Below are 57671 nucleotides of genomic sequence, written 5' to 3'. Positions count from 1 at the left end.
TCTATTACAAATAGTACATATATAAATCCATCTATTTCATTTAATAAGTTTAAATTATATCTGCTTAAATTCATTGTCAATTGACATATAGTAATAGCTACAGCAATTAAAGCTAATCCCATCATAATTAACTCATAGTAAAATCTTTTTGATTTTATATCCATAGTATCAGCTCCTCTGTTGTAATTATATCCAAATAAAAAGAGTGTAAATCAAAAGTTATTTTTGCTTTTAATTTACACTGAACACTATTCTATTTTATTTTAAATTTTCCATCTACATTTATTACTTTTATATCTAAAGCACTCATTAATTTTTCCATGCTCTTTACTTGATTAACATATTTTATATTACTCTTTTCTACTAACTTCTCAACCATTTCTTTTATAGCTATTTTATCTTCTCCAGTAAGATAAATCTCTCTCTTTATATATCCTCTATTAATATACGTAATTGTATTCCATATTTGTTCATCAGTTATATTATTAATATTAGCAAGAACTCTGGTAAAGCCCTTACCTCTCATCTTAGCAGGATATGCCAATTTAAAATATTTAATAAATCCATGTTCCTTTTTAGGATCTTTATCACTCACAAATTTACCCAATTGAGATTTCAATGCATTCATAAGATATATAACAGTATTAGTCTTCACTTTACCATTCATTTTATCAATACTATCATAAATTAAATTGTAAGTTTCTTGAACCTTATCTTCATTAACCTGAGGGTTTCTTAATACTTTTACTATTTCAATATATTCTAATACAGTTTTCTTACTCTCTAAACTTTTACCATAGACTCTTTGTAAAAGTTCCTCTGCACTTATTTCATTAATTTCATTTATAGTTAAATCCATTTTAAAATTGCTCCTTTTATATTTAGTTAGTACATTATATCACTTAATTAATTATTAACCAAAATAATATCACATATTTAATTAATCAATCCACATATCATTTATATAAAAATTCTTTCATATATATAAAATGTATAATTATATAAAAGGAGTTGTCATATGAATAATACTATATCTAAAAAGATTAATAACCTCTACACATCCCTTGAACCACTTTGTAAACCATCGAAATTTGATTGTTTTATATACCTCTTAATCCCTCTTTACTTAATACTATTTCTTTTTAAGAAGCTTCCTCCATTTATACCTCATATAGATATGCTTTATGTTAAATTTCTTATAGCTTTATTCGGAGTTACTTATGCTTATAAAAACTTAAGTCCTTATATACGAAATATAACTAATTTTAAAACAACAGTAACTGTTTCAGCAAAATTATTTGTTGTTACTTCAATCTGTACTTACTTAGCTTTACTTGTTGTTGGTCGTGATCCTCAAAATATTGGAAACCTAAGTCTAACTAATACGCAATATTATTTATTACTTTTAGATTTACCTTTTACCGCTATAGGAGAAGAAGTATTTAAAGTTCTTATGCTTTTAGCTTTTTTAAGATTATTTGCTCCACTAAAAAACAATAAATTTATAGTTTCCTTATTATTATCAAGTTTCATATTTGGATTACTTCATATTAATTATAATTACGCTTCATCATTAAGGATAATTTTTGCTATAGGAGTTACAGCAATACCTTCATTCTTATTTTTCTTATATTACAAAAGTATATATCCGTCAATTATTGTTCATTTTTTCTTAGATTTTATGGCATTCTCAAATGTATCTACTAACTATTCATTTATAGTTTTATTCTTTCAATTGGCTTTATGTACTGCTATATCTCTCTTATTATTAAGACAATTTTTTAATTTAGCATTCAATAAAAATAAAAGCTAGGTATCTCCTAGCTTTTTATATTCTCTATTTTAGCATATAATAAAATAAATATATTTTACATAATTTTTAGGAGGTAAATAAATGTTTAAATTCTTTACAATCTTAATTCACCTCATAAACTTTTTTACAATAGTTTACATGGTTTTTAAAGAAAAACGACCTGCTAATAGCATTATAGCTTGGACATTAATTTTATATTTAGCACCTTTTTTGGGATTCATAGCTTTCTTACTAGTTGGTAGAAGATTAAATAATGCTAATATGTTCGGTGTAAAAGATTCAGAAATTAAAATTTTCAAAATATATAATGACTATATTAAGGAAAGAGAAGTATTAAAAAGCACTAATAAAAATTTAAAAAACTTAGATATGATAATATCTCTTGAAGCCATTGATTTCTCTCCTTATAGAGATGATAATAATATCGAATTATTTTCAGATGGAAACATATTCTTCGAAGAGTTATTAGATAGTCTAAGAAAAGCAAAAAAGAGTATTAATATTCAATTTTACATATTCAAAAGTGATGATATAGGATCTAAAATATTAGATATATTGGAGGAAAAAGCTCGTTCTGGCGTAGAAGTACGCTTCTTATATGATTCAGTAGGAAGTAGATCTCTTAATAAAGCTAAGGTTAGAACATTAGTTGAGGCTGGAGGTAAAGTTGGAGAATTCTTTCCTTCGTGGTTAAAGATCATAAATTTAAATATGAACTTTAGAAATCATAGAAAGATTGTAGTTGTAGATAATAAATTAGGTTTTGTTGGCGGTTTTAATGTTGGTGATGAGTATTTAGGAAAAAATAAAAAATTTGGTTACTGGAGAGATACTCATATAAAATTTGAAGGCTCTGCAGTAAAAGATTTAAACTTAAGATTTTTAGCTGATTGGAGATATGCAACTAAAGAAGTTATTGATCTAGAAAAAATACTTGTTTTAGACCAAACTGAATTAAGACCTGCTAATGATGGTATGCAAATAATATCAAGTGGACCTAATTTAAGCGACAATTATGAAATTAAATTAGGCTATTTAAAAATGATTCAAAAAGCTAAAGATTATATATATATACAATCACCTTATTTAATTATTGATAAAAGTATTTCAGATAGCTTAAAGCTAGCTGCTTTATCTGGAGTTGATGTAAAAATAATGATTCCTGGAAAAGGTGATCACCCTTTTGTTTATTGGGCAAATCTCTTCTATGCTGGTGAATTATTAAATTCTAATATTAAAATATATCATTATGATAAAAATGCTTTTCTTCATGCAAAAACTGTTGTAATTGATGATGAAATATGTTCTGTTGGTACTGCTAATATGGACACAAGAAGCTTTGAATTAAACTTTGAAGTTAATGCATTTATTTACTCAGAAAAAATTGCTAAAGAACAGAAGAGAGAATTTGAAAAAGACATATTTAAGTCAACTCAGCTAACTTTAGAAACTTATAATAATAGAGGTAGGTATGTTAAAACTAAAGAAGCTTTCTCAAAATTATTTTCCTCTGTATTGTAAACAGCTATCATATCATTTAAGCAATTAATATTCTTATATCTTAAGAGATATTATAAAAGCAAAGTTTTAATAGATTCATACCTATTAAAACTTTGCCATATTTTTATTTCTTAATACTATCTTCTCAAGATTCCTATAAGCTATTCTAATAATTAACTATTAAACTTAAAAATGTGGTTAGTAACTTTTACTAACATATTTTAATCTATTTATATTTTTCTATTGGAAGTTCTATATTAAATTCTATGTAAGCATCTTCAACATTGAAATATATATTCCCTTTATGCTTATCTAATATACTTTTAATATTGAATAATCCATATCCTCTATTAATTCCTTTAGTAGAGTATCCTTCTTTAAACATCCCTTTTATAGATTCTTTTTCTAAATCTTCTATAGAATTTTTTAAATAAATTATATATTCATCATCTTCTTCATATATATCGAGCTCTACATACTTTTCTTTACATAGCCCACTACTCTCTATAGCATTATTTAATAAATTTGCCAATAATACTGTTAATTCTGAATTATCTAATGATATATTCTCTAAACCACTTTCAATGTTATACCTAAATTCTACCTCATAACTTTCTGCTAATTTAACTTTACTAAATAAAATAGCTTTAATAATAGTATTATCTATCCTAGCTATTTTACTTAATTCATCCTCATTAGAAGTTATACTTCCAACATAATCTTTTACCTTTTCCTTTAATTCACTTTCATTACATACCTGAACCATGCAATAAAGCATATTTAAATGATTTTTATACTCATGTTCCCTAGCTCTCATTTTATTCATAAGATCATCTATTAAAGGATCTATATTCTTTTCTATCTCTTCTTTTTTACTTTTTCTATTCCTTCTTACTATACTAATAAAGTATAAAGAATTAATTACTATTAATAACGATAAAATTACTACTATTTGAAGCATTATATTCATTTCTATAACAAAATTCATAACAAATAACTTTACTAAAAACACAACAAATATAATATTTACTACTAATATATTTATCTGTGGTTGTTTGTTTATAATTTCTTCTAGGTTTATCCTTAATACTTTTGTTAACTGTCCTAAAAATAGTACTAAAATGAACAATATTATCATTAATGGAATAAAGATACTATTAGTATAAGCATTACTTCCAACAAACACATATATAATTAATGAAGAAATAAACTGAAGTACAATAAGAATTAAATGTGAAACACACATTACGAAGAAAACACTAATTTTTTCTCTTTTATCTATTCTGCTTACAAATATAGTAAAAATAAATATCATAATTAATGCTAATATCGCCCCACTAAAGTTTGACTCTAATATTGGGGTTACTATTATTCCTAAAACAGTAGATATTAATAAATATTCTTTTAAATTTTTTACTACATTATTATTAACCAAAATATTATATATAACTAGAACACATAAACTTTCGAGCATCGGTAAAATTATAGACAAGATTTTCCCCCCCAACCATCATATCTACATTATTTTACCATATATTCTCTTTATTATCAATTTTGCTAATAAGTTGTATTCAATACTTTTTCTAAATCAATTGTAACATTTATCTTTAATCCTGCTTTCTCAAGTGAAAGTTTGTTTATATTTACCCCTTTAAAATTTTCTCTATATACGACCACGTTACCTTTATTAAATTCTAACTTTAAATCTCCATCACTTGGAAACCAATCTTTAACAAAACTATTTAAAGCCAAGTTTACTATCCAATCAGCAATCTTTATATCTAAAAACTTAACTTCCTCAATATTAATTACTAAATCCCCACTATCATTTAATACAGGATTAACTCTCACTTCTATAGGAGTTTTAATCATTTTATTTACTTTATAATTTACATAAATACTTAAAAAGTTGTCACCTATATCTATCTTTAAGTCTTCCATTTTCTCATTATTCGTATTAGCTAAATAATAGTCAACACCATTTTTTATAGATTCTTTCGGTGCATATAACTCTCCTGTAAAACCTACTGGATTATTTATTATTTCAATATCTATTGCTTTAACCCCTGAAATAGATCCTAAAAATTCTATAACCCCCTCTATATCACTTTTATTTGAATTATTTATCTCCTCATTTTTAATCTGATTATTACTATTGTCTACAGGTTTATTAAAATATGTGCATCCAATTATAACTGTAATAACTACTGCCAAAATTAATAAAATAATTACTATTCTTTTGTTTTTCATAAAAATACCACCTCTTCAAAAGTTAAAAATACTCTTATATTAAATTTATTTATAACTCTATTATCACACAGTATAATAAATAATAATATCATCAATAAATTTTTCCATAAAAAATAAAGATATTATAATCATCCATACACTGATTATAATATCTTTATTTTAACTTTTTACTATAAAATGCAATCCTTCCGCCTTGACTATAGTCAATCTTTCATCATTGCCTAAAAACTTATTATCATTACCGAAAGTAACTATTCAAATTTACTCTAGCTAACTTCTAGTATCCTTGAAATACAGCCATTGCTCTAACTAAACTTCCCTCTGCCTTTATCTTTAATGGTTGTGCAAAAACTGAAAAATTCTCTTCATATATTAATTTATCTAAATTAGTTAAGTTTTCTAATATAAAAATATTATTATTTAGAAATATACTATGAATTTCATAGGGACTTCTATCCGGTGAAGGCATATCAAATCCTACCATTTTCACTTTCTTTCTAACTAAAAATTCTGCCATTTCTTTGCTTATTACAGGATGACCTTCATAGTACTCCATTTCCCCATACTTTTTGTCAAATCCAGTATAAAACAATACTATATGATTTTCTTTTATGGATTTAAAGTATTCATCCTTTAAATTAATTTCCTTTTGATCCCTTACATCAAGTAGTACACCTTTTCCAATAAAGTTTTCTAAAGAATAATCACAAATATACTTATCATCTTCTGTCATATGCATTGGTGCATCTATATGCGTTCCTACATGCATATTGCCTGAATAAGTAATAGATTCATATCCATCCTTATTAAGCTCTGCTATTTTCTCTAAGTTTATCTCTTTATCTCCTGGATAAACTGGCATACCGTTATCAATTTCATATGATAAATCTAAAAACTTCATATATCCTTTCCTCTCCTTTGCTTTTAAACCCCACATGGTTTTCAGGACTAAATATCTAATATATTATTATTCTACTCTTTTACCTTTATAAATCTATAGTTGCTTTTCATCACCATAACCTTTTTTTAGTTAACGTTGTGATAAAACATTATTCTATTAAAATTCATACAGCTAGTTCTAGAATTTCTTTATAATAAGTCCCTAAACCATATATATGTTGCTATATCCATTATTATGTTTTTGTCATATATACACCTTAACTGCCTATACACAATATATGAAGTTATCCTTCGTGCTTTAAACTCATTATATCGTATTTTTTACTGTTTTGTAATATAATCTTATATTCAAATTAATACATAAAATAACACTCTATTGTAAAATTTTATCTTAATTTAACCTTATTTTTTTATTACCTCTGTCGCTATAGAATATTCAACAACAGTTTCTCCTTGTAAGACTTTATGTTGAACACAACCTAATCCTTCTGAATAATAATAAACCTTAATATATTCAATGCCATTACTAACTTCTTTCTCCCAAGTTTTTACGTATGCCCCTTCTAAAGTTAAATCTCCTAACTTTAAATTTTCTCCGACTTCAACGATTTCTTTATTATCCCATCTAGTTCCTACTTCTATTGGTTCATTTAACAAAAATACCTCTTCAGTATTTTCTCTCTTATCAAGATAATTTATAGTTTCTACACTAGCCATTTCATCCTCTGTCAAATCTCCAGTAAACACTCTATAAAGTCCATTGTCCTTAGCTTCATACACATTAACATAAGGCCCCTTCCCATTAGTTCCAATAACTTGATATGCTGAACCATTACCTGATACATAATCATTATTGGATACTAGGTCACTAGCATCATATTTTATTTCATACTTTCCATTTGGAATAAACATTCCTACTGTTAATTTATTAGTAGCTTCACTACCCTCTTTTACTTCAGACTCAGCTTTTTCTTCACTATTAGAATTATTTTGAATATCTATTGTTAAATATTCAATATTAGTATTTCCGTCTTTTAAATCTTCAGTCAAATAGTATTCTAATTCCCCTTTACTATTACTAAACTTTATCTTATAGGTAGGTGTCCCTTCTGAACGACTTGCTTGTACTTCAACAACTGTATTTTTTTTAATAGCTGTGATTTCACACTCTAACTCTTTTTCTACAAATTTATCATTCTCATATTGTCCTGACCAAATTTCAACATTAGTATTATCTTCAGCTGATACTATTAAAAATTTATCTTTACTCTCTTCTTGAAGTATTACTTTAGTTGTTTCGCCTAACGATTTATATTGTTCTTCGGTAAACTTATTTACAATAATAGCAATAGTATCATCTGTCATATCACTTTCCCAAAAGTAATTAGAACTTGTCCCACTTTGTTGGTTTAAAGCATCTTTTATACTCGAAGATAAATCTTTTTTACTTTCACATCCAACTGAAAATATAGCTGTTGCAGCTATTAACATACATAATATTTTTCTTTTTACTCTCATAACTACACTTCCTCATATAAAATAATAAAATTATGTCTCCCAACTTATTTTACCATATTTTTCAATTAATTTTATTATTTTCGTTCTAAACTATTCGTTAATATCATATACTATTCGATATATTTTTTAACATTTCAACTATTTTTGTAAAAACATTAACCAGATTTGCTATAAAACAAATCTGGCTAATTTATAATTCATATATATTTTTTTCTTAGATAACAACTTATTAATTATTAACTTATCCAAGTCATATCACATTTTTTAATTTTCCACTCATTCTCTACTTTTTCGGCTTCAAAAATAAATCCAATAGCTCCCATGCCAGATGCCCATTTCCTACCTTCTAGGGATATTTTATCTTCAGAGTTTTTAATATATTTATCTATACCAAAAACTATTCCATCCTTAAAAGAAAGATCTTCGATATATCCTTCATCTTTAAGCTCCTCCATAGTCTTATCTAAAATTTCTGCATCATACTGTTCAGCAAGATATTCAAATAACTGCTTTTTATCTTCTTCATTAAATCCATCAAAAGTTCTTGTATCAACATTAATATAGCTTACCCCACTATTTAATGCACTATCTATGTCCCAAACCATATCAATCATCTCTCCATAAATCTTTGCATTAGAAGTTTTTAATATCCTTTCAGCAAGCTTCTCATCTCTAGTGTTTTCTACAATATAGTACCCTTCATAATTCTTAATTTTAACTGAATCTTCAGCTAAAACCTCTCCACTTTCACTATCTAAAACCTGAAGCTTTACTTTTCTTTCACTATAAGCTCCTGGAACATAACTCACCTCTGCATATACTCCAAATGATACTTCTTCACCATTATTAATTATTTCTGTAACCGGGCCTTCTTCGCCTACTAACCCATCAATAAAATCTTCTTGTTCCTCTGAATAATCTATAGTCCATCTATATTTAACCTCCTTTGTACTACTCCCTTCAAGTTTTGGAATAAAAGCTACTCCGCCGTTAAAAAATCTCTTACTTCCTTTGGCCTTTATCCTCACATAAAGTTCATCCTTATCTTCTCCTATATTGGCATCATTTTTATCTTTTATATTCTCTTCCAAGCCCTGTGAAACAGTAGTATTTGTCCTCTCTTCTTTTTCTGAGTCAGTACATCCTACAATTATAATACTTACAGCTAACATTAAAATTAATATTAAAGCTATTCTCTTCATAATTTACCTCCCTGCAATTACCATTCTCACACTCTAATTATCTATAAATACCTTAAACTCTATCTTCTTCAATATAAATCAATACTTAAGTCAATATTTTCAATATCGTCTAATGTACCAACCTTTATCTTTTCAAGAGTATTATTAGGCTTATACTCGTACTTAAACACTTCTCTAGTATTTGGATTTACATATAGAGTCTTATAAACGCCATAATCATAGCTTTCCTTTTGTCTTAGCTCTGGATGTTCCTTATAATACTCATTATTATCAAGTGAGCTTACATATACTAAAACGTACTCCCCTTCTCTATACATTGGTATTCCATCTCTTAAATCTATAAACTTCTTAGATTTATCTTCAACCTTGTCATATCCAAATTTCTCAACTCTCATAGGGTCAATCTGTGAAATATACTCATCGTAAGTCATCTCCCCACCGTGAGATCCCATTATAAAAGTGTCTCCACCCTTAAAATCACCTTTATAATCCTCTATAACTTCAATTGTCATATCACTATAAATCATTGATCCAAACTTAACATAGCTCTTAACCGAAGTAACTTTTCCATATACTATATTTTCTGAAATTCCTAGATAATCAATACTATTAGGATCTGCTGCATAACTATTTTGATCTCCAATGCTTACTATAATTTTATCCTCTAAAAACTTCTGAAGATTTAAATCCTCTAAAAGCTCACTCTCTCCAATATTGTCATCAAGAGCAAATTCATCAACCTGATTGCTCTCACTTGTATTTTCACTATTATCTTCAGCTAAGCTTTCATTTTTTTCTTCATTGCTTTCTTGCTGCAAAGTACTATTTTCAACCATCTCTACATTACTATTTATAAAATTCTTTATCACCATACTCACTACTAATAAAGATATAAATGAAGCAACAATAATAATGTTTCTATTTCGTTTATTCTCCTGCCTTGTACCACTTATCCTCTGAATCTCGTATTTATCTTCTAGTCTACACTCTATTTTATCCCATAAATCTGGCATATCATTCTTTGATTCTTCTTTTAATCTATCTTTGAAATCATTATTCATAAACTCACCTCTACAAAGTAATTTTCTCTTTAAGCTTTTTAATCGCTTCACGATATCTCCATGTAACTGTACCTAAAGGTTTATCTAAAATCTCTCCGATACTTTTAAAAGTCAAATCAGATATTGCATGTAAAATCACTACTTCTCTCTCTTCTTCTTTTAATTCTGATAAAACCTCATTAATATGAATTTTTTGATTTACCTCTTCAACCATATCCTTATCTACAGCTATATTAAACTCATCTATTATATCTTCTCTTTTATATTTCCTTAAATAATCAATAGACGTATTTCTAGTTATGGTCATTATCCAACTCTTCGGATTATTAATCTTTCTATACTTATCACTATTATTCCACACCTTAAGAAACACATCTTGACATATATCCTCTGCTAATCCCTTGCATTTGACAATAGATAAAGCATAAGAATAAACAGCATGGCCATAATAATCATAAATCTTCTTTAATGATTCTTTTTTGCCATTATCTATTTCCCTTAAGCACCTTTGAAATTCTAACTCACTCATATTTCCTCCACTTGTCTTTTGAAGCATACTTCACTTAATATACGTTTTGAATAAGTTATATTTATGGTAATAATTAAAATATTTATAATTAATTTTTAAGTTAATTACGGAACATTTTCTACATTTCTTTAGTCAATATATATATAGTTTAAATAATTAATTAAGATTAGAGGTAATATTATGAAAAGGTCTATTTCTTCAATATTTATTACAATTTTTCTACTCACTCTCTTATCAGGATGCAATCCTTCTGAAACTTCTACTATAATTGGTAGATACATAGAAAGTAACAATGGTGCACATATGATAATAAGTGAATCCATTGGACCTATAGTCATGAACAATAAAAGTAAGAATGATACCTTATTTGATGACCTCCAAACTGGAGATAAAATTAAGATAACATGTACACCTGTAGCAGAATCTTACCCAGGCCTATGTGGAGTTTATAAGCTTAAACTTATAGCTCAAGGATCTATAGAAGATATAAGTAAAGAGACTTTAGATAACTTAAAAGAAATGGGCTGGATTGATAATTATTAATAAAAAAGGTTGGTAATTTTCATATTACCAACCTTTTCATTCCTACTCCACTAGTCCTAATATTTCCTCTACTATTTTCTCTATATTCTTCCCTGTTGTATCTACTTTAATTGTATCCATAGCCTTATACATATCATATCTTTCTAGACTTCTCTCTACGTTTTTATTATCTCTTAATCCTAATCTTACATCACTTTCAATTCTTCTAATAAGCTCTTCCTTCGCACACATTAAAGTTATCTTGTATACATCAACATTCTCAGTATTAATTCTGCTTAGTACTTCATTCATAATATCATCACTTTGAATAACCCAATTAAATACTACACTCTTTGAACTTGAATTTGATAAGAAGTTATTTAATATAAAACTTATATTGTTTAAAACCATATCTTTATTTTCCTCATTAACTATGAATGGATTCATGGTCCAACAATTATCTCCATCAAGCCAAAAAGAATTTTCTAATTCTTTATATAATTTCTTACTAACTGTAGTTTTACCAACTCCCATTACTCCATTTATTACTATAAATTTTTTATTCATTTTATATTCCCTTCGGTGCTATTCCCATGTTATTCTTAAAAATTTTAATTGCTTTATTAAAATCATCATTGTTTTTACATTTTATTCTTACAGTATTCGAAAAACCTATAGCTTGATTTTTACAAGTAATCTCTATTAATTTTCTCTTTTTAATTATTGTATTTCTATGTGTAACTTGTACTATATCTTTTTTATGTATAAAAGCATTGTTCATAAGCTTTATCCCATTTTTGTATAAATCTTGAGAGGATGAAAAATAAAAATATCCATATCCAATTAATAACAAAACAAGCCCAATCATTATTGTAATATTACCTTTGAATATTGCTATTCCATCTAAATTACCATTGCCAAAAGTACAAATAGCGGCATATGCATTAATAATTACTAGAAAAATTACCATACTTAAATAATAGTCTGAATCCTTTGTAGATAATACTGGTTCACTATCAGTTATCCTTGAAATTTTAGAATTTTTTCTTCTATCAATAATTTCAGCACCCACTAAAGAAATAATCATAGCTATATATAAAACCTTTGCTAAAGTTGATGTTGTGCTATTTGTAAATGCTTCAAATAGAAACAATGCTAAAAACACTAGTGCAACTATATTACTTTTATTTTTTTTAATACTTATCATTTATATAAACACCCCTCTTCACACTATCATAAACTTCTTTTATGGAGATATTACTTTCTGTAGCTAATCTTCTACAATCTTCATATTCAGGAGCTATATTTACTATATCCTCAAAACTTGAAACCTTAACAGTAACCTGTCCATAAGGCGTATCTACAGTTTTAAACTCCCTATCCATACACTCCCTATGAACTTTGTACATTCTAATACCTATAGTTGAAGTTTCTTTAAATATTATTCTTTTTATTTTATCTAAACTCTCTTCATTACACAAAACTGTTAATTTGTAAGCTGGCCTATTCTTCTTCATTTGTATCGACGTATAAAATACATCTAAGGCTCCATTACTTAACAGTGAATCCATTGCAAATCCTGCGACTTCTCCAGTCATATCATCTATATTACTTTCTAGTACATATATCTCATTTAATGTTTTTTTTTAGATTCCATAATAGTCAATCTTAACATATTAGCTAATTCTGTTTCTCTCTTGCCACAACCATATCCAATAGCTTCTACTATTCCTTCTGGAATATCTCCATACTCATCAGCTAAAGTAGCAACTATAGCTGCACCTGTTGGAGTTACAATTTCTTTTTTTACCCCAGTTGAATATACAGGAACTTTACCATCTCTTAATATATCTAATGTTGCTGGCGCTGGTACAGGTATAACACCATGTTGACATTTTATTGTTCCCATACCTATATGTAATGGACTTGAAACCACTTTATCTACCTTTAATTCATTAAAGCAAATTGCCGTTCCAACAATATCAACTATAGAATCTATTGCTCCTACTTCATGAAAGTGAACTTCATCAACTTCCTTTCCATGAATCTTTGCTTCAGCTTTTGCTACACTATGAAAAATCTTTATACTTAAATCCTTTACCTTTTGATCTAAATCTGAGCCTTCTATTAACTCTCTTATATCCTTAAAGCTTCTATGATGATGCTCTCCAAATTCATGTGAATTGTCATGATTGTGGATATGTCCTTTATCACAAGCATGATTATGACTAACTTCATGTACATGATTATTCTCACATGCAACTTCCTCTAAATGTATATGTGTATGTTCATGAATATGATTATCTTCGTCGTGTTTATGATCATACATATCATCTTTTACTGAATTTAGTACAACATCAACATCTGTTCCAACAATTCCATTTTTACTTTTCTTAGTTACATCAATTTTATAACCTGAAACTTTTAATTTATCCAACTCTTTTATTAATATCTCTTTATCAACACCTAAATCAATAAATGCCCCTAAAGTCATATCCCCACTTATTCCCGCAAAACAATCAAAATATAAAGTTCTCATAAATCTCCTCTATCCTTTCTTTAACTCCACTACAATATATAATCTATTAGTTAACTATAATGAAACACACTACTCATATATATTCGTAGGTCTATACTTACAGTGTAATTTCAAGCTACCAAATTAAAATTTTGGCTTTCAGTTAAGTTCAAATAACTAAATCAAAGATTTAGATTTTCACTTACAGATTTATTCTATTTATCATTGAAGCTGTATAAGCGGCCCCAAAGCCATTATCTATATTTACTACACTTACTCCACTAGCACAGCTATTTAGCATACATAATAACGCTGATACACCGCCAAAATTTGCACCATATCCAACTGAAGTTGGAACAGCTATTAAAGGCTTGTCTATCATGCCTCCTACAACACTAGCTAGTGCACCTTCCATTCCTGCTACTGCTATAACTACATTAGCTTCTTGTAGTATATTTACATTTGATAAAAGTCTATGTATCCCAGCTACCCCTACATCATATAATCTAACTACTTCATTTCCTAAAACTTCTGCTGTAACAGCTGCCTCTTCAGCAACAGGTACATCTGCAGTGCCGCCAGTTACAACTACTATTTTTCCCTTAGGCTTCTCTACTTCTTCCCTTTTAACTACTACAATTCTTGCTAAATCATAATAAATTGCCTCATCTGTAACTTCTTTTATAGCCTCATAAACCTCTCTACTTGCTCTAGTACAAAGAATATTTTTTTCATGTTTTTCAAGCATATGCTTAACTATTCCTTGAATATGTGATATAGCTTTTCCCTCTCCATAAATAACTTCTGGATATCCATTTCGTATAGCTCTATGATGATCAATTTTAGCATATCCTAAATCACCATAAGGAAGAGACTTAATCTGGCTGATTGCTCCATTTAAATCTATTTTATCTTGTTTATAATCATCTAATAATTTTATGATATCTTCTTTATTCAATATCCTCACCTACTTTTATACCCTTTAGACTTTCATTCATACTGCCTGTTCTAAAACCTTCTAAATCAATAGTTACATAAGTAAATCCTATTTCCTTAAATTTAGATATAATTTCCTGGGAAATAGATATTATTTTACTTATTTCTTCTTTTAATACTTCAATTTTAGCAAGTTCATCATAATATCTTACTCTAAATTGTTTAAAACCTTTACTTAATAAGAATTCTTCAGCTAATTCAACCTTCTTAAGTTTTTCTCTAGTAATAGACTTACCATAAGGTATTCTAGAGGCTAAACATGCCATAGACGGTTTGTCCCAAGTTTCTATATTTAACTCTTTAGAGATTTCTCTTATTTCATTCTTTGTTAATCCTGCCTCTTTTAATGGACTTATAACGCCTAATTCTCTTAACGCTCTCATCCCAGGTCTATAATCATTATCATCATCTTTATTACTGCCATCGGCAACAAAGTCAAATCCATTTTCCTTAGCTATAGCCTTAACTTTAGTAAATATTCCTCTCTTACAAAAATAGCATCTTTCTTTACCATTTTCTATGAACTCAGGTACGCTATATTCATCAGCTTCTATAAGTATGTGCTTAACCCCAAGGTTGTAGCAAAACTTCTTAGCCTCATTTAATTCTCTTTCAGGGCACATTGACGAAGTAACTGTTATAGCTAAAACATTCTTCCCTAAAGCTACTTTAGCAGCTTTTAGCAAAAATGTACTATCAACACCACCAGAAAAAGCTATACATACATTTTCTTTTTCTTTTAATCTCTCCAACAACACCTCATATTTTCCCATAAAATTCTCCTTACTGAAATTAAAATTCTGTAACTTTCTAAACAATCTTATATTTTAATCACATTGCCAATATAAATATATTTCTTATTCCTTTTTATTTCTACAAATAGTTATCTATAAGGAAACACACTACTAATTTACATTCGTAGCTGTAAGTTCGATTATCTAAATTACATATGAGCCCTGTGGGTGAAATTTAGAACCTCACTTATAAAATAAGTATATACTTGGTTTCAATATCCATCAAGCATATACTTATCAATTAATACCTAAATATACATTTTTTCTTAAATTATCATTTTTTCTCTAATGTTTTAATTAGTCTAATTATATTATCAATAGTAGCTTCTAAATTTTCCTTGCTCTTATGCTTGCTAGTTTCAAGTGCTTCTGGCAGCCTATTAATTGTAAATATAGACGATATACCTATATCATATGCCTTTTCGACATCATTATCAGCACCACCTACCACTACAGTAACAGGAACATTTTTAGCTTTAGCTCTCTTTGCAACTCCAATAACTACTTTTCCTCTTAAGCTCTGGCTATCTATTTTACCTTCACCTGTAAAAATCATATCTGCATCTTCTATTATCTCATTAAACTTTACAGTATTTAAAACAGTTTCTATTCCCATCTCTAATCTTGAGTTAAAAAATGCTATCATTCCAGCTCCCATAGCTCCAGCAGCTCCCCCGCCTTTAACACTCTTTAAATCAATCAAAAGATCTCTTTTTATAACATTACATAAATTCATTAAACCTTTATCAAGTTCTTCTACAACTTCAGTTGTGGCACCTTTTTGCGGAGCAAAAATATAAGCTGCACCATTTTTCCCATACATAGGATTATCAATATCACACATTGTAACTATTTCAACGTTCTTAATATTCTCAATAATATTTGAAACATCTATTCTGTTAATATCAATAAGTGTTCCTCCTGTTGGAATAAATTCTTTCCCATTATTATCAAAGAACTTTACCCCTATAGCTGAAGCTGCTCCAACCCCACCATCATTAGTACAGCTTCCTCCTAAACCAACTATAATCTTTTTACATCCGTTATTTACAGCATGTAAAATTAATTCTCCAACACCATAAGTTGTAGTTTTTCTTGGATTCTTTCTCCCTTCTACCAGAGGCAATCCAGCGCAACTAGCCATTTCAATTACAGCAGTTTGTCCATTATCTATTAATCCATAAAATGATTCCATATCTTCAAAGTAAGGATTTTTAACTACTGTGAATACCTTCTTTCCACCTAATGCACTTAAAAAGCAATCTACACTTCCTTCTCCACCATCAGCGACTGGTATGGAGATAACTTCACACTCTGGAAAATGTTTATTTATGTTCTTTTTCATAACATCACAAATTTGTGTTGAGCTTAAAGTCCCTTTAAAAGAATCTGGGATTAACACAGCCTTATTCATCTTTATTCTCCCCATATACTATTAATTTTTATTGTAATATATTTTAAAGTTTATCATACTCATCCAATTCCATACAAATATAAGCTAGTTCTTCACCATTATCTTCTCTAGCTATTACAGTAAACCCTGGTGTATTACGAGACTCCATTGACAATATTATTTCCCGACTATTTTCAGTATAATAAACCCTATACTCATCTTCTTCTATTAACATAATAGAGTAATAGATTCTGTTATTGACTTCATCAATTATAATTTCATTATGATCCTTAAATATCTTGCTAATTATATCATCAATGGTTAAATTACTATACTTATACAGCTCACATACTATATCACAATCTAACCATAGACATTTAGATCCGCACTCAAACTCTTGAAACATAAATTTCTCCTTTTTTATATTTTCTAAATTATTAACTTTTTTTAATTCTTATAAACAAAAAAGATATAGAAATTAATCTATATCTCTTAAATAACTCTTCTTCTCTTATATATCTTTAAAATCCATTGTATAACCATTGCGTTGGAATTAAATATGTCCAAGGCATAGTAACTATAGCTATAGTCAATGCTATCTTCATTCTTATCTTTGAATCTTTAATCAACTTATTAAAAACAATGTAGTAATTAAATATCCATATCAAAACTACAGCTAATAAAACAGCTGCTGCCACTACTAAAAACCCTACAATATTATTAAATGGATTATAACAAATTGCAGCTACTAGCTCATTGTTGTTTTCGCAAGCAAGCATTATTACAAACAACATTATAGCTCCAACGATATCTGCTAAAAATCCAAATACCCATACCTTTAAAATACTTTTTTTATATAATTGGCCTATAGATATTCCTGTGCTTTTTACAACCTTAAATATTGCAAAGGCTGCTAATATAACTATACTATCTATAACAAAATTACCTGCTAAAGCAAGTAAGGCCAATGGTGGAAAAATCCACATCATCCATATTGGAAATATAACATTATTTAACTTAACCTCTCTCTTCATTTCTAAACTCCCCTTTATTAAATTATTACATCTACAATAAACTCTTTTCCATACACATTTACTTTTAGTTCCCCGCCTTGTAGCTCCATAAGACTCTTTGCAATATTTAATCCCAATCCTGAACCTTCTGTATTTCTTGAAGAATCACCTCTTCGAAACCTTTCAATAAGTTCTTCTCCTTTAATAGTAATTTCATTGGCCGAAGTATTTTTAAATGTAACTCTCGTGTAGTAACCTTTTATAAAATCCACTGACTCCTCTTGTTCTAACTTAATATATACTTTGCTATTTCCCTCTGAGTATTTTAATATATTAGAAATCAAATTATGAAATACTCTAATCATCTTCTTATAATTTATGTTACTCTTTTTTATTTTCTTATCTTCAATATTAAGATTAAACTCTAATGATGATTCCTCAACTTTTTCTTTAAACTCAAACAAAGCATATTCTAGTACATCTAAAATATTTATATTTTCTAATTCCACATTTTCAGTTTCATCATTAGATCCAATTGATTCTTTCAAATCATCTATCAAGCTTTTTAAGCTAATAGTTTTTCTTTCTAAAATTCCTATATAATCTTCTCTTTGTTTATCTGTTATACCATCCCTACTTAGAAAATTCACATAGTTAATTACAGAAGTCAAAGGAGTTTTTAAATCATGTGATACATTAGTTATTAATTCTGTTTTACTTATAAAAGATTTTTTCTCTACAATACCAGTATTTTCTGCAACATTAATCAAATCATCTATCGCACTAAAAGTTATTGTTAAATCTACTGAGTTAATATCATTTATTTCACTTCTCTTTTCACTTAACTTCTTCTTCAAATCTGATAAGCTATAATTTTTATCCTCCAATGCATCTTCTAATGTTGACGAAAGCATAACTCCTTTGAATCCATTCTTTCCAACTATAAAAGCTAAATAAACTAACACTACTAAATTAACTGCTACAATCCATATAAGAATAGTTTTTTTAATATCTATACCTCTTATAGTAAATTGAAATAATATTTGATATAAGGTCATATAAGTTAAAACTAAAATAAAAACTCTAAATACTCTATGAAAAATTCTATATTTATAGTATGTCACCTTATCTTCGCTTAGAGTTGAATCGGATACATATACTTTATTTTTAGTTACTAATTGAACTATTGATATAAAGACTATTATAGTAAAAACAATCCATGTTAATATAACTATATACTTATTAGCTTCAGTATTATAACTAGGAAAGAAACTTTCTCCAGTAGTGTGTACAAGCCTTCTAACTACAAAGTAATTTATAATCAACAGAATTCTTCCAAGCCATGTTTCTATAAGAACTCTTTCATTTATTATCTTAAATTTATTAGCTTCTTCATCACTTACCCATCTACTGCAGAACTTCTTTTCTTCAATATATTTACTTATCATTATCTTCACCATCCCCTATATAGATCGGAAACGATATTAGAACTGTAAATAAATCACCTTTAATATCTAAATCAAATTTACCATTTTGAAGATGAACTAAATTTTTAGCTATTTCTAATCCTAAGCCTGATCTATCTGCTTCTTTGTTTTTATTTATTACACTTATCAACTCTTTAGCTTCGATGTTTAATTCATTTTTAGATATATTTCTAAATCTTATATAAACGTTAGCTTCTTTTTCAAATAAATCAATATATACTCTACTTTTATCTAGTGAATGTTTTAAAGTGTTTTGAATTAATATATCAAATACTCTCCACATCTTTTCTCCATTTGATTTGATGTATACTTTTTCTTTCGGAATATTAATCTTATATAAAATCGTAGAACTATCTATCTTATCTTTATATTCTATAAAAGCCTGTTTCAATAACGCTGTAACCTCTATTTTATACACTTCTAGATTTATATCTCCACTTGATACCTTTGCAGCTTCAAACAATTCATCAATCAGTATTCTCATATTGCTAGATTTATCTTTAATATTCTTTATAGCACCCTTATCTTCATTGCATTTTTTTAATTTTTCAATATTTTTAATAATGTCTTCTAAAGGTTTATCTAATTTATTAGTAACATTATTAACTAAGTCAATATTCATCTTCTCATTTTTATTTATATTATTAATAGATTCGGTTACTCTATCTAATATAGCCTTAGTTTCATCTGCTATTTTCCCATACTGTTTTCCTAGGCAGTATTTTTCTATATCATTACCTATTAACTTCTTTTGAATATCCTCTATACTCTCTTTTCCTGATTCTATTCCTTCAATATATTCTTCAATATTTCTCCATGTCAAAGTTACTCTTACTGTATTAATAACGAACTTAAAAAACAAAATACTATTTAAATAGACCAATATTATGGATATTGAAATTAAGATTCTATTGTTCTCTATACAGAACACCGAAACTAGAAGTATTATTATAAAAATGATATTATATATAAACTTTAATATATTTAAATTTCTTCTAAGCAAAAGTTTATCGTCTTTAATTTTCATCAATCTTATATCCAATACCCCATACCACCTTCAAATATCTAGGATTCTTAGGATCTATCTCTATTTTTTCTCTTATTCTTCTAACATGTACCATTACTGTATCTGTTGATATACAACGCTCTCCCCATACACTTTCATATATAGCTTCAGCAGAGTACACTCTCCCAACATTACTCATAAGTAATTCTAAAATTTTATATTCTATAGGGGTGATTTTTATACTATCTCCATTAACTTGAAATGATTTGCTCTTTTGGTCAAGAACTAAATCCCCAACTTTAATCCTTTCTGAATCATTTTCACTTTTATAATGGCCTAAGTCCATATATCTTCTTAGTTGAGATTTTACTCTTGCTATAAGCTCTAAAGGATTAAAAGGTTTTGTTATATAATCATCAGCTCCAACATTTAACCCTAAAATCTTATCTGTATCTTGAGACTTTGCAGAAAGTATTATTATAGGTATATTTTTATCCTCTCTAATTTTCATAGTAGCTCTCATCCCATCCATATTTGGCATCATTATATCCATAATAACTAAGTGTATTTTTTCTTTTTCTAAAATCTCTAAGGCTTCTACTCCATCATAGGCTTTTAAAATTATAATATCTTCACTTTGTAAATATATTTCTATTGCATCTATTATCTCTTTTTCATCATCTACTACTAAAACATTATACTTATTCATATTTTCTACCACCTTAAATTTCATCACCTCAATTATAACATTATTTCCCTTAACTTAATATTACACCATAAATCTTACAAACCTATGGTTGTATTTCTAAACTTTTTCTAACAAAAATGCCTATGAGGTTAATCCATATATTGGATTAACCTCAGAGGCATTTATTAATCTCTCAACTTTATACAATTAAATATCTTTAATAACAATAAATATATCATTAAAATAATAAATATTACCATAGCTATCATGGCTCCAATATTCAAATCATACTTAATTAATTGACTATACACTACCTTGCCAAATGTTATTGATATAAAAGAAAAAATCGTTGGTTTTACAACCCAGTTAACTAAATCTAGTTTTAAATTTGTTACCTTAATAACTCTTATAGAACTTAATGTAAAACTAAAAACTGTAGTAATGAACATAGTTATAATTAATCCATTTACACCTTTTAACGGTAATATTACATATATAAGAATAATCCTTAATACTGATTCTAATATTTGGTATTCTAAAGACTTTACCTGCTGGTTTAATCCATTTAATATCCCACCTATAATCATATCTATATACATAAAAGGAATAGCTATAGATATCATTTTAAAGAATTCTCCTATGTCTGCTCTATTGTATATTGATATAGATAGCTCATTATAAAAATTTATGAAAATAAAAAATGAAATTATTCCTATAATACATGTGAATCCAATACTTCTACTAATTAAACTATTTACTCTTTCATTATTATTTATAGTCCTTGCTCTTGAAATTTCCGGTATTAAAACTCTGCCTAATGACATTAATAATACAGCAGGAAATGATATGATTGGAAATACCATTCCCATTACCCCACCTAAAATACTGACAGCTTCTCTTGTTGACATACCAAATTTTACAAGACTTGTAGGTATTAACATCATCTCTAAAGTTCTAAACCCTGACATAATGTAAGAGCTTCCTGCCACAGGTAATGCTATATTAAACAGTCTCTTTAATAGATCATCACTTTTCCCTTTTACTATACTAAAATATTTATTCTCTCTCTTTTCTAGCTTGTATGCTATAAATACATAAATACAAGAAAAAATCTCACTAATTGCTGTTCCTAACACAAGTACAGCACACCCATATTCTAATCCACGAGGCATAACTAAGCTTAATAATCCTACAACTACAGTTATTTTTATAAACTGTTCTGAAAACTGTGAAGTTATTGGAATAAAAATATCTCTTACTGCAAAGAAATATCCTTTTATACATGATGAAATTGCTATAAATGGAATGCTTATAGCCACTATTTTAAGTGACATTATAACCCTTTCATCCTTTAAAAATAATAATGCTATATTTTCAGAAAAAACAAATAATATTGTAGAAGCTACTATACTTAATCCTCCACATATTACACCGGACTTAAATACTATAGTCTTAATATTACTATAATTCTTTTTTGAAACTTCCTCTGATACTATTCTTGTAACACCTGTGCTTACACCTGATATTGCAAAAGTTATAGCTAAGGAACTAACAGTTCCTATAAGCTTATATAATCCCATTCCCTCTGTTCCTAACTCATTAGATATGTATACCTTATATATAATCCCTATAACTCTCATTATAAGTGCTGTAATTGTTAATATAATGGTATTTACAAAAAGATTCTCTGCTTTTTTTCCCATATAATACCTCTCATTTATTTATATAGCTACTATATGTTAAGCTCTTATAATTAATTACTATCAATAATTAATTATAAATACCACTAATATAAAAAAACTAAATAGTATCTTATTACATAAAATGAAGAAACCCACTTAGGAGTTTCTTCATTAATTTATCACTTTTAACTTGTCGCTTGTCACTTAAATATATTCTTATCTATTTTCTTTTTTTATAATAATATACTGATCCTGCAACTACTCCACCTAAAATTATAACGCCTGAAATAATAACTATTAACAATAGTTTATCATTATATGTCTTTTCTACTTTTACTTGATTATCTTCATCTTCTGCTATTTTTTCAGAAACCTTTACTTTTCTAGAAATAGTAGATTCATTTTTAGAATTATCTATAGCTTTATAAGTTATTGTATACTCTCCAGCTTTATTTATATCTACTTCTCCATTTATTGTTACAGGTATTATTCCATCTACCTTATCTTTTGCAACAGCTCCTAACTCTTCATATTTATCTCCAACTTCTAAATTTATTTTACTTTCACCATTTAATGTTATAATGGGAGCTACTCTATCTACTACTTTAACCTTTCTTACAGCACTTGCTTTATTACCAGCCTTATCACTTGTTGAATAATTAATTTTATATTCTCCTACTTTACTAGTATCTATTACTCCACTTATCTTTACTTCAACTGAACCATCAACTATATCTTTTCCACTAGCTCCTGGTTCTACATATTGTGTTCCTGCTTCTATAGTTATCTCTTTATCTCCATTAAATATTATTATAGGTGATGTAGTGTCTACTACTTTTACTTTTCTTATAGCTACTGCTTTATTTCCTAAAGTATCTTCAGCTGTATAAGTTACCATATATTCTCCAGGTTCACTTACATTTACTTTCCCACTTATTTTTACTTCCTTTTTCCCTTCAAACAAATCTTTAGCATTAGCACCTAATTCTTCATATTTAGTTCCTGCTTCTATTGTAATTTCATTTTTACCATTTAATATTATATCAGGTTCTTTTGTATCTTTTACATTTATCTTTCTTGTTGTAGTAGCTGAATTACCGGAACTATCAGTAACTGTATAAGTTAATTTATATTCCCCTATCTTACTTGTATTAATCTCTCCTGATATAGTAGCTTTAAGTTCTCCATCTACTATATCTTTTCCTATTGCTCCTAACTCTTCATACTTACTTCCAGCTTCTACAGTTACTTCATTCTTACCATTCAATGTTATATCTGGAGCTGTTGTATCAATCACTTTAACCTTCCTAGTAATTGTTGATGAATTGCCAGAGTTATCAGTAGCTGTATAAGTTAAAATATACTCTCCTGGAATACTAGTATTAACTTCTCCTAATACACTTGCCTTAAAGGTTCCATCTACCTTATCTATACCTATAGCACCTAATTCTTCATATTTTTGCCCTGCTTCAATTGTTATTTCATTATCTCCGTTTAGAACAATTTCTGGAGCTACTGTATCTACTACATTTATCTTTCTTGTTAAAGTTGAAAGATTCCTAGAGCTATCTATAGATTTATAAGTTACTATATAATGTCCTAATTTAGATGTATCTACTGAACCTTCTGAAGTTACTATAGTATCAACCTTTTCAAATTCATCATAAGCAGTAGCTCCTAAATCTACAAACTGTGACCCTATTTCTATATTTATTTCTGCATCACCATTTAAAGTTATTACCGGTCCCACAAGATCATCTAAATTTTTAGTGTATTCATTATTAGTAATAAACTTGCCACTTATATTATCTAAGTTAATACCATCAATTTTCTTAACAATTTCTTCCCATTGGGATATACTCTTATCAGCTATATCCTCTTCACCGTAATTAACTATAATTGTATTAATGTTTGTTCCATTAAAAGCATCTCCATTTACTAGAACCTCACTAGATACTTCTATCTTCTCTAAATTACTTGAATCTAAAAATGCACATTCTCCAATATCTTTTATAAATGGCATTTCTACTTCTTTTATCTTACTGCCTTTAAATGCATTAGCCCCAATATTAGTTACTTCTAAATCTTCTATCTTCTCAGGTAAACTTATTTTTTCCTCACTGCCATTATATCCAGTTATCCATATACTATTTTCCTTTTTTTCATACTGTAAATCCGAAACATTAGTAAACTCTTGTTTAGTTATTTCATCTGAAGAATATACTGTAATTCCAGTAAAATATGAGTATACTAAAGTTGCAGCAATAGATAGAGCTATTATTTTTTTGTAGCCTTTCATCATTTAACCACCTTTAGATTATTATAAAATTACTTTTACTACAGTATATGAATGTGTCTTTTTTAGTTACTTATTGTAATCTATTTGTAAACATTGCAAGACAATATAAATAGAAGGTATAGTATTTAATAAATTACTATACCTTCCAATATCATTTAAAATCATCAGCCCTACAATTACAGTAATAAAAACAAACTAAGTTTATACTGAAATCTGCTCAAAGAAAAACATTATTACTACTTTCGATAGTTATTTTTTAAATTTTCTAAAAACATAACAATTGGCATAAATAATGATACTTTATTGAATCTTAAGCACCAAGAATAATTTAACTATTTTATAGCTTTATGGTATAATTTTTTTAAAGATTGGAGAGATTAGACATGGAAAATTTAAAAACTAAAGCTATTATAAAAAGAGAAAAAATTATAGATGCTGCTGTAAAAGTATTTTTACGAAAAGGTTTTGAAAAAGCTACCGTTAGAGAAATTGCAAGAGAAGCTGGAATTACAACAGGAGCGATTTATCATCATTATAGAAATAAAGACGAATTAATTCACGATGCTGTTACAAAGCATATTCATTTCATCAGCGATTTAAATGCCTATAAAGGAGATTCATTAAAACCATCTTCTGAAATTATTGAAGAAATAAGGGTTGCAACTTCAAAAAGACTTAGCAATCTTACAGCGCAACGTCTACATATATTGCTTACAGCAAATGTTTTACTAGATGAAAATGAGTTATTAAAAGAGTATAAGGAAACTTACGAATCAATAATTAAGAAGGCTTCTGATATGTTTGTTTATACATACGGAATAGAAAATGAAAAGTATAAAAAATTAGTTGCTTCTATTTTAGTAGCTGCCTTAGATGGATTTGCAATACAAGCCTCTCTAGGTATTCTTGATACTAATGATGAAGAATATATTAATACTATTACAGACTTCTTCTCAAAACTTGGACAACACCTAATTATAAAATCATAAATAAAGGGCGAAGCACTTTAGTGAAAGATTTCCCACTCTACTCAGTCGGCTTTTACCTTTGGAGCTTCGCTCGCAACTTTTTTCAATTATTCTTTATTTATTAATTAAACAGCGCTAATTGACTCAATTAAGTTTACAAAATCCCCTTCATTCATCTTGCTTAAATATATATCAATCAATATTTTCATAGGCATATCTTTATATCCTTTTTTCCCATTTATAAATATATTTCCGACTTTTTCTTTGAATATTTCTTTATCTACTTTTAAATTGTTGATAAGCTCGTTTATTTCACATTCTACTAATTCATCCATTATTTTTTCTCTTAAAGTATAATTAAATTGATCTGCAAAAGCTTTTTCTTCATCTGTTAATCCATCTATATCATTATTTAATATTTTAAAAATGTCCATCTTATTTTTTTCTCCTTTAGGTTTATATACTTAAGCTTATTATATATCTTTCTTTATCTTTATTTCAAAAACTTTTCTAAAAGAATTTAAATAATAAAGATAGGTAGTCATAAATTTACGACTACCTACCTTTATTAGATTTGATTTAATTTATTTTATTGCTGCATTAATTTCTTCAACCATCTTAGTAGTAGATGTAAATCCACCTACAGATGTATACCATATTACTGGGTCAAGGTATACTATATTATCATTCTTATACGCATCTGTTTTTGCAATTAATTCATTATCAAATAATTCTTTAGCTGAAGTATTTCCACCTGCAATAGCAGCTCTATCAACTACAAATAAATATTCTGGATTTTTTTCAACAACATACTCAAATGATGCCTTTTGTCCATGAGTTGATCCCTCTATAGCTTCATCTACCGGAATCACTCCAAACTCTTTATGAATTATACCAAATCTTGAATCTTGACCATAAACACTAAATGCTCCATCATTAGCTAAAGTTATTAATCCATTTATATTTTTTTCTGTAACTTTTGCATTTAATTCAGAGATAGTATTTTCTATTTCTTCAACTTTAGTAGTAACCTCTTTTTCTTTTCCGAATATTTGAGCTAAAGTATTCATGTTACTTTTGAATGATCCTAAGTAATCTGAAGTATCCATAGCTAAATTTATAGTTGGAGCTATTTTATTTAACTCTTCATAATAATCAGCTTGTCTACCTGTAATTATTATTAAATCTGGAGTTAGTTCAAATATTTTTTCCATATCAGGCTCTTTTAAAGTACCTATAGCTGAATATTCTTCACCAGCATACTTGCTTAAATAACCAGGAAGTCCATCCTGAACTACACCTACTATTCCTTCTATCTCTAAAGCGTCCAAAGAATCTAATATACCATAATCAAATACTACAACTCTCTTAGGATTTGTATTTACTAACGTATCTCCTGATACATGAGTTATTGTTATTTGTTCGCTTACAGATTCATTTCTTCCTCCTATAAACTTCGGTATAGTAACACCTGCAGCTATTAATAATATTACCACTATTCCTATAATCATTGACTTATTCTTCATTTTTCTTTCCCCCTTAAATTCAATTAGAAATATACACAAATATTTCTGTTATTAATATTTTCTATATGAAAATCTATTTCATATATTTTCTCTAGTTCTTCTTTCTGAATTGTATCTGTAGCAGGTCCATTCTTAACTAGCTTTCCATCCTTTAGAGCTACTATATTATCTGAGTAACATGATGCAAAGTTTATATCATGAATAACTATTACTACAGTTTTCCCAAGCTCATCTGTTAGTGTTCTTAGTATTTTCATTATTTCTACAGAGTGCTTCATATCTAAGTTGTTAAGTGGTTCATCTAGGAATATATAGTCACTATTTTGAGCAATAACCATAGCTATATAAGCCCTTTGTCTTTGTCCACCACTTAATTCATCTAAATATTTATCTTGAATATCTTCAAGTTTCATATATCTTAAAGCTTGTTCAACATTTTCTATGTCTTCCTTCTTTAGGTTACCTCCGCAGTGCGGGAACCTTCCAAATTCAACCAACTCTCGTATAGTTAATCTTATGTTTATATTATTAGTCTGTCTTAAAATAGAAACCTTTTTTGCTAGTTCCTTGTTATCCCATTCTAAAACTTCCTTACCATCAATAATCACTTCTCCACAATCTCTTTTTATAAGCCTACTTATTATTGATAATAAAGTACTTTTACCAGCTCCATTAGGACCTATAAAAGATGTTATCTTTCCTTCTTCTATATTAAGAGAGACATTATCAACTACTTTTTTATCACCATAACTTTTTGTTATATTCCTAACCTCTATCATCTATTTCTCTCCTTCATAACTAAGTAAATGAAGTATATTCCTCCAATAAAGTTTATAATCACACTTACTGAAGTTCCAAAATTCATTAACTGTTCGACTATAAGTTGTCCACCAACTAAAGCTATAATACTTAAAATTATTGTAATCACACCTAGAATTTCATGTTTATATGACTTAACCATTTGTCTTGCAATATTTACAACTAATAATCCTAAGAATGTTATAGGCCCGACAAGTGCTGTCGATACTGAAGTAAGTATTACAACTACAACAAGAATTTTCTTAGACATCTTATCATAATCTACACCTAAGCTAATAGCTTCGTCTCTTCCAAGTGACATTACATCTAATACTTTTATAATGTCATAGCAATAAGCTATTGAAATTATTATTACAATACTTGATAAAAATAATATATCTGTATTTACGTTATTAAAGCTTGCCATCATTTTATCTTGAACAGCTAAAAACTCTGTTGGATCAATAAGAACTTGCATAAAATTAGTTAAACTTTCAAATAAAGTTCCACAAATAACTCCTATTAAAAGTATTGTAAATATATTTTTAGTACCTTTTCTAAATACAAACTTATAAAGCAAAGCTGAAAAAGCTATTGTAACCACTATTGTTATAATAAAATTTATATTTCCATTTGTAATAAGTACTGATGATGATCCAAGTAAAAATACTATTGTTGTTTGTAGTAACACATATAATGAATCTAGCCCTAAAATACTCGGGGTTAATATTCTATTATTAGTTACCGTTTGGAATATCAAAGATGAAAACCCAATTGCTGATCCTGTTAAAATCATTGCAATTATTTTAGGCATACGCCTATACATTACATATTGATAATTTGCACTATTTACACCTATTGACAAAAATAACCCCATAAGCGTTACTGCTACTATTGTTAAAATTATTATTTTCTTATTATTCTTCATCTTTAGTCCCCCTTATAATCATATAAAGGAATATAGCACTACCAATTACTCCAACCATCATTCCTATTGATACTTCAAATGGGAAAATTATTACTCTTCCTAAAATATCACATATTAGTAAGAAAACCGGTCCTAATAAAGCTGTATGATATAAAGTTTTCTTCAAGTTATCACCACTATAAAGACTTACTATATTAGGAATTATAAGTCCTAAGAATGGTATATTCCCAACTGTTATAATTGTAACTGCTGATATTAAAGCTACTATTACAAGTCCTACGTTTACTACAAAGTTATAATTAAGTCCAAGGTTTATAGAAAACTCTTCCCCCATCCCAACAATTGTAAACTTATTCGCATAAAGAAATGCTAATATTACCATTGGAACACTTAAGTAAAGCAATTCATATCCACCTTTCATAATTAGCGACATATCACCTTCCATCCAAGATGTTACATTTTGCACTAAATCATATTTATAGGCTATAAATGATGTTATAGATCCAACTACCTTACCAAGCATCATACCAACTAAGGGTACAAATATTATATTTTTAAGCTTAATAGCTTTTATCATCTTCATAAAAATCATTGTTCCTACTACAGCAAATATAAATGAAGTAATCATCTTTTGCATTATACTTGCTGAAGTTAATACTACCATTGAAAATAAAATTCCAAGCTTTGCAAAATCAACTGTTGCTGCCGTTGTTGGCGATACAAATTTATTTTTACTAATCTGTTGCATTATAAGTCCACTTATACTAAGTCCTACCCCTGCAACTATTATTGCTATAAGTCTTGGTAATCTACTTATAAAAATGACTTCTATTTTATCTATATTTAATTCAAATATGTCTCTTATACTTATATTACTAACACCTATAAATATAGATATAATAGATAATAATATAAGTATTAAAAACAAATATCTTTTCTTCATCTGCCTTCCCCCAACTTATCTCATATAGACTATTTTCTTACTATATGCTATAATAACACTTACTAATTGATAAAGATTATCAATTTCATATTTGTATATTATCATTATTTTTAAAAGATGTCTTATACTATATTTGTTTTTATTAAAATATATTTAGGTTAATTTAGGAGGTGAATTTATGAACCCAATAACATTTAAATTTAATATGGAATCTTTCTATTTTTCTACTCATCTTCCAATTAAAGCTTTCTCATCAAAAGGAAATGAATATTATTCAGTAGGCTACGATGAAATAACAGCTTCCATATTAGAAAAAGTTGATTTTGAAGAGTTAACTCTAAAATTAAATTCCGATATAAAAATAGCTTCACCTATAGATATTTCACCTATAGATGAAGTTAACTTCACAATATGTCCTATCATTTCTAAAACTTATGAATTTGGTTTTTATTTAATAGGCCCATATACAACTAATGAATCTTCTAAAAAAGCTATCTTTAAGCCGAAACATTGTATAAGCTATTTATTAAATATTTTATATATGAAATTAGAAAATCAATCTATTAATCAATCGAAAAAGACAAGCTATAATTTTAACGTAAATAAAGCTATTAAATATATTGAAGAAAATTATAAAAAGCAATTTACTTTAGATCAAGTCTGCGAAAGTATTAATATTAATAAAAGTTATTTCTGCACAATATTTAAAGAACATACTGGTAAAACTTTTTCTCATTATTTAAGTCATTATAGAATTGATAAAGCTAAGGAACTTCTTAAAGATACAGAACTCTCAATTACAGAAGTCGCATTTACAGTAGGCTATAACTCTGTAAATTACTTTAATAATAATTTTAAAAGACTTAATAATATTACTCCCGTTCAATATAGAAATGAGCTAACTAACTTAAAATAACTTTATTTAATTAAAAGAAACTGCTACAAAGCAGTTTCTTTTAATTTATCATTATTAATTTCTAATTTTTTATTAAACATAATATATTTCTAACGAAATAAATATTTCCTAGTTGCAAACAATATAACAATAGATAATATTCCTATCAAATTTTGAAAAGTAGACATATGCCCAACAATCAATCCCCTTGCAAGTGCAAAAAGCAATACTTCTACTACCGTTTCTGGTGTATGCTTACATAGCATTTTTATAAACTCTATTCCTATAACAAAATTAAAAGCTATATCTAAATACACGCTGAATGCTTCTAATTTATCACTCTCTGTAAATATAGCCATTAAATCACCTGCTAGATAAATAACTGCTATGCCAATAAAAACAGCTAAAAGAATTGCTATTATTAGCTCTAAAAAATCTACTACCATAAGTACTTTTTCATTTAAAAACTTCTTCATTTTAATACCTCACTATAAAAAATAGTAATTTTATCTCTTTTTATAATTTCCCCTAAATATCCATAAATATTTATTCTAAATCTCTAATTTAAAATAAGGTAATGATACAATTAATACCATTACCTTATTGTTTTCCTAATAAACTTATTTATTTAAATCTACTACAATATCATCTAAAATTATTTCCTTAAAGCCCTCACAATCACGAGTTTCTGCAAGTCCCATATGTGTTTCTCCAGTTTTACCATCCTTTGATTCTTGTTCTACATATCGAACCTCTCCTAAATCCTTTAATATCACCTTCGGAGTTATTATTAGATGACTAGCTCCTTCTTTCACTTTTTCTATAGTAATACTAGAAGATAAGTTAAAATCTGTATCACCAGTAGAACCATGTGCATCACTTAAATATATATTTCCTAAGTCATCTTTAACTTCTAGTTCCATCATAATACCATCATATTTCTGCCTAACATCTTTAGAAACACCTTGAGAAAATGCTATAAATGTAGACATTGGATTTAATGTTAATCTGTCTATAGTAGCAGTTACCCCTTCGTTTTCAACACTCTTATTAACAACTACAGTTTCTCCTTTTATTGCTTCTAAACTAATATCAAATTTCCACTTGCCTTTTATTTCTGACATATCATCATTATTTATTATTCCTTTTATGTCTAATGTAAACTCTATATTTTCTCTAGGATTTTGAGCTAAATCAAAAATATTAATATTTTCTTGACCAATGTAGGTATTGTCTGCAATCTTAATAAAACTTGAACTTGTAGTGTTTCCACTATGCTCATATCCCTTTATTTTAAACCAGTCCCATAACCTAATAGTTTCACCTAAGTCTTTATCACTTTCTATAGTATATGTTAATGTAATATTTGTTCCGTCAAATATAGCATCATTTATAGTTATACTTATTCCGTTACTTTCCTTTGTAACATTAATTTCATTAGCATTTTCTTTATAATTCTTATAAATAGAATCCTCTAAAGCTTCAAATATATTTCCTATTATAGGTATCTGCTTTGCATAAGTTGGAAATGATATTCCTAAGGTTATGATAACTGTAGATGCTATGCTAGCTGTTGCTATCCACTTCCCCCTACTTTTATTGCTCTTTTTGATATTTTTTCGTAAAGAATTCTTAACCCTTTTTACTTCTACTTCATCAACTTCCATTTCAATAAATTCACTTTCGTCTATTTCTATATCATTAATCATTTCATAAATATCATTCATATTACCTTACCTCCATATTCATCATACTTTTTCTCTCTCTAAGTTTTTTCTTTCCCCTATAAATCCTATTATCAATTGAAGCTTTTGTAACTCCCAATCTTTTTGCTATATTCTCTGACTTGATATCTAAGAAAAACTTCATTATAAATATCTTCCTATCCATTTCATTCAAGGTATTTAATAACTCAATTACCGCTTCCTTTTCTTCACTAAATATTACTTCATCCTCTACTGAATATGTTTCTTTTTCATTAATATCACCTATAGCAATTTCTAAATTTTTATTTAGTTTTCTATAATAATCAATAGCTTTAAATTTTGCTATAGCACATATCCACTTTCTAAAATCATCATCATCGCCATTAAATTTATGTGAATTATTCCATATGGAAAGGAAAATATCATTAATACATTCTTCCATAACTTCGTTGTTTCCAACTGAATAAAGAACCTTAAAGGTAACCCCTTTTACTAAAGGTAAATATTTATCTACTATAAACCCTAAGGCATCTTCCTTTTTATTTTTTAGCCTTTTTAGATAATTCGAATTATTAACTCTCATCTATTTTTCTCCTACTTCAAAGTCTTGTAAAAGCTCTTACACTTTATACAACGAAAAAAAACTTATTTATTCTCACAATTTATTAAATTAATATAAAATACTAATACTGACCTTAACTCATCTGCATATTTTACCATATATGTTATAATTATTGTAATTTCACTTTAGGAGGTAATCTATGAAACAAGATATTTCACATAAATATGTATATAGAAAACATATAAGACAACCTTTTAAGTTTTTCTTAGGAAGTTTTATATACATTCTCTCTATATTTATATACTTTACTTTAATAATTTTTGTGTCTGATAAAAATACTCACAGCTTAGAATTTCTCTCCGCCTTATCATTTGCTATATTTCCCATTTTCCTTGGACTTGTCATTGGTTATATATTCTTATATTTTATAATGTATAGAAATCTGAGAAATACTTTTGTAATATTAACTGATAATATGCTAATTTATAGCAATGGTAAAAAAGAAACATCTATTTCTTATTCTGATATAATAGCTTTAAAATTTCCGTCAATAAAATATACGGGTGGATGGATGAAGATTATCTATGGTAAAAAAAGTATACGTCTCACCGTAGTATTAGAAAATATAGGAGATCTTATTAAAGAACTTAAAGAAAAACTTGATTCATTAGGTAAGTCAAACATATATAAAGAAAAAAGTCTTTATAACTTTTATAAAACATCTTCATACTCAGATTTCAGCTGGCAGAGAGTATATGACAACTTCTTTTTAATAATTATTACTTCTATAGTAAATATGGTTATTTGCTTTGGAGTAACTATTTTAACTCCTAATATGGGTACAAAATTTTTAATTGGATTATGTGGCTGTTTAACAATATTGATTGGTTCAGTTTTAAGCGAAATAGTTTTAGGAATTATATTTGCTAAGAAAAGTAAGACACTTAGATTTTCAAGTAACTTAGTAAGAGATATAAATAGTGAGAAGCTTATATATAAAATAATCTATCCTATAATAATATTCTTGCAAATTATTATAATGGTATTTTTGATTTTGAAATAAATAGAAACACCAGTGGAGCTTCTAATCTCCACTGGTGTTTCTACTATGAAGTAATAATAATTTCTATAATACAACTTTTCTTTTAATAAAAACTATATTTATCAAATTAAATTACACTATAAGTCTTTAAAATATTATACTTATAAACCATAATACCATACTCTTTAGTTTCTATTAATTCCCCATATTTATTAAATACATAATCCGTTGCACTTAAATCCCCACCACAAGTTAATGTGTCTGTAACCGGATCAAAAATTGGTGATTCATAATAAGATCCTCTAGTCCAAAGTAACTCTTTATTATCTATATTTAAAATATACTGTTCTGACTTCCCGCTAATAAAACAATATATTCCATCATTAAATGGAACAACCTCAAGGCTCTCATTATTTGTTTCTCTCATAAAGTTTCTCAGGTTATTTAATTGATTATTAGTTATTGGAAGATGATATTCTAAATACTGCATATAATTTTCTTCATATTCTATATCTGCACATACATATGTAGTATTTTCAGTTATTATATACTCTGAATACTTAGTATCAACTTTTTCTAAATATATAAACTCTGATGCTTTATCAAAAAGCTTTAGTCCCTCTTCATTATCTAGTAAATAATTATCTCCATAATCTATTACCTTATACTCACCTGCATTAATCTTAATAGGAAACCTCATCCTATTACTCTTATAATTCTCACGCCTTTCTTCAGATTCTTTTATCAATTTCTTCTGCTTTATTGAATGATAAGCATTAATACTAACATTTATTAAAATACAGCTTACTATAATTATTAGTATTAATTTCAACCCCTTTTCCTTACTCATATAACCTCTTCTCTCTCCTATATTAAAGAAAATTTTCTATTATATAAATTCCCTTTAAGTCACTATCTAAAATAATATATATTTCCGATCTATCTTCTCGCATCTCATAATAATATCTAAAATCATTATTAAAATCTGGGGAATACTCTTTCGGTATTTCTAAATTATCTAATATCTCTTTAATCCTAAACTCTACATAATCATTCTTATTCTCCCATTCTAATAAACTATTAATTTCATCTAAATTTTCATATTGAAATATAGAATATCTTTCGCCATCACCATGAAAACTCGCCCCACTGTTAGTATGATAAATTTCATCATACTCTCTTGGCAAGTTAATCTTCCAATTACTATTTATTATATGATAATATCTATTATGCTCTTTTACCATTATTGCAGTTGATAATATTGTAGTAATAGTAATTGCACCTATTATACTTAAGCTCCTAACAAAATACTTTTTCTTTTTTAAAACTAACCTAACTATGAATATTATCAAAAAAACTATAAAAATTAGTACCATAAATCCTGAAAGAAGCATAGTATTAAACCCAACTATAAATAATGCCAGTTCATTCTGCGATAGCTTAAATTCTACAAACAAATATACTATTAAAATACTTATCGATGATATTATTAATATATTTGATATAAATTTTTTATTGCTACTCTTTCTCATACCCTCATTCCTCTATTCTATCCTGTCATATTTATCATATGAACCATCATACCTTTCCTCTGGTATACTTGTTTTTCTCATAATCATAAAATTAACAGGTTCATAATAAGAAACAGTACTATGATGGAATCCAGTACTTACCTTTGCAATTAAGTATCTACTATGTTCATAAACCGTATGTTCTGGATATGAAGTAAATGCGTAAATAAACATCATCCACATTATCAAAATAGGTGTTATAAAAATACTTGCCATAGTTGATAGCACAGATAAAAACTTTTGAATATACGATTTCTTCATAAGTTTATATAAGTAAAAATTAATCACTATAATTACTAAAAATATAAAGGAACATCCTGCAAAAAAATATAATTTATCAATCCATCCTCTGAAAATCAAATTATTTTCATATAAAAAATAATTTATAAGATTATATAAACAAATAAATAATGTAATAATCGATAAGAACAATAAGCTTTTTAAAAATATATTTTCTTTATTATCACTATCTTTCTTATCTATAATAATAAGTATATTTATTAAGCTAATTAAACAAGGTAGTGCCACAAGTACAGCCATTCCCTTAATTCCTCCATCAAAATACTCTCCATTAGGGAAATAACTTAGAAGACATATTAAGTCAAATATAATTACTATTCCAAATATTATCGATATATATATATATAGATGCTATTTTTTTACTTTTTTCATTCTTTAAGCATTTAAAAATGACTAATGATATTCCACCACTGACCATTACTAAGAAAAGTGTAATCCATCCGCCTACTGCACTATTTAGAACTTTTAATATAGTAATCATACTTTTAATCCCTCCATTACATCGCTGGTATTAAAATAAATATTAAAAACAACAAAAATGCTATTATTACTAATCCTAGTATTACTGATACAATTATAGCTAATTTATTTTTCTTTAAAATTCCGCCTATGAATACTACAATTGCTACTAAAAATATTATTGCTAAGCATGATGTTATTCCCATTTTTAAAACTCCTTTTTCTTAAAAATCTTCTTTTATATCTTTTTACAATAAGAGTAAAGGAAGATTAATAAGTATTATAATATCTTCTATCTTCCAAGCTTTTATGTTATAACTTTTTCTCTACCTATGAAATAACTAATAGTAACAATAATTGTAAGTATCATTTGAATTCCACTTAAAATAATAAACATAAATGTTGCTAAATACCCTTCTCCTAAAACTTTAATAGATAGTAAAAGACTTAGAAAAAAGAATATTCCCATTCCCCCTGAAGGAATCCATCCACTTTCTCTCTTTGAAAAGCTATAGTATGCTGCAATTAAATTACCTAAACCATAAACAACTATTGCAATAACACCTGGCCAAAACCAGCTTGTAAATGGAACTCTGCCTATCCATACTGTAGGCCATTCTCCATCCCACCACTTTCCTGACACCATTATTAATCCATTGTATATAGCGCCTACTGCTAGAAACAAATCAAAGCACCCCAATATTATTCTACTTACTTTACTCTTCATAAATCTCAATCCCTTTTTTATTTATAACTTTTCTTTATCTTTTCTATTTTTTACAAAAGTAACTATAGCCATAATGACTGCTACTAATGTTATAAGCCACATTAATGGTATTAAGAAAAAAGGTTCTGATAAGGTTCCATCCTCTAATACCTTAGAATTTAAATTAAATATAACTACACAGATTACATCTATGACTAATAATATTAATGTAGGTATATACCTTTTCATTTTACTCTTCTCCTTTTACATGCTCTAAAATATCTCCTGGCTGACAATCTAGCGCCTCACATATAGCTTCTAAAGTTGAAAATCTTATAGCCTTTGCTTTATTATTTTTAAGTATTGAAAGGTTAGCCATTGTTATTCCAATCCTCTCTGCTAGCTCTGTCGAACTCATTTTTCTCTTTGCCATCATTACGTCTAAATTTACAATAATCATATGTAATCACCCCTATATAGTAAGATCATTTTCATCTTGAAGCTCTATACCATTACTTATAAGTTCTTTTATTACATAGGACATTACAAAAACCATAAGAGTTGCAAAAGTTAAAACAAAGCAAACTAAATTTTTAAATATAAATACTGTCCCTATTAGATAAATTATAAAGTCTATTAAAGCCCCTATACTTATAATCTTTAGACTCTTTAAGTTATCACGGCTAAAGCCTTTGCATTTTAATAAATTTTTACTTAACTTAATTACAGAAATTAAAATAGCTAAAAAAGGAATTATAGTAGCATAAATAAATATTAATGTTTCTATACTAACAATTCCATCACCTATATATCCAGAATACCAATTAGCTAAATTAGGCAATATAGCTGATCCTACTACAGTTAAAAGTAACGCTAAAACTGATATCATATAAAGAAATTTTCTAAAAAACATATTTTCCATCTTTTTCACCTCACCTTAATTCTACCTCTTTCCCAACATGAAAGTCAATATATTATTATTGTTTATCAATAAATTATTATCAAATATCAAAAAAAGAACACTATAGCAATCAAACTATAGCGTTATTTTTTATGGAACTTTAGATACTTTTCTAATATTATTAGTATCTAATGTTTCTACAAAATTTATCTTATATTTCCCTTTTGAGTCCTTATCGAACTTAGCTATTCCTGTTAATTCTTCATTTTTAAATAAAACTATTTTGTTTAAATCATAGTTAAATTCATCAATTATTTTTATCTCTTCCTGTCCACCTATATAATCCTTATGTAGATAGAATATACTGTTTTTTATTCCCTCCTCATTGTTTCCGCTAATACTCTTTTGAATAAAATAGCAATTGAAATAAAAACTAGAAATAATAAGTATTATGCCAATAAGCCCCACTGCTAAAACTACTTTCGTCTTCCTCAACTAAAAAAACCTCCTATAATAAATGCTACAAGTTAGACAATGTTAATTGACTTACACTTGTATTTTATTATAGAAGGTCTAAAAATATTATTACTTACAGTATAAAATTACTTATTAAAGAATGAATAATTTATTAACTCAAATCCATTATCTTTTAAGAAAGTTTTAACCTTTTCAGAAGTTAATATCTTATGTTCATTAGCTCTTTGAACATTGTAAGAACTTGATCCTAAAAGAAATGCATCTACAAATGCTGGATGACACATTAAATCAGTAACTTCATTTTCTTTTAATTCTGATAAATGCTCTTCGAAATACTCTTCTTTAACATTATTCATATAGAAATTGCCTAAACATTTAGCATATGTAACTCCATCTATAGCCATTTCAGATGATTGTCTCATTGGTAGCTTGTACTCATTTGCAATTCTTTCGATTACAGGTCTTAAATATTCCTCTCCATGTACATGATGATGTGAATCTAAATGAGTTATTTCAACTCTTTCACGTACTTTTTCAATTTGAGCTTTAAACTCTCTATATACTTCTTCTAAATCTATATTTTTTAATACTTCTTCGCTTGGTCTTCTGAAGAAATTTCCATTTTCATCAACAATAGTTTTATGATCTTTTAAAAGTGGTTTATAACAAGTTAATGTCATATGAACACCACATCTTAAAGTAGGGTTCTCTTTTATTAATGCCATACCATGTTCAAATCCTGGCATGTTAGCCATAACTGTACATGATGTTACTATTCCATTTTTGTGTGCTGATATTATTCCATGATTTACGCCTTCTGAATATCCAAAGTCATCAGCGTTTACTATAAGTTTTGCCATTTTGCATCCCCCTCACAAGTTGCTTTGTAAACATTTTCTTTATTAATAAAAAAATATATCTTTTTTTATATTAGTAATTATATATTTTTCCATATATTTTCTCAATAACAATTACCTTATTTTCAAAATTTGAAAATAAAGCGTTTTAATTACATTCATATATTTAATCTTGATATTATTGTTGTTTTAATTTATTCTTTAGTATATTATATCTACATTATTTTTTATACAATAGTTACTAGGGGGTAGTCAAAAATGGCAAAATACAAAATTGGGCAGCTTTCTAAAACAATGGGCGTTTCTACTCACTCAATTAAACATTATGAAAAATTTAGATTAGTTTATCCTCATAAAGATGATGCTACAAATTATAGATATTATGATTTATCACAATATGCAAGAATTATAGATTGTAGGAAATTTAGAAATATAGGGGTTCCTATTAAGGATATTTCCTTACTCTTAAATAATTCTAACAATGCTGAATTTAATGATATTATTAAAACTCATATTTCTGACCTTGATTCTCAGATAGAAACCTTAATACGTCAAAGAGATTTAGCTAAAACTTTGTACAATAGAAGTAAATCTTGTGATAAGTATCTTAACGAATGGTTTATTGATATTATACCTTCAATTTATTTTTTAAAACAAAGTAATAATACAGAAATAATAGAAGAAAATCACTCTTTCATTGATGGAATTAATCTTATAGATTATGTTCCTATAGTTGAATCTATTTTATGTATAGATAAAGATAGCTTTGTCCATAATGATATACGTTATTCTTGGGGCCTTGGTTTTACAGAAGATAATTCTCCATTAATAAGCTCTAGCTTAACTAAAAACACTAAATTTACTAAAATTGAAAGTTGTAAATGTTTTATTACATATATAAAAGTTAAACTCCCATATATATCAAATGGTTCACTTCTAAATACTATAAGTGATATTATAAGCAAATTTCCTTTAAAAATATCCTCAGATATTATTGCTTTTTCAATAAAAAAAAGTAATGAAGATGGAATTATATATGAATATCTTAAATTATGTATACCTATAAAGTAGCTATTTATTTGTATTTAACATTGCTAATACAAACTTAAGTACTATATTCAAGTTTTAAGGAAATATCATAAATTATTCTTATTTATACTCTATATATTTCAAAATATAGGGTATTTTTTATATCTTTTTATGAGGATTCTCTCAAATATATATGATATTGCGTATTGACTTCAGCATTGCACTCAAACTTAAAATATGCTTGTTAATTATCAAACAATAGATTAGGGGGAAGATACATGAAAAGATCTTTAATTAAAAGACTTTCAGCTGTTATTGCACTTACTTTAAGTATTTCATTAGTAAGTTGCACAACAAACAATAATGCTAACAGCGATAAAAACTTATCTTTTAAAGCTGGTACTTACTCAGCAACTGGAAAAGGGAATAATGGAGACATAAAAATTGAAGTTACTGTAAGCGATTCAAAAATAGAGTCTATAAATGTAACTGAATCTTATGAAACTCCAGGACTTGGTGATGTTGCTCTAGATTCAATGATTGAAAGTATACTATCTACTCAAAGCCTAGGTATTGATACTGTAACAGGTGCAACTAATAGTTCAAATGGTTTAATAGAAGCATTAGAAGCTTGCTTAACTGAAGCTGGTGGAGATTTAGACGCTTTAAAAGTAGCAGTTGAAAAAAATGGTGAAGATGAAGTTATGGAAACTGAAGTTGTAGTTATTGGTGGAGGTGCCTCTGGTACTGCTGCTGCACTTCAAGCTACTGATGATGGTGGTAAAGTTATATTAGTTGAAATGACAGCCTCTCCAGCTGGACAAGGAACTATGGCTGGGGGAATGTTTGCTACTAACTCTAGTAAGCAAGTTGAAAAAGGCGAGGTTGTAGATGGAAAATGGTATTATGACCAATTCATAACTACAAGTAATTATAATGCTAACGGTGGTTTATTAAGTAAAGTTATTAACAACTCTGGAGATACTGTAGATTGGCTAGAGGAAAATGGTTGTGATCTTATATTAGCGCATCCATCAACTGGTGGATATTATGAGCATAAAGAGACTCATCCAGCTTCTACTTTACATGGATATGTTGAAGGTGGTACTATCGCTTTAACTAATCTTCATAAATCAATTGAAGAAAAAGGTGGTACTGTTTTATACTCTACTACAGCAAAAGAATTAATAATTGAAAATGGTGTAGTTAAAGGAATTATAGCTGAAAAAGCTGATGGAGGGAATTTAACAATTAATGCTCAATCAGTAATATTAGCTACTGGAGGCTTTGGGGGTAACGAGGAAAAAGTTGCCGAAACTTTTGGCGAAGGCTTTGGTGTTTCTAGAGTTTCAACTAACATTGGAACTGGTATAGATATGGCAATATCTGCAGGTGCTTCAGCTAATTATGAAGATGCAATAACTATGCATTATGGAGTATCTAGAGGTGGAACAAATTGGAATACCACTTTAAATGCTGCACTTCTTAATCCATATTTACATGTAGATGTTGATGGAAATAGATTTATGAACGAAGAATCTTTCATATTTGAACCAATTAAATCTTCAAATGTAATTAAATCTCTTCCTCAAAGAACTGCTTATGAAATATTTGATAACACTATGATAGAAACAGTTAAAGAAAAAGGATTTGCAGGAATTACTGATGTGTTTAGTGGTGAACTCGCTACTGATCCTACAGTATTCGTAGAAGTAGGCCATCCTGTTAATACAGCAGATAGATACGAGGCAAGTATAACACCAGAAGACTTAACTGAAGAAATCGAAGCTTTAGTTCAAGAAGGAAAAATAATAAAAGCTGAAAGCCCTGAAGAATTAGCTGAAAAGTTAGGAATGACTAACCTAGTAGATACAATAAATAGATATAATGAATTATGTGCATCTGGTGAAGATACAGATCACTTTAAATCATCTAAGTACTTAGATAACTTAGAAGGTACTTTATATGCAGTAAAAATAACACCATCTGTATTCCTAGGAACTCTAGGTGGAATTGACATAAATGATAATTGTGAGGTCTTAGACGCTAATGGTAAGGCAATACAAGGACTTTACGCTGCTGGAGCTGAAACAAATGGAGCTTATGGAAATAGCTATGTATACTTTGAAGGTGGTACTTTAGGTTATGCTTATGGTACTGGTAGAATAGCTGGTTCATCAGCAGTTTTAAACCTAAAAAAATAATTATAGCCCCTAAAAAATTTTAATATCTTTAATGTATTAAAATAATTAAATACAAAAAATGGATATCACCAAAAGGTGATATCCATTTCTATTTGGTTTATATTTCATTTTTCAAGATAAAGGTTTTATCCTGAATGGTTGTTTGGGCAAATTATAATGCTTTTAAAGCTACTGAGTTTAATATACTCCATGGCTTGTTAAAGTGTGGTTGAAAGAAGAAGTCTGTCATAGCTAACTCTTCAATAGTCATATTATTTTGAATAACTACTGATAAAGTATTCATAAATTGAGTTAAATCAATTTTAGATGCTATTTGTCCTCCTAATATTCTTCTTGTATCTTTATCATAAACAAGCTTAATTAAAGCTTTTTCGTAAGTTGGCATAAATTCTGGTCTATAGTTATCTTCTAATGTTACAGACGCAACATTGTAGTTTGTAGTTGCTTTAGCAACACCTTCAGTTAATCCAGTTGAAGATATACATTGTTCGTAAATCTTTATTCCTGATGTTCCTTGAGTTCCCATATACTTAAGTGTTGGCTCATTTATATTTCTAGCAACTAAAGTACCCATTCTTACTGCATTTGTAGCAAGTGGAATATATCTTGTATCATTAGCTGGATTATATTTAACTACACAACAATCTCCTGCTGCAAATACGTCTTCTCTGCTTGTTCTCATGTATTCGTCAATTATTATAGCTCCATTTGGTAGGGTTTCTAACTTACCTTGAACCAACTTAGTACTTGGTGCAAATCCAATACAAAGAACTACTAAATCTCCTTCATAACTTCCTTTTTCAGTAACAACTCTTGTTACCTTTCCATTTTCACCTTCAAACTTTTGAACTTTTTGTCCTAAAGCAAAGTTTACTCCCTTAGCTTTAAATTCTGTTTCAGCAAGATCAGTAAATTCTTTATCTAAATATTTAGGCATTATTCTATCTTCAGCATCGATTAATGTTACATTTTTACCTTTCATTTCGAAAGCTTCAACTAATTCAACACCAATATAACCTGCTCCGATTATAACTACATTTTTAGCATGTTCAGCTTTTTCAATTATTGTTAAAGCGTGGTCATGATTTTTACATAAAAGAATATTTTCTAAATCTCCACCTTCAAATCTAGGAACTATTGGCCATGATCCTAAAGTAAGAACTAATTTATCATAATTATCTTCAAACTCTTCATTTGTAACTAGGTTTTTAACTTTTACCTTTTTATTGTCAAAATCTATATCTAAAACTTCATGTTTCATGTTAGTAACTACACCTTGTTTAGCTAAGTTTTCTGGAGAGTTATAGAAAAGATCCTTAGTTTCTTTAATTACTCCTCCAACATTTAAAGCTATTCCACATGATAAGAATGATATATTATCGTTCTTTTCATATATTGTAATTTCACTCTCTGGGTGAAGTGCCTTTAAATTAACTACTGCTGCTGTTCCAGCATGTGTACATCCAACAACTACTACTTTCATTTCATTTCCTCCCGGATATCGTTTATTTTTTAATTAACATTGCTTATTAATAATTATTATCTATAAATAGATAATACTCCTATTTTTTATAGAAGTAAATACTTTTTTATTAATTCTACTTAATATATTATTCCCTTTAATTATTTTTTATAATAAAAAAAATCAGCCTAAGCTGATTTTCTATTTTATATTTTATCTATCTAGTTCCTGAAGTTTCAAAATCTATAAGTTCCCATGCCCAAATATCGAAATTGTATTTCATAGTTGCATAAATATCAATTCTACCATCTTTATTATAAGGCGCTATTCCAACCTTCGTAGCCTCAAAATTACCTTCTTCCGTCATAGTACATAGTGAATCTACATAGGACGGTGCAAAAGCATATTTAACTCCATTATATTCAAAGTAACCTTTTCCGTAAATATCAGTACTTAACCCATTTAAAAAGCTTTCTCCTGCAGTAAATAATGGTTCTAACCCATAATTTTCCCTATATACTATATCTTCAATATACCAACCTCTTTTATATTTTAAAGTTGCTGTACCATAAAGTTGTACATAAGCTGCCGGATAATTAACTTCTTGCCCTAAGTCTACTAAAATTACTCCTTCTTTTTCTGTTCTTATATCTATGACATAAGTACCACCTACATAATTTTGCTCATAATCTATAGTCTTCTTAACTTCTTCTATAGCCTTCTGCTCAATAAGTTCTGATTCAACTATTAAAGTGTAAATTTCATCTTGTGTTATTTCCGTAGGTCTATTAAGCTCGTTATATATAATAGATCCACCTATAGTAAATACTACAGATGCAAGTAAGATTAATGCTACAACCTTCTGCCATCTTCCAGACTTTATATCTTTCTTTATATTATTAAACTTAATTCTATCACTGTAAATAGCCTTTCTATTACTTTTAACTTTCTCATCTATCTCTACTTCACTATCATTATCAAATTCACTATCATATCTTATATAATCATTAACTTTATTTAATTCTGTACTATCTTCTGATTTAACTCCACATTTCTTATTAATCTGTTGATCTAAATATTTTAAAAATGAAACCTCTTCTTTTTTGTTAAATATTCTCCTAGGAATATTTATTATATAACCAGAAATTAGATTAATAAAAATATTATTTTCAGTAACTATAACATCACTTACAAAAGACCATTCTATCCTACTATAAAATCCTTCTAACTCCCTAATTATATAATCATCTGTTAACGTAATAGATGTATCTTTCATAGAGTCAATACTCTTCGAAAACTCATTTCCTGCCATCTTATTTAAAATACTTCTTCTATTATAATCATAAATTTTCCTACTAAATATAAGCCAAAACACAATAAAGACTCCAGCTACAATAAATGTTGGAAGATAATTTGGTTTAATATAATCCGAAGTTGAACCCACTAATATAAAAATTACAGCAATGATAGTTACTAAATTAATCAGCTTAGCTCTTCTATGAAGCAAATTTCCACTATCCTTAAGTACTAATAGTTCCTGATAATCTTCCTTACTATATCTAAATGTTAATTTCATACTTATCCCCCATTCTTAAAAACAATCCCCTAATCTTTTGTAAAGTAAAATACTTATCCTAACTTAACATTTATCTATTAAGTTCCTTATAACTAATAAATCCATATTCTGAATTAGCTGATTTAATAGCTCTCATGATAGCCTCTTCCATAACCTTAGTAGCTAGAAGTCCTGCTACATTAACGTCACATTTAACCTTTCCTGTTGCCATAGTAAATATTGTGTCACCATCAAACATAGTGTGCGCTGGTCTCATAGTTCTTCCATAAGCATTATGACTCATTGATGCAACCTTATTTGCCTCTGCCTTTGTTAAATCTGCATTAGTTACAACAACTCCGATAGTAGTATTCCCATTAAATGCATCTTTTTTATTATCATACATTCCAATCATCATTTTTTCAGTATCAGCAAAAGTCTTCATATCTTCATTTAAAGCACCCGCAATAATTTCCCCATTTTCATAATTGATTACATCACCTAAACAGTTAACAGATACTACGGCTCCAATTTTTAAATCTCCAACTTGAACTGCATACATTCCAAGTCCACCCTTCATAGCATATTGTGGCCCTTTAAACTTCCCTACTACAGCTCCAGTTCCAGCTCCAATATTGCCATTTACATTTTCATTATAACTTTCTGAATTTATACAAGCTCTTAATCCCATTTCCTTATCAGGTCGTGACTTCATATCACCACATATAAGATCAAATATTACTGCCTGACATACTATTGGTACTTTCGTAACTGCAACATCATGCCCAACATTTCTTGCTTCAAGATACTCCATAACACCAGCTGATGCATCTAATCCAAAAGCACTTCCTCCAGATAAAACTACAGCATTAATTTTCTGAATCATCTGAATTGGATTTAAAAGATCAGTTTCTCTTGTTCCAGGTGCTCCACCTCTTACATCGACACCTGCCGAAGCTCCTTCTTCAGAAATTAAAACTGTGCAGCCTGTCGCTCCTATTCTGTCTTGAGCATGACCTATTTTAATTCCATCAATATCTGCAATATTTATTTCCTTCATATAATGTTCTCCTTTTATAATATCAATATTATTTGAAATGATTTTTATATTATATACCAATAATAGATTACTACTTACTATAAATCTACTCTCTATTATGAAATGTTATCTTAAACTTAATTATCTGTATCTATGAATTTATTAACCTCAATAGCTTCATCATAATTCTCGATTACAGATGTTGTTCTATCAAAGGACTCTTTTATTCTTTCTCTACCCTCCTCAGTCAAATAATCTGCATCATCAATAGTAGCTGGTACAACTTCATAAAAAAGTTTAGCATCTTTACCATACCAGTTTACCCATGTTGGGATATATGTTGGTATATCAACTGTAATTTCATTAGTTTCCATATCTTTATTTACTTTAACAGATACAATTGCTCCATCTTCCGTATATGGATTTCCTATTCTTTCAGTTCTTTGACTTGATAAGAAATTTCCCATTGAATATACTACAGCTGTATCACTGCTTCCATCACTGGATTGTATCATATCTATAGGTTGAAGAGAATGCGGATGAGTTCCAAATATAATATCAACTTTCTCATCAGCCAAAAATTGTGCTATCTGTTTTTGGATATCATTAGGTTCTAACTCATATTCATCACCCCAATGCATATAAAAAACAATTACTTCTGCCCCATCTTCCCTCATTAACTCTATCTGTTCCTTCATATTAAGCATATCGTTCTCTAACGTATCTGGATGATAATAATTCATTAGTTGTAATAAATCATAGGGAATTGAAATTCCATTTACACCAAAATTACCATCTTCTACTGTCATAGTATATCCATAAGATATAACTCCTACATTTATTCCCTTAACATCTTTTATAATATATCTCTTATCATCAATACTTTCTCTTGTTCCTATAACATCAAAACCTCTATCAACTAATGTTTTCCTTGTCCTGTAATAACCGTTAACATCTCTATCTAAACAATGATTATTCATATTTGCTACAATATCATATCCAGCGCTCTTCATTGCATCTGCTAATGAATCTGGACTATTAAAACTTGGATATCCTGAAAATCCATAATTCTCTATTCCTGATAACGTAGTTTCTAAATTTCCAATAGCCAAATCAGCTTTTTCTAAATATTTCTTTATGTACTTAAAATTATTATTAAAATCATATTCATCAGTTTCTGAGTTGTATTGAGTTTCTAATATTTCTTTATGAATTAATATGTCTCCTGTGGCAACTATTTCAATAGTATTTATATCGTTCACTACCTCACTAATATTCTCTTCATTTTTATTGTTGTAATCCTCTTCTATTTCCTCACTTGCTATTCCTTCATCTCTATTCTCTTTATTATTAAAAAGAACTTTTTCATTTTTTCCTATTAATAGCGCAAGTAAAATTATTATAATTATTGCTAGTCCAAGAATTTTTCCTAACTTATTCTTCATTATACCCTCCCCCTCAGGTTATATCACTTACTAGTTATTATACAATTATTCTGTATAATTTTACAATTAATGCATTTAATTTTCAATAATTCTATTTCTATAAAAAATGCTCTGTTACATATTTCAACTAATATTAAACAATTACTACCATATTTCATAAACTTATATCTACGTAATTATTTAATATTAATATCTTTATCTAACAGAGCAGAATCTCTATATTAATCCATATTTTTTAAAACTATTATATATTCCATCTTCATCATGAGTTCCTGTTATATCACAAGCTATCTCCTTTAAAGCTTCCTTAGCATTTCCCATAGCTATACCACAATTAACATACTGTAGCATCTCCATATCATTAATTCCATCACCATATGCAAATGTAACCTCTTTAGATAATCCTAAGTGTTCTAGTAAATACTCAATAGCTAAGGCCTTATGTACTCCAGGTACTGATAACTCACCACTATTTTCTCCAAACATTGGAACAGTACAATGTATAACATTAAACTTATCCTTAAATTCTTCCTTTATAACTTCTATAGAAGTTTCTGAATCTAAGAAAGATACTTTATTTATATCATCTCTAATTAAATTCTCTCCTTCTATTAAAGCTTCTATAAACTGTCCTATTCCTTTTTCTAACTCCTTATACTGTTCACTTTCTTTATCTACACCTTCAAAAACTAATCTCTTTAATGTCTTCTTACAATTCTTACTTGCAAATAAACCACCATTTGACTCTAAATAGAAATCTATGTTATTTTCATCAAAATATCTTACTAAATGCTCAACATCTTCTCTACTTACCTTTTTATGAAGAATCATTTCATTATTAACCTCAATATATCCTCCAGCAGCACCTATAACTCCATCAAATCCTATTTCCATTATATCGTCATATAACTCTGCTTTTGAACGGCCTGTACACAAAAATATATAGTGTCCATTTTCTTTTGCTTTTCTTACTGCTATTTTTGCTGATTCTGGTACTACTCCATTGTCGTTTACTAATGTTCCATCTACATCTAAAAACACAACTTTTTTACTCATATAAATATCCTCTTCCTCTTGTTATTATGTCTTTATTATTACATTAGATATATATATGAGATTTTCAAATTATGAAAATATTATCATTCCCCCCATTAAAAAGATATAATATTCTCTTAACACCAACCCCTTCCATATTATTACCATTTACTATGTTATAATGAATATATCATGTCTTATCATTAAAATATAGGAGGATATATATGTATGTTAACCTTAGAAAAGACAATATAAATTCTTTTAATATTAATACTAATCTAAATGACATAGGTAAGTTTTTAGCTGTTAGGGATTTAGAGTTCTTATCTAAAGAAGCTTTGCTTAATAAATATGATATAGATAAAGTAGACGTATTAATCTTACTTGGCAATGCTATCCCTTACACTATAGAAGTTGCTCATAATGCTTATAAAAATAAACTTTGTAGTAAAATATTAATTTCTGGTGGAATCGGACATTCTACAAACCTTTTAAGAAACGCTATAAAAGCTAATGTTAAATACAAAAATATAGAAACAAAGAATAGATCAGAAGCAGATATTTTTAAAGATATTTTAGTAAATTATTATGATGTTTCTGAAGATGATATAATTCTTGAAAGCCAATCTACTAACTGCGGAGACAATGCTTTAAAGTCCGTTAACCTTCTAGATAATCTAAACATAAAGTATAACTCTATAATGCTAATTCAAGATCCAACTATGCAACTTAGAAGCTATGCATCATTTTATAAATACTTAAAAGATAGAAATACTATTATTATAAACTATTCTCCATTTATCCCAGAGCTAGATGGTAACATGAATTTTATTAATAAAAATGTAGATGGAATATGGGACATTACTAGATATTTAGATCTTATTTCTGGCGAAATACCAAGACTTAGAGATGATAATAAAGGATATGGCCCTAATGGTAAAAACTTTATAGCTCATATAGATATACCTAGTGATATTCTTGAAAAGTATAATGAATTAATAAATATAATTACTAATAGAAGATAAACTAAAGGAAGTCCAACAAATTGCTGGACTTCCTTATTTAACTTATATCAGATTAACAAAGCTGAAATTATATTCCAAATTATCATTATAACAGCTACAGTCCCTACTATTTTAAGTAAATCTATAGCTTCCACTCTTACTACTCGAAGCACTGAATCTTTATTTTGTAAAACCATACTCTTTTTCCCTGATTTCTTCGCCTTAATTTCAAAGTTCAAAAAAGCATACAATCTTATTAATATAGTAAAAATTATTATTAATGTTCCTAAAAGTCTGCAGAGAGCTACATCAGCAAAATTCCCACCAAATAAATATAAAGCTGTACCTATTACAATTGATAATAATGCTTTTAAATTTCCTATAAGTCCGTTATTTATAAATCTCCAAGTTATATATCTTTCAATTATAGATTTTTTCTTCTGCTCACTTAGTTCTTTCTCATAACAATGATAATGATAAGGCTTACCATTTACAATAACTAACTCCTCGTACTCCTCAATAACATCTAAACATTTTTCACAATAAACATGTTGTGACATATTAAATGCCTCCATATTAATATTTTTATTTTCCCACCCACTATATTTTATGCTGATTTTTTGAATTATTGATAGACTTAAAAAGGGGTATCTATGCTATTATTAACACTTTATTAATAAAATCGAACTCTATTTTTATAGTATTATCGCCTACGTTATTATATATATAAAACTCCCAAAAACTTCTTTAAAAATTTGCTAATATACTATTTATTTACAATTAATTTATGTACGATATAATTATACTATATTTGGCAATAATATTAATTATATTAAGGAGGCGTAGCAATGATTGGTATAAGCTATATTTATTTTCTTATTTCGTCACTAATACTTTGGTTCATATATAGATTTATTTCTCATAAAAAATATAATAAAATCAACATATTAAGAGAGGTTTTTATTAATTTTTTCTTTATCTATTTCTTAATAGTTATTTATTTTACATTCTTCAAAGGTGGTATACTTCACCTTGATTTGCAGATGAGATCATATGCAAATATAATCCCTTTACTAGAAACAATAAAAATGTTTCAAGATAATTTTATGGGTCTTGGTAACTCGCTTTATAATGTTATTGGAAACATATTGTTATTTATTCCATTTGGATTCGCTATACCATTGCTCTTTAAGAATCATAATAAATTATTCAAAGTTACCTTATATGGATTTATAGCTTCTTTTTCAATTGAATTACTTCAATATTTAACGTGTACAAATTTTACAGATATTGATGATGTTATATTTAATACATTAGGTGCCTTAGTAGGCTTTTTAACATTTAACATCTTTATGTTTATAGTAAGAAAAACTAACATTATATATCCAATTGAAAAAATAAGAAAAACTTATGATGGAAGCTTAATATTTTTAAGTTCAAAATTTTTATTACCACTTACTTTATGTAGCATAAGCTTATTCTTTAGTATTCTTTACAGTTCTACTATATCTGGAAATCTTTCAGATGAAGAAATTGCTAAGGCTGTTTTTAACTATAATACAGAAGGTAATTATGTAGCCACAGAACAATTCTTTAATCATAAACTATTTCTCCAAGATAATGGTGAATATTTAGAGCTTAAAATAGCAGATGAAGTTTTAAATAATAGATATGTTCAAGGATATTCAAGACAAATTCCTTGGAATAAAGATAGTTATGGTTATTCAGTTGCCCTAATATCAGAAGATGATGAGTCAACAGGAGTAATTGTATTTGGTAAAAATAATGATGCAAAAACAATTGAGATTACTCTTAATAATAATGTGTATTCAACTTTTATTTCACCTGATACTTTCTTTATCATCACATATCCTACCTTCGAGATGTTAGATGATAATTCAGATATATATAACATATATTCAACTGGTAAATCTAAAGACTTAAAAATAACATTTAACGAAGATGATAAAACTAAATGTAATCATATGAAATTTTTAAAGTAATAAATATCCTTCAGAAAGATAACTTCTGAAGGATATTGGTATAATATTTAATTCTAGTTCATATCATTTTTCATTGTTGAATTTAAACTTCCAACATACACCCATATATCACCCAATATAAATGAAACAGTAATTATAATAAATGTTAATAGGGGTACTGATTTATCACTAAATAATGTAATAATGATCTGTACTAAGTCAATTATAAAAAAAGTATAAAATACAAAAGTATTCTACACTTATTAAATCAATTCTTTATTATATATTAATATTGTAAATATTCAACTTCATTTACTATCTTCTTAGTATTTTCTTTATTATATAAATACATAGCCTTAGAAATATCAGCAATTTTATCTGGTCCATTATATACATTATCAGTCATCATAATTATTATATAAGGTTCTTCTGTAAAAACTATTCCAACATCGTGGGTATACCCTTCATCACTTCCTATTTTGTGAGCTACAATATTTTGTGGTAAATACTTATCTAATCTATCATGAAAATCTGTATTTTTAAGATAATCTATCAAGGTCTTATAATTAGAATTATTTCTATTTTCATATATATATTTTAGCACCTCCAATTCAACTCTTGCAGATGTTACATTATCATAATCTCCATAATCAATACCTAAAATCTCAAAAAGTCTCCATTTAAAATTATTCCATCCACCAATATAACTATAAACCATAGTAGCCGCTATATTATCAGAATATTTTATAGTATACTCTATTAATGTTCCTAATGGTAATGCTCCAAAACTTAAATCATATTGCAAAATACCTGTCCCTCCTTGATATTGCCATGGACTATAATATACTAAATCCTCTAAAGTTATCTCACCACACTCTACCATATTATAAGCAACAAGACTTAATCCTACCTTATAAATACTTGCAGCATTCATATATAAATCTTCATTAAAGGCTAATCTTTCTTCTGTTTCTAAGTTGTAATATATAAAGCTTGTACTATATTTATCCTCACCTAAATAATTATTTATTCTATCCATTATATCAATATTATAAAGTTGATTATCTAATTCTACTTCCATATCTTCATTTTCTATTTCTTCATTGTCTTCATAAATCATTTCTTCTGATACATCTGCATCACTAGCTTCGCTATTATCCACATTATCTTCAACTTCATTACCTTCTTCTACTTCAGTTATATATATTTTTTCTTCATCCAAAAAAGAATCTTCTTTTTTATCCACTGCATAATTAAGTACATCTGTAACTTCAACATCAGCTCTTGCCCTAATTCCATTATTTATCGCTGCACTTCCAAAAATAATAATTGCACATAAAACCATAAAATTCCTAACAACATTTCTCACTAACTACACACCCTTAAGATATTTTAACTTTGTCAATAATTTCTATTAATATTCTATGATGAAGTGCTTTATTTATTATGAATTTATTATGAAATTATTATATAAAAAAAGACCTTAAACTACATATAAATAGTCAAGATCTCCTTATTACATTTACTCTTTAACCCAATATTCACTACAGTTATTAGATCTATCTAAAAATCCGTACTCAATTAAAGCTCTTCTTAAAGTTACATAATCATCAAATATTCTTTCTAAAATTCTATTAATATCTTTTTCAGAATACTTCTTACCATATTTAAAGTTTTTACTTATTTCCTCTAATACTATAACCTTTTTCTTCTCTCTTGCTGGATAACTTTTCAATCTTTTATTTTCATCCATATAAACTTCAATGACTTTAGTCTTTTCTTCATCAGTTATATTAAATCTATCATCTAATGTAGTGGCACTCTTGTGTGGATCACATATAGTTGAATCATCTAATATATTTATTTTTTTATTAATACCATTTGATAATAAATCCATCATAGCTAAAAACAACTTTGCTTGTTTCTCTTTTTCTCTTAATTTATAACGATGATTTCTTATAGTAGAATTAGCTACTTTTAACTTTGCTGCTATTTCCTTATCTGATAATCCCATAGCCATTAACTCTAATATACCTTTTTGAACTTCGGATATCCCAGTAAAAGCTGAATTCATATTTAATAAATAACTAAGCATTGATTTATGCTTTTCTTGTATATGAATTTCAGCAGACTTTCTTGCATCATAAAACTTTCCATCGATTTCATATACTCTACCAATCGTAAAAACCTCATCACATATTAAACATTTAATATGTTCACCATCTTCAATATAACCTTTTTTTACTTGTTCAATAGATGCTTCCCAAAAACTTTGACTTACCTCCATTTAATTCACTCCTTTTACAATTCACTTCCTTATAATACCATTATATAAACTTATATACTTTTTGTCTATATATTAATAAACATTTTTAGTTTTTGTTTTGATAATTCTATATAAAAAAGGATAACTTAAAATAAGCTATCCTTTTTATACTTTTTTAATATTCATTTTTAGCTTTCATGAATACTTAACTCAATTTATGCCACTCTTTTACTGTTATTATAGAAGTAACAACTATAGTTACAATTATAAACATAGTATTATATCCTACTCTTTTATTTCTCCAGCCAGTATCTTATTTAATTTATTTTGAACTAACCATAACTTCTTTTGCTTTCTATTATAAGCTACCATTTGATTTTTATTGTTTTTGCTCAAATCCATAGCTTTCTTATAGTGATCATCTGCTATATTTAATGCATCTTTTATAACTGCAAGTTCTTCGTTAGTAAACATCTACTTTCCTCCTAAAATTTTTCTTGAATTATTATATCATATAATCTCTTTCTATAAAATCCTATGCTAAATTTTCTTTTTCTTCTTCCCCGTCCACCCTTAAAAATCTCTTTGATGTAAGCTTTATTCCAATTGCTCCTATTGGTGCAGTAATAAGAACACTAAGTATTGCTATAGCCTGCATTACATCGCCATATACAACTCCCATTTTTAATGGTATACCTGCTTTTGCTGATTGTACTGTTGCTTTAGGAAGATATGCTATAACACAAAACATCCGCTCTTTTAATGTTAGGTTTGTTCCAATTAATGAAATTAATACTCCTATAGATCTCATAGTTAGCGAAATTATAAGCATTACTGTTCCCACAAAAAAATACTCTCCAACTAACTTTGGATTTATAGCCATACCAACAAAAGCAAACAAATATAGCTTCCCATATTTCCATACGACATTTATTCCATCTTGTATATTTTTCGCCATATCTCCTAAATATGTTCTTAATAGAAATCCATAAATCATTATTATAAGTAATGAATTAAATAATTTAAAGTGTGTAATATTTTCAATAAGTCTTATAGTTAAACATATTACTAATACACCTATTACTTTAAGCTTATTATCTTTTATCTTTTTTATAATAGGCTTTGTTATTATGGCTAATATCCAAGCTACAGCTATGCTAAGCACTATAGTCATTGGTATATTAACTATTTCACTTAGTACAGAAATTTTTTCTCCACTAACTCCTGACATATATACTGCTAGAAATGTTGTAAATAAAGTTATAGCTACTGTATCATCAGCAGATGCTCCTACTAATAACATTTGTGGAATAGCCTTATCTTGACCAATTTTTTTATTTATAAGCTCAACCATTGATGGCACTAATACAGCTGGACTTACTGCTGCTATTATAAATCCTAGTATCCCTCCTTGAACAAAAGTAAACCCTAAGAAAATAGTAGATAAAAAAGCTATAGTAAATCCTTCAATTAGCGCCGGTATAGCACTTAACAAAACAGCTGGCCTACCTATACTTCTCATTTGATTTAAACTTATTCCAAGTCCTCCAATAAATAATACAGTTACTAATGCAATATCCTTTATATAAGGTGCTATCTCCATTGTACCTGCTGGAACTATATTTAAAAATGTAGGGCCAATTATCATCCCTATAAGTATCATACCAATAAGTGATGGTAATTTTATAAATTCAACAATTCTACCACTCCAATATGCAGCTAACCCTATCGCTATTAACGATATTATAATTTTTAATATATCCATTTTTCTCCCATCCTCTATATCTATTTTTCTAACTATTATTTAGTTTGGTTAATTATATTATTAATAATTCCAAAAAAATTAGACTCCTACCCTATAAGGGTAGGAGTCATTAGCTTTACGCGATTATGGCGAACTCCATCGCCGTTTTTATTAACTTTAACATTTAGTATAATATCATACAAATACTACTTTGTCCATCTAAGTAAAATCATTCTATTAAAATTAAATTTATTTAGTACCTGTACTTCCAAAGCCTCCACGATCAGCATTCCCAAATGATTCAACCTCTTCAAATTCTATCTCTGGCATAACTTCCATTATTCTAAATTGAGCTACTTTATCCCCTTTTTTTATCCATGTTCCTTTTTGTTCTACATCATCAATAACTTCTACTGTTTTATGTTGTAAACAATAGACTGGCATATGCCATTGATCATTATCGCCTATATATGTATCATCAACAACTCCAAGGCCATTTGTCTGTATTATCCCCCAAGTTTTAAATGTCGAGCTTCTAGGAGCTAAATGACCTTCCCATCCTTGAGGCAACTCTAAAGCAAAACCTAACGGAATCATAGCCCTTTCATTTACTGGCACAAACATATCCTTATTAGCATATACATCTATCCAATTACCTTTAGTTATCTTCTCTAATTTAGTTGCACCTTCAAAATATTTAATTCTCATTTTCATACGTAAATCATCCTTTCTCATGTTTAGACTTTACGCCTCTAAAACATGTTATATTGTATCATATCATCTATTTAAAATCCAAACTTATGATTCAACAAAAAGAATGACAAATAAATTTATATTATATTGTCATTCTTTATAAAAAATGAAATTTTATCATTTTTATCTTTAAATAATTGCTTTATACCGCTTTAATTTTATTAACTACTTCAACTGATGCTTCAGTTGTATTTTTATCTATTGTCACTTCATTCCATGGTGAGTATGTTGGCTTTTCAAAATACTTCCTATCTACAATAGCAATAACTCTATAACTACCTTTCTTTAAATTTTCAAAAGTAACATTACCTAAATTATCAGTGTACTTAGTTTCAACTAACTT

At 27.7% G+C, this 57671-nt stretch carries 64 protein-coding genes and 1 riboswitch (2 of these 65 cut by a window edge); of the genes, 10 read left to right on the top strand and 54 right to left on the bottom strand.

All coding sequences use genetic code 11. The features are described from left to right. Together H8S20_RS12070 and H8S20_RS12065 are read right to left on the bottom strand one after the other, a co-directional pair. On the bottom strand, nucleotides 1-164 hold the 5' end (the start) of the coding sequence (locus H8S20_RS12070; RefSeq protein WP_186860284.1) for a potassium channel family protein. Its footprint begins 628 nt before the window's first position; only the first 164 of its 792 coding nucleotides appear in the window; its start codon is at nucleotides 162-164; the stop codon falls past the left edge of the window. A gap of 89 nt (nucleotides 165-253) precedes the next feature. Further along, nucleotides 254-859, bottom strand: coding sequence for a hypothetical protein (locus H8S20_RS12065; protein WP_186860283.1), 606 nt, complete (start codon nucleotides 857-859; stop codon nucleotides 254-256). Between the two features lie 318 nt (nucleotides 860-1177). On the opposite strand from H8S20_RS12065, the gene H8S20_RS12060 reads away from it, so the two are divergent. Then, nucleotides 1178-1813, top strand: coding sequence for a CPBP family intramembrane glutamic endopeptidase (locus H8S20_RS12060; protein WP_186860282.1), 636 nt, complete (start codon nucleotides 1178-1180; stop codon nucleotides 1811-1813). Between the two features lie 81 nt (nucleotides 1814-1894). Beyond that, nucleotides 1895-3334 carry a cardiolipin synthase gene (cls, locus tag H8S20_RS12055; protein WP_186860281.1) on the top strand — a complete coding sequence of 480 codons (1440 nt, stop codon included), beginning with the start codon at nucleotides 1895-1897 and terminating at the stop codon, nucleotides 3332-3334. Between the two features lie 205 nt (nucleotides 3335-3539). On the opposite strand, the gene H8S20_RS12050 is transcribed toward cls, so the two are convergent. The 7 genes from H8S20_RS12050 to H8S20_RS12020 all read right to left on the bottom strand — a co-directional run bounded on the left by H8S20_RS12050 (nucleotide 3540) and on the right by H8S20_RS12020 (nucleotide 10773). Then, the gene (locus tag H8S20_RS12050; protein WP_186860280.1) at nucleotides 3540-4805 is read right to left on the bottom strand and encodes a sensor histidine kinase; all 1266 of its coding nucleotides are present in this window, start codon (nucleotides 4803-4805) and stop codon (nucleotides 3540-3542) included. 65 nt (nucleotides 4806-4870) lie between these two features. Further along, nucleotides 4871-5563, bottom strand: coding sequence for a hypothetical protein (locus H8S20_RS12045; RefSeq protein ID WP_186860279.1), 693 nt, complete (start codon nucleotides 5561-5563; stop codon nucleotides 4871-4873). 277 nt (nucleotides 5564-5840) lie between these two features. After that, a complete protein-coding gene (locus H8S20_RS12040; RefSeq protein WP_186860278.1) occupies nucleotides 5841-6464 on the bottom strand; it encodes a cyclase family protein in 624 nt (207 codons plus the stop codon). 401 nt (nucleotides 6465-6865) lie between these two features. After that, the gene (locus H8S20_RS12035) at nucleotides 6866-7981 is read right to left on the bottom strand and encodes a hypothetical protein (protein WP_186860277.1); all 1116 of its coding nucleotides are present in this window, start codon (nucleotides 7979-7981) and stop codon (nucleotides 6866-6868) included. Between the two features lie 236 nt (nucleotides 7982-8217). Next, on the bottom strand, nucleotides 8218-9183 hold the full coding sequence (locus H8S20_RS12030; protein ID WP_186860276.1) for a hypothetical protein: 966 nt from the start codon (nucleotides 9181-9183) through the stop codon (nucleotides 8218-8220). 68 nt (nucleotides 9184-9251) lie between these two features. Beyond that, nucleotides 9252-10244: a hypothetical protein gene (locus H8S20_RS12025; protein ID WP_186860275.1), complete on the bottom strand. Its 993-nt coding sequence runs from the start codon at nucleotides 10242-10244 to the stop codon at nucleotides 9252-9254. 10 nt (nucleotides 10245-10254) lie between these two features. Next, complete coding sequence (locus H8S20_RS12020; protein WP_186860274.1) at nucleotides 10255-10773, bottom strand: RNA polymerase sigma factor; 519 nt, start codon at nucleotides 10771-10773, stop codon at nucleotides 10255-10257. Between the two features lie 180 nt (nucleotides 10774-10953). Here H8S20_RS12020 and H8S20_RS12015 point away from each other — a divergent pair, with 180 nt between their 5' ends. After that, nucleotides 10954-11316, top strand: a complete 363-nt coding sequence (locus H8S20_RS12015) for a hypothetical protein (RefSeq protein WP_186860273.1) — start codon at nucleotides 10954-10956, stop codon at nucleotides 11314-11316. Between the two features lie 42 nt (nucleotides 11317-11358). Here the strand turns inward: H8S20_RS12015 and H8S20_RS12010 are convergent, their stop codons facing one another. From H8S20_RS12010 to H8S20_RS11950, 14 genes are all read right to left on the bottom strand, one after another. Further along, entirely contained in the window at nucleotides 11359-11862 is a 504-nt protein-coding gene (locus H8S20_RS12010; protein ID WP_186860272.1) for an AAA family ATPase, read from the bottom strand. Between the two features lies 1 nt (nucleotide 11863). Next, complete coding sequence (locus H8S20_RS12005; RefSeq protein ID WP_186860271.1) at nucleotides 11864-12502, bottom strand: hypothetical protein; 639 nt, start codon at nucleotides 12500-12502, stop codon at nucleotides 11864-11866. Next, a complete protein-coding gene (gene larC2, locus H8S20_RS20820) occupies nucleotides 12489-12893 on the bottom strand; it encodes a nickel pincer cofactor biosynthesis protein LarC2 (protein ID WP_366456163.1) in 405 nt (134 codons plus the stop codon). Before larC2 ends, H8S20_RS12005 begins: the two co-directional genes overlap by 14 nt. A 35-nt stretch (nucleotides 12894-12928) precedes the next feature. Continuing rightward, the gene (larC, locus tag H8S20_RS12000) at nucleotides 12929-13834 is read right to left on the bottom strand and encodes a nickel pincer cofactor biosynthesis protein LarC (RefSeq protein WP_366456161.1); all 906 of its coding nucleotides are present in this window, start codon (nucleotides 13832-13834) and stop codon (nucleotides 12929-12931) included. Nucleotides 13835-14015: 181 nt separating this feature from the next. Next, a complete protein-coding gene (gene larB / locus H8S20_RS11995) occupies nucleotides 14016-14771 on the bottom strand; it encodes a nickel pincer cofactor biosynthesis protein LarB (RefSeq protein WP_032119496.1) in 756 nt (251 codons plus the stop codon). Then, nucleotides 14764-15582 carry an ATP-dependent sacrificial sulfur transferase LarE gene (larE, locus tag H8S20_RS11990; RefSeq protein WP_186860270.1) on the bottom strand — a complete coding sequence of 273 codons (819 nt, stop codon included), beginning with the start codon at nucleotides 15580-15582 and terminating at the stop codon, nucleotides 14764-14766. Before larE ends, larB begins: the two co-directional genes overlap by 8 nt. Before the next feature lie 295 nt (nucleotides 15583-15877). Beyond that, entirely contained in the window at nucleotides 15878-17017 is a 1140-nt protein-coding gene (locus H8S20_RS11985) for a glycerate kinase family protein (protein ID WP_186860269.1), read from the bottom strand. Nucleotides 17018-17060: 43 nt separating this feature from the next. Continuing rightward, entirely contained in the window at nucleotides 17061-17402 is a 342-nt protein-coding gene (locus tag H8S20_RS11980) for a hypothetical protein (RefSeq protein ID WP_032119499.1), read from the bottom strand. Nucleotides 17403-17517: 115 nt separating this feature from the next. Then, nucleotides 17518-18030, bottom strand: coding sequence for a hypothetical protein (locus tag H8S20_RS11975; protein ID WP_186860268.1), 513 nt, complete (start codon nucleotides 18028-18030; stop codon nucleotides 17518-17520). A gap of 17 nt (nucleotides 18031-18047) precedes the next feature. Further along, nucleotides 18048-19457 (bottom strand): sensor histidine kinase, encoded by a 1410-nt coding sequence (locus H8S20_RS11970; RefSeq protein ID WP_051986940.1) that lies wholly within the window; start codon nucleotides 19455-19457, stop codon nucleotides 18048-18050. Then, entirely contained in the window at nucleotides 19447-20538 is a 1092-nt protein-coding gene (locus H8S20_RS11965; RefSeq protein ID WP_032119501.1) for a sensor histidine kinase, read from the bottom strand. Before H8S20_RS11965 ends, H8S20_RS11970 begins: the two co-directional genes overlap by 11 nt. Then, nucleotides 20513-21211 (bottom strand): response regulator transcription factor, encoded by a 699-nt coding sequence (locus H8S20_RS11960; protein ID WP_186860267.1) that lies wholly within the window; start codon nucleotides 21209-21211, stop codon nucleotides 20513-20515. The genes H8S20_RS11965 and H8S20_RS11960 overlap by 26 nt, the downstream gene beginning before the upstream one ends. A 164-nt stretch (nucleotides 21212-21375) precedes the next feature. Continuing rightward, nucleotides 21376-22893: an oligosaccharide flippase family protein gene (locus H8S20_RS11955; RefSeq protein WP_186860266.1), complete on the bottom strand. Its 1518-nt coding sequence runs from the start codon at nucleotides 22891-22893 to the stop codon at nucleotides 21376-21378. Nucleotides 22894-23092: 199 nt separating this feature from the next. After that, complete coding sequence (locus H8S20_RS11950; protein ID WP_186860265.1) at nucleotides 23093-25171, bottom strand: immunoglobulin-like domain-containing protein; 2079 nt, start codon at nucleotides 25169-25171, stop codon at nucleotides 23093-23095. A gap of 383 nt (nucleotides 25172-25554) precedes the next feature. Between H8S20_RS11950 and H8S20_RS11945 the strand changes: the two genes are divergently transcribed. Further along, on the top strand, nucleotides 25555-26160 hold the full coding sequence (locus tag H8S20_RS11945) for a TetR/AcrR family transcriptional regulator (RefSeq protein WP_032119504.1): 606 nt from the start codon (nucleotides 25555-25557) through the stop codon (nucleotides 26158-26160). A gap of 104 nt (nucleotides 26161-26264) precedes the next feature. Here H8S20_RS11945 and H8S20_RS11940 read toward each other — a convergent pair whose 3' ends face one another. The 5 genes from H8S20_RS11940 to H8S20_RS11920 all read right to left on the bottom strand — a co-directional run bounded on the left by H8S20_RS11940 (nucleotide 26265) and on the right by H8S20_RS11920 (nucleotide 30334). After that, nucleotides 26265-26573 carry a hypothetical protein gene (locus H8S20_RS11940; protein WP_186860264.1) on the bottom strand — a complete coding sequence of 103 codons (309 nt, stop codon included), beginning with the start codon at nucleotides 26571-26573 and terminating at the stop codon, nucleotides 26265-26267. Between the two features lie 150 nt (nucleotides 26574-26723). Then, nucleotides 26724-27665: a siderophore ABC transporter substrate-binding protein gene (locus H8S20_RS11935; RefSeq protein ID WP_186860263.1), complete on the bottom strand. Its 942-nt coding sequence runs from the start codon at nucleotides 27663-27665 to the stop codon at nucleotides 26724-26726. Nucleotides 27666-27688: 23 nt separating this feature from the next. Then, nucleotides 27689-28444, bottom strand: coding sequence for an iron ABC transporter ATP-binding protein (locus tag H8S20_RS11930; RefSeq protein WP_032119506.1), 756 nt, complete (start codon nucleotides 28442-28444; stop codon nucleotides 27689-27691). Next, nucleotides 28441-29391, bottom strand: a complete 951-nt coding sequence (locus tag H8S20_RS11925; RefSeq protein WP_186860262.1) for an iron chelate uptake ABC transporter family permease subunit — start codon at nucleotides 29389-29391, stop codon at nucleotides 28441-28443. The genes H8S20_RS11930 and H8S20_RS11925 overlap by 4 nt, the downstream gene beginning before the upstream one ends. After that, a complete protein-coding gene (locus H8S20_RS11920) occupies nucleotides 29381-30334 on the bottom strand; it encodes an ABC transporter permease (protein ID WP_186860261.1) in 954 nt (317 codons plus the stop codon). Before H8S20_RS11920 ends, H8S20_RS11925 begins: the two co-directional genes overlap by 11 nt. A gap of 178 nt (nucleotides 30335-30512) precedes the next feature. Between H8S20_RS11920 and H8S20_RS11915 the strand changes: the two genes are divergently transcribed. Beyond that, the gene (locus tag H8S20_RS11915) at nucleotides 30513-31250 is read left to right on the top strand and encodes a helix-turn-helix domain-containing protein (RefSeq protein WP_051986943.1); all 738 of its coding nucleotides are present in this window, start codon (nucleotides 30513-30515) and stop codon (nucleotides 31248-31250) included. 89 nt (nucleotides 31251-31339) lie between these two features. Here the strand turns inward: H8S20_RS11915 and H8S20_RS11910 are convergent, their stop codons facing one another. The 3 genes from H8S20_RS11910 to H8S20_RS11900 form a co-directional block, all read right to left on the bottom strand. Next, complete coding sequence (locus H8S20_RS11910; RefSeq protein ID WP_051986944.1) at nucleotides 31340-31705, bottom strand: hypothetical protein; 366 nt, start codon at nucleotides 31703-31705, stop codon at nucleotides 31340-31342. A 144-nt stretch (nucleotides 31706-31849) separates the two neighbouring features. Then, a complete protein-coding gene (locus tag H8S20_RS11905) occupies nucleotides 31850-32956 on the bottom strand; it encodes a DUF4179 domain-containing protein (RefSeq protein WP_186860260.1) in 1107 nt (368 codons plus the stop codon). Between the two features lies 1 nt (nucleotide 32957). Continuing rightward, nucleotides 32958-33518 (bottom strand): sigma-70 family RNA polymerase sigma factor, encoded by a 561-nt coding sequence (locus H8S20_RS11900; RefSeq protein WP_186860259.1) that lies wholly within the window; start codon nucleotides 33516-33518, stop codon nucleotides 32958-32960. A 409-nt stretch (nucleotides 33519-33927) separates the two neighbouring features. Here H8S20_RS11900 and H8S20_RS11895 point away from each other — a divergent pair, with 409 nt between their 5' ends. Next, nucleotides 33928-34560 carry a hypothetical protein gene (locus H8S20_RS11895; protein ID WP_186860258.1) on the top strand — a complete coding sequence of 211 codons (633 nt, stop codon included), beginning with the start codon at nucleotides 33928-33930 and terminating at the stop codon, nucleotides 34558-34560. Between the two features lie 106 nt (nucleotides 34561-34666). Here H8S20_RS11895 and H8S20_RS11890 read toward each other — a convergent pair whose 3' ends face one another. From H8S20_RS11890 to chbG, 11 genes are all read right to left on the bottom strand, one after another. Continuing rightward, nucleotides 34667-35389: a hypothetical protein gene (locus tag H8S20_RS11890; protein WP_186860257.1), complete on the bottom strand. Its 723-nt coding sequence runs from the start codon at nucleotides 35387-35389 to the stop codon at nucleotides 34667-34669. A gap of 22 nt (nucleotides 35390-35411) precedes the next feature. Beyond that, nucleotides 35412-36071, bottom strand: coding sequence for a hypothetical protein (locus tag H8S20_RS11885; RefSeq protein ID WP_186860256.1), 660 nt, complete (start codon nucleotides 36069-36071; stop codon nucleotides 35412-35414). Between the two features lie 12 nt (nucleotides 36072-36083). Next, nucleotides 36084-36650: a hypothetical protein gene (locus H8S20_RS11880; protein WP_186860255.1), complete on the bottom strand. Its 567-nt coding sequence runs from the start codon at nucleotides 36648-36650 to the stop codon at nucleotides 36084-36086. A gap of 61 nt (nucleotides 36651-36711) precedes the next feature. Further along, on the bottom strand, nucleotides 36712-36891 hold the full coding sequence (locus tag H8S20_RS11875; protein ID WP_186860254.1) for a hypothetical protein: 180 nt from the start codon (nucleotides 36889-36891) through the stop codon (nucleotides 36712-36714). Between the two features lie 16 nt (nucleotides 36892-36907). Next, nucleotides 36908-37075 (bottom strand): hypothetical protein, encoded by a 168-nt coding sequence (locus H8S20_RS11870; protein ID WP_186860253.1) that lies wholly within the window; start codon nucleotides 37073-37075, stop codon nucleotides 36908-36910. A gap of 101 nt (nucleotides 37076-37176) precedes the next feature. Then, a complete protein-coding gene (locus tag H8S20_RS11865; RefSeq protein WP_186860252.1) occupies nucleotides 37177-37596 on the bottom strand; it encodes a hypothetical protein in 420 nt (139 codons plus the stop codon). Between the two features lie 21 nt (nucleotides 37597-37617). After that, the gene (locus tag H8S20_RS11860; protein ID WP_186860251.1) at nucleotides 37618-37824 is read right to left on the bottom strand and encodes a DUF3955 domain-containing protein; all 207 of its coding nucleotides are present in this window, start codon (nucleotides 37822-37824) and stop codon (nucleotides 37618-37620) included. Between the two features lies 1 nt (nucleotide 37825). Further along, nucleotides 37826-38035: a helix-turn-helix domain-containing protein gene (locus H8S20_RS11855; protein ID WP_032119517.1), complete on the bottom strand. Its 210-nt coding sequence runs from the start codon at nucleotides 38033-38035 to the stop codon at nucleotides 37826-37828. Between the two features lie 12 nt (nucleotides 38036-38047). Then, entirely contained in the window at nucleotides 38048-38497 is a 450-nt protein-coding gene (locus H8S20_RS11850; RefSeq protein ID WP_032119518.1) for a DUF2975 domain-containing protein, read from the bottom strand. A 129-nt stretch (nucleotides 38498-38626) separates the two neighbouring features. Beyond that, nucleotides 38627-38971 carry a hypothetical protein gene (locus H8S20_RS11845; protein ID WP_186860250.1) on the bottom strand — a complete coding sequence of 115 codons (345 nt, stop codon included), beginning with the start codon at nucleotides 38969-38971 and terminating at the stop codon, nucleotides 38627-38629. A 107-nt stretch (nucleotides 38972-39078) separates the two neighbouring features. Continuing rightward, nucleotides 39079-39813, bottom strand: a complete 735-nt coding sequence (chbG, locus tag H8S20_RS11840) for a chitin disaccharide deacetylase (protein WP_032119564.1) — start codon at nucleotides 39811-39813, stop codon at nucleotides 39079-39081. Nucleotides 39814-40068: 255 nt separating this feature from the next. Here chbG and H8S20_RS11835 point away from each other — a divergent pair, with 255 nt between their 5' ends. Beyond that, nucleotides 40069-40881: a helix-turn-helix domain-containing protein gene (locus H8S20_RS11835; protein ID WP_186860249.1), complete on the top strand. Its 813-nt coding sequence runs from the start codon at nucleotides 40069-40071 to the stop codon at nucleotides 40879-40881. 236 nt (nucleotides 40882-41117) lie between these two features. After that, nucleotides 41118-43043, top strand: coding sequence for an FAD-dependent oxidoreductase (locus tag H8S20_RS11830; RefSeq protein WP_186860248.1), 1926 nt, complete (start codon nucleotides 41118-41120; stop codon nucleotides 43041-43043). Nucleotides 43044-43194: 151 nt separating this feature from the next. Here H8S20_RS11830 and H8S20_RS11825 read toward each other — a convergent pair whose 3' ends face one another. The 5 genes from H8S20_RS11825 to H8S20_RS11805 form a co-directional block, all read right to left on the bottom strand. After that, the gene (locus tag H8S20_RS11825; RefSeq protein ID WP_186860247.1) at nucleotides 43195-44526 is read right to left on the bottom strand and encodes an FAD-dependent oxidoreductase; all 1332 of its coding nucleotides are present in this window, start codon (nucleotides 44524-44526) and stop codon (nucleotides 43195-43197) included. A gap of 196 nt (nucleotides 44527-44722) precedes the next feature. Continuing rightward, nucleotides 44723-46081: a YcxB family protein gene (locus H8S20_RS11820; protein WP_186860246.1), complete on the bottom strand. Its 1359-nt coding sequence runs from the start codon at nucleotides 46079-46081 to the stop codon at nucleotides 44723-44725. A 70-nt stretch (nucleotides 46082-46151) separates the two neighbouring features. After that, on the bottom strand, nucleotides 46152-47120 hold the full coding sequence (locus H8S20_RS11815) for a P1 family peptidase (RefSeq protein ID WP_032119568.1): 969 nt from the start codon (nucleotides 47118-47120) through the stop codon (nucleotides 46152-46154). 116 nt (nucleotides 47121-47236) lie between these two features. Next, nucleotides 47237-48544: a CapA family protein gene (locus H8S20_RS11810; protein ID WP_186860245.1), complete on the bottom strand. Its 1308-nt coding sequence runs from the start codon at nucleotides 48542-48544 to the stop codon at nucleotides 47237-47239. Between the two features lie 216 nt (nucleotides 48545-48760). Continuing rightward, a complete protein-coding gene (locus H8S20_RS11805; RefSeq protein WP_186860244.1) occupies nucleotides 48761-49600 on the bottom strand; it encodes an HAD family hydrolase in 840 nt (279 codons plus the stop codon). Nucleotides 49601-49803: 203 nt separating this feature from the next. Here H8S20_RS11805 and H8S20_RS11800 point away from each other — a divergent pair, with 203 nt between their 5' ends. After that, complete coding sequence (locus H8S20_RS11800; RefSeq protein ID WP_186860243.1) at nucleotides 49804-50604, top strand: YdcF family protein; 801 nt, start codon at nucleotides 49804-49806, stop codon at nucleotides 50602-50604. 47 nt (nucleotides 50605-50651) lie between these two features. Here H8S20_RS11800 and H8S20_RS11795 read toward each other — a convergent pair whose 3' ends face one another. Continuing rightward, complete coding sequence (locus H8S20_RS11795; protein WP_186860242.1) at nucleotides 50652-51143, bottom strand: hypothetical protein; 492 nt, start codon at nucleotides 51141-51143, stop codon at nucleotides 50652-50654. 288 nt (nucleotides 51144-51431) lie between these two features. Between H8S20_RS11795 and H8S20_RS11790 the strand changes: the two genes are divergently transcribed. Continuing rightward, complete coding sequence (locus H8S20_RS11790; RefSeq protein ID WP_186860241.1) at nucleotides 51432-52586, top strand: VanZ family protein; 1155 nt, start codon at nucleotides 51432-51434, stop codon at nucleotides 52584-52586. A gap of 265 nt (nucleotides 52587-52851) precedes the next feature. On the opposite strand, the gene H8S20_RS20490 is transcribed toward H8S20_RS11790, so the two are convergent. The 6 genes from H8S20_RS20490 to H8S20_RS11760 all read right to left on the bottom strand — a co-directional run. Continuing rightward, nucleotides 52852-53934: a serine hydrolase gene (locus tag H8S20_RS20490; RefSeq protein ID WP_186860240.1), complete on the bottom strand. Its 1083-nt coding sequence runs from the start codon at nucleotides 53932-53934 to the stop codon at nucleotides 52852-52854. Between the two features lie 153 nt (nucleotides 53935-54087). Continuing rightward, nucleotides 54088-54852: a DUF2087 domain-containing protein gene (locus H8S20_RS11780; protein ID WP_186860239.1), complete on the bottom strand. Its 765-nt coding sequence runs from the start codon at nucleotides 54850-54852 to the stop codon at nucleotides 54088-54090. Nucleotides 54853-55116: 264 nt separating this feature from the next. Beyond that, the gene (locus tag H8S20_RS11775) at nucleotides 55117-55305 is read right to left on the bottom strand and encodes a hypothetical protein (RefSeq protein WP_032119575.1); all 189 of its coding nucleotides are present in this window, start codon (nucleotides 55303-55305) and stop codon (nucleotides 55117-55119) included. Nucleotides 55306-55366: 61 nt separating this feature from the next. Then, a complete protein-coding gene (locus tag H8S20_RS11770) occupies nucleotides 55367-56596 on the bottom strand; it encodes a cation:proton antiporter domain-containing protein (RefSeq protein WP_186860238.1) in 1230 nt (409 codons plus the stop codon). Between the two features lie 93 nt (nucleotides 56597-56689). Then, nucleotides 56690-56748, bottom strand: a riboswitch (Fluoride riboswitch). 76 nt (nucleotides 56749-56824) lie between these two features. Then, a complete protein-coding gene (locus H8S20_RS11765) occupies nucleotides 56825-57289 on the bottom strand; it encodes a dUTP diphosphatase (RefSeq protein WP_186860237.1) in 465 nt (154 codons plus the stop codon). A 181-nt stretch (nucleotides 57290-57470) separates the two neighbouring features. Beyond that, a protein-coding gene (locus tag H8S20_RS11760; protein WP_186860236.1) for a calcium-binding protein crosses the window boundary here: on the bottom strand, nucleotides 57471-57671 show its final stretch. 324 nt of this gene lie beyond the right edge of the window; 201 of the gene's 525 nt are visible here — the last part of the coding sequence; its start codon lies off the right edge, out of view — the gene reads right to left on this strand; its stop codon occupies nucleotides 57471-57473.

The organism is Clostridium hominis, assembly GCF_014287825.1.
In the GTDB taxonomy this organism is placed as follows: domain Bacteria; phylum Bacillota; class Clostridia; order Clostridiales; family Clostridiaceae; genus Clostridium; species Clostridium hominis.
This window is presented reverse-complemented; position numbering and strand designations above follow the sequence as displayed.

Excerpts from the sequence above, each read along its gene's own strand:
- H8S20_RS11765 (WP_186860237.1), bottom strand. The coding sequence starts at position 57,289 with ATGAAAATGAGAATTAAATATTTTGAAGGTGCAACTAAATTAGAGAAG.
- larE (WP_186860270.1), bottom strand. The coding sequence starts at position 15,582 with ATGGGAAAATATGAGGTGTTGTTGGAGAGATTAAAAGAAAAAGAAAAT.
- H8S20_RS11820 (WP_186860246.1), bottom strand. The coding sequence starts at position 46,081 with ATGAAATTAACATTTAGATATAGTAAGGAAGATTATCAGGAACTATTA.
- H8S20_RS12040 (WP_186860278.1), bottom strand. The coding sequence starts at position 6,464 with ATGAAGTTTTTAGATTTATCATATGAAATTGATAACGGTATGCCAGTT.
- H8S20_RS12020 (WP_186860274.1), bottom strand. The coding sequence starts at position 10,773 with ATGAGTGAGTTAGAATTTCAAAGGTGCTTAAGGGAAATAGATAATGGC.
- H8S20_RS11945 (WP_032119504.1), top strand. The coding sequence starts at position 25,555 with ATGGAAAATTTAAAAACTAAAGCTATTATAAAAAGAGAAAAAATTATA.
- H8S20_RS11830 (WP_186860248.1), top strand. The coding sequence starts at position 41,118 with ATGAAAAGATCTTTAATTAAAAGACTTTCAGCTGTTATTGCACTTACT.
- H8S20_RS12015 (WP_186860273.1), top strand. The coding sequence starts at position 10,954 with ATGAAAAGGTCTATTTCTTCAATATTTATTACAATTTTTCTACTCACT.
- H8S20_RS12035 (WP_186860277.1), bottom strand. The coding sequence starts at position 7,981 with ATGAGAGTAAAAAGAAAAATATTATGTATGTTAATAGCTGCAACAGCT.
- H8S20_RS11865 (WP_186860252.1), bottom strand. The coding sequence starts at position 37,596 with ATGAAGAGTAAAGTAAGTAGAATAATATTGGGGTGCTTTGATTTGTTT.
- chbG (WP_032119564.1), bottom strand. The coding sequence starts at position 39,813 with ATGGCAAAACTTATAGTAAACGCTGATGACTTTGGATATTCAGAAGGC.
- cls (WP_186860281.1), top strand. The coding sequence starts at position 1,895 with ATGTTTAAATTCTTTACAATCTTAATTCACCTCATAAACTTTTTTACA.
- H8S20_RS11815 (WP_032119568.1), bottom strand. The coding sequence starts at position 47,120 with ATGAAGGAAATAAATATTGCAGATATTGATGGAATTAAAATAGGTCAT.
- H8S20_RS11935 (WP_186860263.1), bottom strand. The coding sequence starts at position 27,665 with ATGAAGAATAAGTCAATGATTATAGGAATAGTGGTAATATTATTAATA.
- H8S20_RS11810 (WP_186860245.1), bottom strand. The coding sequence starts at position 48,544 with ATGAAGAATAAGTTAGGAAAAATTCTTGGACTAGCAATAATTATAATA.
- H8S20_RS12005 (WP_186860271.1), bottom strand. The coding sequence starts at position 12,502 with ATGATAAGTATTAAAAAAAATAAAAGTAATATAGTTGCACTAGTGTTT.
- H8S20_RS11770 (WP_186860238.1), bottom strand. The coding sequence starts at position 56,596 with ATGGATATATTAAAAATTATAATATCGTTAATAGCGATAGGGTTAGCT.
- H8S20_RS11805 (WP_186860244.1), bottom strand. The coding sequence starts at position 49,600 with ATGAGTAAAAAAGTTGTGTTTTTAGATGTAGATGGAACATTAGTAAAC.
- H8S20_RS12065 (WP_186860283.1), bottom strand. The coding sequence starts at position 859 with ATGGATTTAACTATAAATGAAATTAATGAAATAAGTGCAGAGGAACTT.
- H8S20_RS11850 (WP_032119518.1), bottom strand. The coding sequence starts at position 38,497 with ATGGAAAATATGTTTTTTAGAAAATTTCTTTATATGATATCAGTTTTA.
- H8S20_RS11960 (WP_186860267.1), bottom strand. The coding sequence starts at position 21,211 with ATGAATAAGTATAATGTTTTAGTAGTAGATGATGAAAAAGAGATAATA.
- H8S20_RS11925 (WP_186860262.1), bottom strand. The coding sequence starts at position 29,391 with ATGAAGAATAATAAGAAAATAATAATTTTAACAATAGTAGCAGTAACG.
- larC2 (WP_366456163.1), bottom strand. The coding sequence starts at position 12,893 with ATGACTGGAGAAGTCGCAGGATTTGCAATGGATTCACTGTTAAGTAAT.
- H8S20_RS11915 (WP_051986943.1), top strand. The coding sequence starts at position 30,513 with ATGAACCCAATAACATTTAAATTTAATATGGAATCTTTCTATTTTTCT.
- H8S20_RS11835 (WP_186860249.1), top strand. The coding sequence starts at position 40,069 with ATGGCAAAATACAAAATTGGGCAGCTTTCTAAAACAATGGGCGTTTCT.
- H8S20_RS11920 (WP_186860261.1), bottom strand. The coding sequence starts at position 30,334 with ATGAAGAAAAGATATTTGTTTTTAATACTTATATTATTATCTATTATA.
- H8S20_RS11940 (WP_186860264.1), bottom strand. The coding sequence starts at position 26,573 with ATGGACATTTTTAAAATATTAAATAATGATATAGATGGATTAACAGAT.
- H8S20_RS11980 (WP_032119499.1), bottom strand. The coding sequence starts at position 17,402 with ATGTTTCAAGAGTTTGAGTGCGGATCTAAATGTCTATGGTTAGATTGT.
- H8S20_RS11900 (WP_186860259.1), bottom strand. The coding sequence starts at position 33,518 with ATGAGAGTTAATAATTCGAATTATCTAAAAAGGCTAAAAAATAAAAAG.
- H8S20_RS11880 (WP_186860255.1), bottom strand. The coding sequence starts at position 36,650 with ATGGCTGTACTTGTGGCACTACCTTGTTTAATTAGCTTAATAAATATA.
- H8S20_RS11955 (WP_186860266.1), bottom strand. The coding sequence starts at position 22,893 with ATGGGAAAAAAAGCAGAGAATCTTTTTGTAAATACCATTATATTAACA.
- H8S20_RS12025 (WP_186860275.1), bottom strand. The coding sequence starts at position 10,244 with ATGAATAATGATTTCAAAGATAGATTAAAAGAAGAATCAAAGAATGAT.
- H8S20_RS12010 (WP_186860272.1), bottom strand. The coding sequence starts at position 11,862 with ATGAATAAAAAATTTATAGTAATAAATGGAGTAATGGGAGTTGGTAAA.
- H8S20_RS12030 (WP_186860276.1), bottom strand. The coding sequence starts at position 9,183 with ATGAAGAGAATAGCTTTAATATTAATTTTAATGTTAGCTGTAAGTATT.
- H8S20_RS11890 (WP_186860257.1), bottom strand. The coding sequence starts at position 35,389 with ATGAGTAAGGAAAAGGGGTTGAAATTAATACTAATAATTATAGTAAGC.
- H8S20_RS12060 (WP_186860282.1), top strand. The coding sequence starts at position 1,178 with ATGCTTTATGTTAAATTTCTTATAGCTTTATTCGGAGTTACTTATGCT.
- H8S20_RS11905 (WP_186860260.1), bottom strand. The coding sequence starts at position 32,956 with ATGAATGATATTTATGAAATGATTAATGATATAGAAATAGACGAAAGT.
- H8S20_RS11870 (WP_186860253.1), bottom strand. The coding sequence starts at position 37,075 with ATGGGAATAACATCATGCTTAGCAATAATATTTTTAGTAGCAATTGTA.
- H8S20_RS11885 (WP_186860256.1), bottom strand. The coding sequence starts at position 36,071 with ATGAGAAAGAGTAGCAATAAAAAATTTATATCAAATATATTAATAATA.
- H8S20_RS11800 (WP_186860243.1), top strand. The coding sequence starts at position 49,804 with ATGTATGTTAACCTTAGAAAAGACAATATAAATTCTTTTAATATTAAT.
- H8S20_RS11975 (WP_186860268.1), bottom strand. The coding sequence starts at position 18,030 with ATGAAGAGAGAGGTTAAGTTAAATAATGTTATATTTCCAATATGGATG.
- H8S20_RS11950 (WP_186860265.1), bottom strand. The coding sequence starts at position 25,171 with ATGAAAGGCTACAAAAAAATAATAGCTCTATCTATTGCTGCAACTTTA.
- larC (WP_366456161.1), bottom strand. The coding sequence starts at position 13,834 with ATGAGAACTTTATATTTTGATTGTTTTGCGGGAATAAGTGGGGATATG.
- H8S20_RS11860 (WP_186860251.1), bottom strand. The coding sequence starts at position 37,824 with ATGAAAAGGTATATACCTACATTAATATTATTAGTCATAGATGTAATC.
- H8S20_RS11775 (WP_032119575.1), bottom strand. The coding sequence starts at position 55,305 with ATGTTTACTAACGAAGAACTTGCAGTTATAAAAGATGCATTAAATATA.
- H8S20_RS11855 (WP_032119517.1), bottom strand. The coding sequence starts at position 38,035 with ATGATTATTGTAAATTTAGACGTAATGATGGCAAAGAGAAAAATGAGT.
- H8S20_RS11910 (WP_051986944.1), bottom strand. The coding sequence starts at position 31,705 with ATGAAGAAGTTTTTAAATGAAAAAGTACTTATGGTAGTAGATTTTTTA.
- H8S20_RS12045 (WP_186860279.1), bottom strand. The coding sequence starts at position 5,563 with ATGAAAAACAAAAGAATAGTAATTATTTTATTAATTTTGGCAGTAGTT.
- H8S20_RS11790 (WP_186860241.1), top strand. The coding sequence starts at position 51,432 with ATGATTGGTATAAGCTATATTTATTTTCTTATTTCGTCACTAATACTT.
- H8S20_RS11795 (WP_186860242.1), bottom strand. The coding sequence starts at position 51,143 with ATGTCACAACATGTTTATTGTGAAAAATGTTTAGATGTTATTGAGGAG.
- H8S20_RS11875 (WP_186860254.1), bottom strand. The coding sequence starts at position 36,891 with ATGATTACTATATTAAAAGTTCTAAATAGTGCAGTAGGCGGATGGATT.
- H8S20_RS11985 (WP_186860269.1), bottom strand. The coding sequence starts at position 17,017 with ATGAATAAGGCTGTGTTAATCCCAGATTCTTTTAAAGGGACTTTAAGC.
- H8S20_RS11930 (WP_032119506.1), bottom strand. The coding sequence starts at position 28,444 with ATGATAGAGGTTAGGAATATAACAAAAAGTTATGGTGATAAAAAAGTA.
- H8S20_RS11895 (WP_186860258.1), top strand. The coding sequence starts at position 33,928 with ATGTATAGAAATCTGAGAAATACTTTTGTAATATTAACTGATAATATG.
- H8S20_RS11970 (WP_051986940.1), bottom strand. The coding sequence starts at position 19,457 with ATGATAAGTAAATATATTGAAGAAAAGAAGTTCTGCAGTAGATGGGTA.
- H8S20_RS11825 (WP_186860247.1), bottom strand. The coding sequence starts at position 44,526 with ATGAAAGTAGTAGTTGTTGGATGTACACATGCTGGAACAGCAGCAGTA.
- H8S20_RS11780 (WP_186860239.1), bottom strand. The coding sequence starts at position 54,852 with ATGGAGGTAAGTCAAAGTTTTTGGGAAGCATCTATTGAACAAGTAAAA.